The 56925-nt window shown below is 71.4% G+C and carries 53 protein-coding genes and 1 riboswitch (2 of these 54 running past the window's edge); of the genes, 17 read left to right on the forward strand and 36 right to left on the reverse strand.

Going from position 1 to position 56925, the window contains the following annotated elements:
* Positions 1-716, forward strand: the 3' portion of a protein-coding gene (locus ACTYVM_RS01610; RefSeq protein ID WP_445524154.1) for a deoxyribonuclease IV. Its footprint begins 175 nt before the window's first position; the window shows 716 of its 891 coding nt (coding positions 176-891); the start codon falls outside the window, past its left edge; it ends in the stop codon at positions 714-716.
* 42 nt (positions 717-758) lie between these two features.
* Here ACTYVM_RS01610 and ACTYVM_RS01615 read toward each other — a convergent pair whose 3' ends face one another.
* Positions 759-1415, reverse strand: coding sequence for a sulfite oxidase-like oxidoreductase (locus ACTYVM_RS01615; protein WP_400025843.1), 657 nt, complete (start codon positions 1413-1415; stop codon positions 759-761).
* A 154-nt stretch (positions 1416-1569) separates the two neighbouring features.
* On the opposite strand from ACTYVM_RS01615, the gene bfr reads away from it, so the two are divergent.
* The gene (gene bfr / locus ACTYVM_RS01620; protein WP_445524155.1) at positions 1570-2088 is read left to right on the forward strand and encodes a bacterioferritin; all 519 of its coding nucleotides are present in this window, start codon (positions 1570-1572) and stop codon (positions 2086-2088) included.
* Positions 2089-2120: 32 nt separating this feature from the next.
* On the opposite strand, the gene ACTYVM_RS01625 is transcribed toward bfr, so the two are convergent.
* The 3 genes from ACTYVM_RS01625 to ACTYVM_RS01635 all read right to left on the reverse strand — a co-directional run bounded on the left by ACTYVM_RS01625 (position 2121) and on the right by ACTYVM_RS01635 (position 5304).
* Positions 2121-2390, reverse strand: coding sequence for a (2Fe-2S)-binding protein (locus ACTYVM_RS01625; RefSeq protein ID WP_445524253.1), 270 nt, complete (start codon positions 2388-2390; stop codon positions 2121-2123).
* Positions 2391-2552: 162 nt separating this feature from the next.
* Positions 2553-3905, reverse strand: a complete 1353-nt coding sequence (locus ACTYVM_RS01630; RefSeq protein WP_445524156.1) for a class II 3-deoxy-7-phosphoheptulonate synthase — start codon at positions 3903-3905, stop codon at positions 2553-2555.
* Between the two features lie 97 nt (positions 3906-4002).
* Complete coding sequence (locus tag ACTYVM_RS01635; RefSeq protein ID WP_445524157.1) at positions 4003-5304, reverse strand: glycoside hydrolase domain-containing protein; 1302 nt, start codon at positions 5302-5304, stop codon at positions 4003-4005.
* A 127-nt stretch (positions 5305-5431) separates the two neighbouring features.
* Here ACTYVM_RS01635 and ACTYVM_RS01640 point away from each other — a divergent pair, with 127 nt between their 5' ends.
* Together ACTYVM_RS01640 and ACTYVM_RS01645 are read left to right on the forward strand one after the other, a co-directional pair.
* Positions 5432-5494 carry a trp operon leader peptide gene (locus ACTYVM_RS01640; protein ID WP_358864531.1) on the forward strand — a complete coding sequence of 21 codons (63 nt, stop codon included), beginning with the start codon at positions 5432-5434 and terminating at the stop codon, positions 5492-5494.
* A 120-nt stretch (positions 5495-5614) separates the two neighbouring features.
* On the forward strand, positions 5615-7591 hold the full coding sequence (locus tag ACTYVM_RS01645; RefSeq protein ID WP_445524158.1) for an anthranilate synthase family protein: 1977 nt from the start codon (positions 5615-5617) through the stop codon (positions 7589-7591).
* 84 nt (positions 7592-7675) lie between these two features.
* On the opposite strand, the gene ACTYVM_RS01650 is transcribed toward ACTYVM_RS01645, so the two are convergent.
* The 4 genes from ACTYVM_RS01650 to ACTYVM_RS01665 form a co-directional block, all read right to left on the reverse strand.
* A complete protein-coding gene (locus tag ACTYVM_RS01650) occupies positions 7676-8704 on the reverse strand; it encodes a 6-phosphofructokinase (RefSeq protein ID WP_445524159.1) in 1029 nt (342 codons plus the stop codon).
* A gap of 164 nt (positions 8705-8868) precedes the next feature.
* Complete coding sequence (locus tag ACTYVM_RS01655; protein WP_445524160.1) at positions 8869-9546, reverse strand: response regulator; 678 nt, start codon at positions 9544-9546, stop codon at positions 8869-8871.
* Positions 9543-10844 (reverse strand): MacS family sensor histidine kinase, encoded by a 1302-nt coding sequence (gene macS / locus ACTYVM_RS01660; RefSeq protein ID WP_445524161.1) that lies wholly within the window; start codon positions 10842-10844, stop codon positions 9543-9545. The genes ACTYVM_RS01655 and macS overlap by 4 nt, the downstream gene beginning before the upstream one ends.
* 33 nt (positions 10845-10877) lie before the next feature.
* Positions 10878-11717 carry a lysophospholipid acyltransferase family protein gene (locus ACTYVM_RS01665; RefSeq protein WP_445524254.1) on the reverse strand — a complete coding sequence of 280 codons (840 nt, stop codon included), beginning with the start codon at positions 11715-11717 and terminating at the stop codon, positions 10878-10880.
* Positions 11718-11863: 146 nt separating this feature from the next.
* Between ACTYVM_RS01665 and ACTYVM_RS01670 the strand changes: the two genes are divergently transcribed.
* A complete protein-coding gene (locus ACTYVM_RS01670; protein WP_445524162.1) occupies positions 11864-12643 on the forward strand; it encodes an alpha/beta hydrolase in 780 nt (259 codons plus the stop codon).
* A gap of 145 nt (positions 12644-12788) precedes the next feature.
* The gene (locus ACTYVM_RS01675) at positions 12789-13442 is read left to right on the forward strand and encodes a hypothetical protein (protein ID WP_445524255.1); all 654 of its coding nucleotides are present in this window, start codon (positions 12789-12791) and stop codon (positions 13440-13442) included.
* 86 nt (positions 13443-13528) lie between these two features.
* Here ACTYVM_RS01675 and ACTYVM_RS01680 read toward each other — a convergent pair whose 3' ends face one another.
* The 6 genes from ACTYVM_RS01680 to ACTYVM_RS01705 all read right to left on the reverse strand — a co-directional run bounded on the left by ACTYVM_RS01680 (position 13529) and on the right by ACTYVM_RS01705 (position 18723).
* Positions 13529-14287: an endonuclease/exonuclease/phosphatase family protein gene (locus ACTYVM_RS01680; protein WP_445524163.1), complete on the reverse strand. Its 759-nt coding sequence runs from the start codon at positions 14285-14287 to the stop codon at positions 13529-13531.
* 88 nt (positions 14288-14375) lie between these two features.
* Positions 14376-15329, reverse strand: coding sequence for an ROK family glucokinase (locus ACTYVM_RS01685; RefSeq protein ID WP_400025822.1), 954 nt, complete (start codon positions 15327-15329; stop codon positions 14376-14378).
* Positions 15330-15431: 102 nt separating this feature from the next.
* Complete coding sequence (locus tag ACTYVM_RS01690) at positions 15432-15983, reverse strand: DUF5304 domain-containing protein (protein WP_445524164.1); 552 nt, start codon at positions 15981-15983, stop codon at positions 15432-15434.
* Between the two features lie 57 nt (positions 15984-16040).
* Positions 16041-17210 (reverse strand): ArsA family ATPase, encoded by a 1170-nt coding sequence (locus ACTYVM_RS01695; RefSeq protein ID WP_445524165.1) that lies wholly within the window; start codon positions 17208-17210, stop codon positions 16041-16043.
* 126 nt (positions 17211-17336) lie between these two features.
* Complete coding sequence (locus tag ACTYVM_RS01700; RefSeq protein ID WP_400025818.1) at positions 17337-17780, reverse strand: SRPBCC family protein; 444 nt, start codon at positions 17778-17780, stop codon at positions 17337-17339.
* A gap of 145 nt (positions 17781-17925) precedes the next feature.
* Positions 17926-18723: a metallophosphoesterase family protein gene (locus ACTYVM_RS01705; protein WP_445524166.1), complete on the reverse strand. Its 798-nt coding sequence runs from the start codon at positions 18721-18723 to the stop codon at positions 17926-17928.
* Between the two features lie 241 nt (positions 18724-18964).
* Here ACTYVM_RS01705 and ACTYVM_RS01710 point away from each other — a divergent pair, with 241 nt between their 5' ends.
* Entirely contained in the window at positions 18965-20761 is a 1797-nt protein-coding gene (locus ACTYVM_RS01710; protein WP_445524167.1) for an AMP-dependent synthetase/ligase, read from the forward strand.
* 12 nt (positions 20762-20773) lie between these two features.
* Here the strand turns inward: ACTYVM_RS01710 and ACTYVM_RS01715 are convergent, their stop codons facing one another.
* Positions 20774-21916, reverse strand: coding sequence for a glycosyltransferase family 4 protein (locus tag ACTYVM_RS01715; RefSeq protein WP_445524168.1), 1143 nt, complete (start codon positions 21914-21916; stop codon positions 20774-20776).
* A gap of 80 nt (positions 21917-21996) precedes the next feature.
* Here ACTYVM_RS01715 and ACTYVM_RS01720 point away from each other — a divergent pair, with 80 nt between their 5' ends.
* On the forward strand, positions 21997-23280 hold the full coding sequence (locus ACTYVM_RS01720) for a glycosyltransferase 87 family protein (RefSeq protein WP_445524169.1): 1284 nt from the start codon (positions 21997-21999) through the stop codon (positions 23278-23280).
* Here the strand turns inward: ACTYVM_RS01720 and ACTYVM_RS01725 are convergent.
* From ACTYVM_RS01725 to ACTYVM_RS01745, 5 genes are all read right to left on the reverse strand, one after another.
* Positions 23268-24458: a hypothetical protein gene (locus ACTYVM_RS01725; RefSeq protein ID WP_445524170.1), complete on the reverse strand. Its 1191-nt coding sequence runs from the start codon at positions 24456-24458 to the stop codon at positions 23268-23270. The two genes, ACTYVM_RS01720 and ACTYVM_RS01725, sit on opposite strands and share 13 nt — an antisense overlap.
* 32 nt (positions 24459-24490) lie before the next feature.
* Complete coding sequence (locus tag ACTYVM_RS01730; RefSeq protein ID WP_445524171.1) at positions 24491-25513, reverse strand: C40 family peptidase; 1023 nt, start codon at positions 25511-25513, stop codon at positions 24491-24493.
* Positions 25514-25757: 244 nt separating this feature from the next.
* Positions 25758-26792 carry a C40 family peptidase gene (locus tag ACTYVM_RS01735; RefSeq protein WP_445524172.1) on the reverse strand — a complete coding sequence of 345 codons (1035 nt, stop codon included), beginning with the start codon at positions 26790-26792 and terminating at the stop codon, positions 25758-25760.
* A gap of 238 nt (positions 26793-27030) precedes the next feature.
* Complete coding sequence (locus ACTYVM_RS01740; RefSeq protein ID WP_445524173.1) at positions 27031-28380, reverse strand: NYN domain-containing protein; 1350 nt, start codon at positions 28378-28380, stop codon at positions 27031-27033.
* A gap of 65 nt (positions 28381-28445) precedes the next feature.
* Positions 28446-28685 carry a hypothetical protein gene (locus ACTYVM_RS01745; protein WP_358731098.1) on the reverse strand — a complete coding sequence of 80 codons (240 nt, stop codon included), beginning with the start codon at positions 28683-28685 and terminating at the stop codon, positions 28446-28448.
* A 178-nt stretch (positions 28686-28863) separates the two neighbouring features.
* Between ACTYVM_RS01745 and ACTYVM_RS01750 the strand changes: the two genes are divergently transcribed.
* Positions 28864-29616 carry a rhomboid family intramembrane serine protease gene (locus ACTYVM_RS01750; protein WP_445524174.1) on the forward strand — a complete coding sequence of 251 codons (753 nt, stop codon included), beginning with the start codon at positions 28864-28866 and terminating at the stop codon, positions 29614-29616.
* Complete coding sequence (locus ACTYVM_RS01755; protein WP_100572304.1) at positions 29613-29894, forward strand: Lrp/AsnC family transcriptional regulator; 282 nt, start codon at positions 29613-29615, stop codon at positions 29892-29894. The genes ACTYVM_RS01750 and ACTYVM_RS01755 overlap by 4 nt, the downstream gene beginning before the upstream one ends.
* 73 nt (positions 29895-29967) lie before the next feature.
* Here the strand turns inward: ACTYVM_RS01755 and ACTYVM_RS01760 are convergent, their stop codons facing one another.
* The 6 genes from ACTYVM_RS01760 to ctaE form a co-directional block, all read right to left on the reverse strand.
* Positions 29968-31341, reverse strand: coding sequence for an aminotransferase class V-fold PLP-dependent enzyme (locus ACTYVM_RS01760; protein WP_445524175.1), 1374 nt, complete (start codon positions 31339-31341; stop codon positions 29968-29970).
* Positions 31342-31514: 173 nt separating this feature from the next.
* A riboswitch (SAM riboswitch) is annotated at positions 31515-31631 on the reverse strand.
* A gap of 85 nt (positions 31632-31716) precedes the next feature.
* A complete protein-coding gene (gene trpD / locus ACTYVM_RS01765; protein WP_400025797.1) occupies positions 31717-32781 on the reverse strand; it encodes an anthranilate phosphoribosyltransferase in 1065 nt (354 codons plus the stop codon).
* A gap of 179 nt (positions 32782-32960) precedes the next feature.
* Positions 32961-34622 carry a cytochrome bc1 complex cytochrome b subunit gene (qcrB, locus tag ACTYVM_RS01770; protein ID WP_445524176.1) on the reverse strand — a complete coding sequence of 554 codons (1662 nt, stop codon included), beginning with the start codon at positions 34620-34622 and terminating at the stop codon, positions 32961-32963.
* Positions 34619-35686 (reverse strand): cytochrome bc1 complex Rieske iron-sulfur subunit, encoded by a 1068-nt coding sequence (qcrA, locus tag ACTYVM_RS01775; RefSeq protein ID WP_445524177.1) that lies wholly within the window; start codon positions 35684-35686, stop codon positions 34619-34621. The genes qcrB and qcrA overlap by 4 nt, the downstream gene beginning before the upstream one ends.
* Entirely contained in the window at positions 35683-36492 is an 810-nt protein-coding gene (gene qcrC, locus ACTYVM_RS01780) for a cytochrome bc1 complex diheme cytochrome c subunit (protein WP_400025791.1), read from the reverse strand. Before qcrC ends, qcrA begins: the two co-directional genes overlap by 4 nt.
* 62 nt (positions 36493-36554) lie before the next feature.
* Positions 36555-37166 (reverse strand): aa3-type cytochrome oxidase subunit III, encoded by a 612-nt coding sequence (gene ctaE / locus ACTYVM_RS01785; RefSeq protein ID WP_400025789.1) that lies wholly within the window; start codon positions 37164-37166, stop codon positions 36555-36557.
* 212 nt (positions 37167-37378) lie between these two features.
* Between ctaE and ACTYVM_RS01790 the strand changes: the two genes are divergently transcribed.
* Positions 37379-37780, forward strand: coding sequence for a response regulator (locus tag ACTYVM_RS01790; protein ID WP_445524178.1), 402 nt, complete (start codon positions 37379-37381; stop codon positions 37778-37780).
* A 55-nt stretch (positions 37781-37835) separates the two neighbouring features.
* Here ACTYVM_RS01790 and ACTYVM_RS01795 read toward each other — a convergent pair whose 3' ends face one another.
* The 4 genes from ACTYVM_RS01795 to ctaC form a co-directional block, all read right to left on the reverse strand.
* Positions 37836-39092 (reverse strand): L,D-transpeptidase, encoded by a 1257-nt coding sequence (locus ACTYVM_RS01795; protein WP_445524179.1) that lies wholly within the window; start codon positions 39090-39092, stop codon positions 37836-37838.
* A gap of 150 nt (positions 39093-39242) precedes the next feature.
* Positions 39243-39641, reverse strand: coding sequence for a cytochrome c oxidase subunit 4 (locus ACTYVM_RS01800; protein ID WP_445524180.1), 399 nt, complete (start codon positions 39639-39641; stop codon positions 39243-39245).
* Positions 39638-41374, reverse strand: coding sequence for an aa3-type cytochrome oxidase subunit I (ctaD, locus tag ACTYVM_RS01805; RefSeq protein WP_445524181.1), 1737 nt, complete (start codon positions 41372-41374; stop codon positions 39638-39640). Before ctaD ends, ACTYVM_RS01800 begins: the two co-directional genes overlap by 4 nt.
* Positions 41371-42333 carry an aa3-type cytochrome oxidase subunit II gene (gene ctaC / locus ACTYVM_RS01810; RefSeq protein WP_445524182.1) on the reverse strand — a complete coding sequence of 321 codons (963 nt, stop codon included), beginning with the start codon at positions 42331-42333 and terminating at the stop codon, positions 41371-41373. Before ctaC ends, ctaD begins: the two co-directional genes overlap by 4 nt.
* A gap of 317 nt (positions 42334-42650) precedes the next feature.
* On the opposite strand from ctaC, the gene ACTYVM_RS01815 reads away from it, so the two are divergent.
* The gene (locus ACTYVM_RS01815) at positions 42651-44033 is read left to right on the forward strand and encodes a cysteine desulfurase/sulfurtransferase TusA family protein (protein ID WP_445524183.1); all 1383 of its coding nucleotides are present in this window, start codon (positions 42651-42653) and stop codon (positions 44031-44033) included.
* Positions 44034-44314: 281 nt separating this feature from the next.
* On the opposite strand, the gene ACTYVM_RS01820 is transcribed toward ACTYVM_RS01815, so the two are convergent.
* On the reverse strand, positions 44315-45289 hold the full coding sequence (locus ACTYVM_RS01820; RefSeq protein ID WP_445524184.1) for a carbohydrate kinase family protein: 975 nt from the start codon (positions 45287-45289) through the stop codon (positions 44315-44317).
* A gap of 390 nt (positions 45290-45679) precedes the next feature.
* On the opposite strand from ACTYVM_RS01820, the gene ACTYVM_RS01825 reads away from it, so the two are divergent.
* Positions 45680-47311: a hypothetical protein gene (locus ACTYVM_RS01825; RefSeq protein WP_445524185.1), complete on the forward strand. Its 1632-nt coding sequence runs from the start codon at positions 45680-45682 to the stop codon at positions 47309-47311.
* Between the two features lie 86 nt (positions 47312-47397).
* On the opposite strand, the gene ACTYVM_RS01830 is transcribed toward ACTYVM_RS01825, so the two are convergent.
* Positions 47398-47754: a HesB/IscA family protein gene (locus tag ACTYVM_RS01830; RefSeq protein ID WP_006135694.1), complete on the reverse strand. Its 357-nt coding sequence runs from the start codon at positions 47752-47754 to the stop codon at positions 47398-47400.
* Between the two features lie 314 nt (positions 47755-48068).
* Here ACTYVM_RS01830 and nadA point away from each other — a divergent pair, with 314 nt between their 5' ends.
* Both nadA and ACTYVM_RS01840 read left to right on the forward strand, forming a co-directional pair.
* Positions 48069-49262: a quinolinate synthase NadA gene (nadA, locus tag ACTYVM_RS01835; protein ID WP_445524186.1), complete on the forward strand. Its 1194-nt coding sequence runs from the start codon at positions 48069-48071 to the stop codon at positions 49260-49262.
* A gap of 170 nt (positions 49263-49432) precedes the next feature.
* Positions 49433-50923, forward strand: coding sequence for an AAA family ATPase (locus ACTYVM_RS01840; protein WP_445524187.1), 1491 nt, complete (start codon positions 49433-49435; stop codon positions 50921-50923).
* Here ACTYVM_RS01840 and ACTYVM_RS01845 read toward each other — a convergent pair.
* The gene (locus ACTYVM_RS01845) at positions 50908-51231 is read right to left on the reverse strand and encodes a hypothetical protein (protein WP_445524188.1); all 324 of its coding nucleotides are present in this window, start codon (positions 51229-51231) and stop codon (positions 50908-50910) included. The two genes, ACTYVM_RS01840 and ACTYVM_RS01845, sit on opposite strands and share 16 nt — an antisense overlap.
* Positions 51232-51391: 160 nt before the next feature.
* Between ACTYVM_RS01845 and ACTYVM_RS01850 the strand changes: the two genes are divergently transcribed.
* The gene (locus ACTYVM_RS01850) at positions 51392-52237 is read left to right on the forward strand and encodes a DUF5753 domain-containing protein (RefSeq protein WP_445524189.1); all 846 of its coding nucleotides are present in this window, start codon (positions 51392-51394) and stop codon (positions 52235-52237) included.
* Entirely contained in the window at positions 52216-52413 is a 198-nt protein-coding gene (locus ACTYVM_RS01855; RefSeq protein ID WP_445524190.1) for a DUF397 domain-containing protein, read from the forward strand. The genes ACTYVM_RS01850 and ACTYVM_RS01855 overlap by 22 nt, the downstream gene beginning before the upstream one ends.
* Before the next feature lie 52 nt (positions 52414-52465).
* On the opposite strand, the gene ACTYVM_RS01860 is transcribed toward ACTYVM_RS01855, so the two are convergent.
* The 3 genes from ACTYVM_RS01860 to ACTYVM_RS01870 form a co-directional block, all read right to left on the reverse strand.
* Complete coding sequence (locus ACTYVM_RS01860; RefSeq protein ID WP_445524191.1) at positions 52466-55606, reverse strand: efflux RND transporter permease subunit; 3141 nt, start codon at positions 55604-55606, stop codon at positions 52466-52468.
* Between the two features lie 203 nt (positions 55607-55809).
* A complete protein-coding gene (locus ACTYVM_RS01865) occupies positions 55810-56493 on the reverse strand; it encodes a response regulator (protein ID WP_445524192.1) in 684 nt (227 codons plus the stop codon).
* On the reverse strand, positions 56490-56925 hold the final stretch of the coding sequence (locus ACTYVM_RS01870) for a sensor histidine kinase (protein WP_445524193.1). Its footprint extends 785 nt past the window's final position; 436 of the gene's 1221 nt are visible here — the last part of the coding sequence; its start codon lies beyond the right edge, outside the window — the gene reads right to left on this strand; it ends in the stop codon at positions 56490-56492. Before ACTYVM_RS01870 ends, ACTYVM_RS01865 begins: the two co-directional genes overlap by 4 nt.

The raw sequence follows: 56925 nt of genomic DNA on the forward strand, positions 1-56925 counted from the left end.
ACCCGCGGCAGGACGAGCAGTTCCGCGCTGCCTGCGCCGAGCAGTCGGTCCCGGCGTACGTCCACGCCCCGTATCTGATCAACTTCGGCTCCCACACCGAGGCGACCGTTCAGCGGTCGGTGGAGTCGCTGCGGCACTCGCTGCGGCGCGGCCGGGAGATCGGCGCGCTGGGCGTCGTCGTGCACACCGGGAGCGCCACCGGCGGCCGGGACCGGTCCGTCGCGCTGAAGCAGGTGCGGGAGCACATGCTGCCGCTGCTCGACGAGCTCACCCACGACGACGACCCGTACCTGCTCCTGGAGTCCACCGCGGGCCAGGGTGCCTCGCTGTGCTCGCGCACCTGGGACTTCGGGCCGTACTTCGACGCGCTGGACGCCCATCCGAGGCTGGGCGTGTGCCTGGACACCTGCCACATCTTCGCCGCGGGGCACGACCTGACCGGCCCGGACGGCATGCGCCAGACGCTGGACCTGCTGGTGCAGACGGTCGGCGAGGGCCGGCTGCGGCTGATCCACGCCAACGACTCCAAGGACGTGGCCGGCGCGCACAAGGACCGGCACGAGAACATCGGCGCCGGCCACATCGGCGAGGACCCCTTCCGCGCCCTGATGACCCACCCCGCCACCGAGGGCGTCCCGCTGGTCATCGAGACCCCGGGCGGCAAGGCGGGCCACACGGCGGACGTGGAGCGCCTGAAGCGGCTCAGGGACGCGTGAGAAGGCGGTGAAAAGGCGCCGGGACGGCCCCCGGTGGGGGCGTCAGAGTTCCGGTCCGTCCCCCGGTTCCTCCTGGTAGGAGTAGCGCTGTTCCTTCCAGGGGTCGCCGAGGTTGTGGTAGCCGCGCTCCTCCCAGAAGCCGCGGCGGTCGGCGGTCATGTACTCCACGCCGCGGACCCACTTGGGGCCCTTCCAGGCGTACAGGTGGGGGACGATCAGGCGGAGCGGGAAGCCGTGCTCGGCGGTAAGCAGTTCGCCGTCCTTGTGGGTGGCGAAGAGGGTGCGCTCCGAGGTGAAGTCGGACAGGCGCAGGTTGGAGCTGAACCCGTACTCCGCCCACACCATCACATGGGTGACGTTCGCCGCGGGCGGAGCGATGTCCAGGACGGTGCGCGCGGGGATGCCGCCCCACTCGGCGCCGACCATGCTGTACTTCGTGACGCAGTGCAGGTCGGCCACCACGGTGGTGTACGGCAGGGCCGTGAACTCCTCGTGGGTCCAGCAGTGCTTCTCGCCGTCGGCGGTGGCGCCGAAGACCCGGAAGTCCCAGCGCTCGGGCCGGAACTTGGGCACCGGCCCGTAGTGCGTGACCGGCCAGCCGCGCTGGAGCCGCTGCCCCGGCGGAAGTTCCGGCTGCGCCGCTCCCCTCGGCACTGCTCCAGACGCGTTCCCTGACGCGCGTTCCACCGGCTGACCCATGCCTCCATCCTGACAGACCGGAGGGGGTGCACATGACCAACCCGGGGGCGATTCGGACAACTCGCACTAAGTATGCACTTACTGGACGGCTGTGTGTGCCGGTGCAATCATGCGCGAGATCCGCCCAGAGACGTCCGGAAGGAGCACCGCCGCCATGCAAGGCGACCCCGAGGTGATCGAACTGCTCAACGAGCAGCTGACCGCCGAGCTCACCGCGATCAACCAGTACTTCCTGCACTCCAAGATCCAGGACCACAAGGGCTGGACGAAGCTCGCCAAGTACACCCGCGACGAGTCGTTCGACGAGATGCGGCACGCGGAACTCCTGACCGACCGGATCCTGCTCCTTGACGGCCTGCCGAACTACCAGCGCCTCTTCCACGTCCAGGTCGGGCAGACGGTGACGGAGATGTTCCGGGCCGACCGGCAGATCGAGGTCGAGGCCATCGACCGGCTGCGCCGGGGCGTGGATCTGATGCGCGACAAGGACGACATCACGTCGGCGAACATCTTCGAGGCGATCCTCGCCGACGAGGAGCATCACATCGACTACCTGGACACCCAGCTGGAACTGGTCGACAAGCTGGGTGAGGCGCTCTACATCTCGACCATCGTCGAACAGAGCCAGCCGGACCCGTCGGGCCCCGGAACGCACGGCTTCTCCAGCCCCTGAGGCGGACCGCCGGCGGTCGCGCCCAGGTGACCCTAGGCGGCGTCGCCCAGCTCCGTCAGCTCCTTCGGAGGCGCTCCCGACGCCCCGCCGGTGAGCGGCGCGAGCGCCGGGCCACCCTGGTCGACCAGCTCCCGGCGCGGGCAGGCGCCCCGGCCGAGCAGCGCCTGGATACGGCGTACGCAGCCGCCGCAGTCGGTGCCCGCCTTGCAGGCGGAGGCGATCCTGCGGGGCGTGCAGGCGCCGTTGTCCGCATGCTGCTTGACCTGCTGCTCGGTGATGCCGAAGCAACTGCACACGTACACGCGGTTCACCTCCCGCCGGGATCGGTTCAGTGGCGCCACCCCGACTCCTTATCGGTGAGGCAAACCTAACCTAACTCACGACGGGAACTCCGGGAAAGGGAGAGGGGCGCGGATCCCGTGTGATCCGCGCCCCACTTCACGCTCCCGCGAGGGGCGGGCGCCTCACTGGTCCCGGTACATCTCCGCGACCAGGAACGCCAGGTCCAGGGACTGGCTGCGGTTCAGCCGCGGATCGCAGGCCGTCTCGTAGCGCTGGTGCAGGTCGTCGACGAAGATCTCGTCGCCGCCGCCGACGCACTCGGTGACGTCGTCACCGGTCAGCTCCACATGGATGCCGCCGGGGTGCGTGCCGAGCCCCTTGTGCACCTCGAAGAAGCCCTTGACCTCGTCGAGCACGTCGTCGAAGCGCCGGGTCTTGTGGCCGGAGGCCGCCTCGAAGGTGTTGCCGTGCATCGGGTCGGTCACCCAGGCCACCACCGCGCCCGAGGCCGTGACCTTCTCCACCAGCTCCGGGAGCCGGTCGCGGATCTTGTCGGCGCCCATGCGGACGATGAACGTCAGCCGGCCCGGCTCCCGCTCGGGGTCGAGGCGGTCGATGTACCGCAGCGCCTCCTCGGGCGTGGTCGTCGGGCCCAGCTTGATGCCGATCGGGTTGCGGATCCTCGACGCGAACTCGATGTGCGCGTGGTCCAGCTGCCGGGTGCGCTCGCCGATCCACACCATGTGCCCGGAGACGTCGTACAGCCGCCCGGTGCGCGAGTCGACGCGGGTCAGCGCCGACTCGTAGTCGAGCAGCAGCGCCTCGTGCGAGGAGAAGAACTCGACGGTCTTGAACTCCTCCGGGTCCGTGCCGCAGGCCCGCATGAAGTTCAGCGCGTTGTCGATCTCGCGCGCGAGCTGCTCGTAGCGCTGGCCGGACGGGGAGGACCGCACGAAGTCCTGGTTCCAGGCGTGCACCTGGCGCAGGTCGGCGTAGCCGCCGGTGGTGAAGGCGCGCACCAGGTTCAGCGTGGAGGCGGACGTGTGGTACATCCGCTTCAGGCGCTCGGGGTCCGGGACGCGGGCGGCCTCGGTGAACTCGAAGCCGTTGACGGAGTCGCCGCGGTAGGTCGGCAGGGTCACGCCGTCGCGGGTCTCGGTCGGCTTGGAGCGCGGCTTGGAGTACTGGCCGGCGATCCGGCCGACCTTGACCACCGGCACCGAGGCGGCGTACGTCAGCACGGCGCCCATCTGGAGCAGGGTCTTGAGCTTGTTGCGGATCTGGTCGGCGGACACCGCGTCGAACGCCTCGGCGCAGTCGCCGCCCTGGAGGAGGAACGCCTCTCCCCTGGCGACTGCCGCCATCCGGGCGCGCAGCTGGTCGCACTCGCCCGCGAAGACGAGCGGCGGATACGACTCGAGGTCCGCGATCACTGCGCGCAGAGCCTCGGGGTCGGGGTACTCGGGCTGCTGCGCCGCGGGCAGGTCTCGCCAGGTGTTGCCAGCGCTCGCGCTGGTCTTAGCGTTCACGGTCACCCCACCAAGATTACGGGGTCGCCCGGCGGACCCCCTTCTCCGTTCAGCCAATGAGACGGACGGCGCCCGGTCGCGGTACCCCCTTTGCCCTGGTTGCTCAAGCTCCGGTGCCCACGTCCAGCTGGTCGCGGTCGATGTTGATGGTCACCGACCCGTAGGTCTCGGTCTTGTTCCCCGCGTACTGGTGGATGCGCTGGTGGCCGGCCCACAGATGGGCCGGGACGGCGGTGTGGGCGGTGGTGTTCTCGTCGTTCCAGTGCGCGAAGTGGATCACGTCGGGCAGGGTGACCTTCCCGGCGTGGGCGACCAGGTCGGCGACCAGGGACGAGACGCTGCCGTACGCGCCGGACCGGTAGCCCAGTTCGTGCAGCCGCTCGGTCCAGGCCTCCAGGTAGCCGAGAACGCGCGTGGTGAGGGTGCCGCCCGGCGTGTACTGCTCCACGTCGTTGTAGAGCACCGACCCCTTGGCGAAGCCGAGCGCCGCCGCCTGGGCGACGGCGTCCTCCGCGGCCCCCTTGCCCTGCGATGCCGGATCGTTGATCGACGCGCAGGAGTTCTGGCAGCTGCCGGCGCCGGAGGCGGGCTGCGGGCCGACGTAGAGCGGGAAGAAGCGCCACCCGTTCGCGTACTGCGTCTGCACCCACTCGGCGGTCAGCTTCGCCTGGGCGCAGGCGCGGTTGACGCCGCCGATGTAGACGCCGACGGCCCGGTAGGGCGAGCCGGCCCTCCAGGCGTTCATGGCCGTCTGGCTCGGGGCGGTGCAGGCGTCGAAGCCCCTGCCCTGGTACGCGGTCGCGTCGGCGGGCACGGCGCGCGTGGTCGGTTCCCGGGCGGGTTCACGGGCGCGGGCGGCGGCGACGGGCAGTCCGGCGCTGCGCAGCACCCGCTGGATCTCCGCACGGTCCTCGCCGTACGGGGCCGTCACGGAGATTCCCTCGTTGGTGGCGGTCGCCCGGTAGACGCGGGCCGTGGGCTCCTCGGTCACCGAGGCCTTCGTCGCCACCGCGGGCTGCACCCACAGGGCCTCGGTGCGTCCGACGGCGCGGGCCGGGCAGTCCTGCAGCTCGCCGGGGGTGCCCAGGTAGACGGCGTGCCGGTCGAAGCGGACGCAGGCGGTCGGCTCCTGGTCGAGGTCGACGACGGGCCAGCCGGCCGGGACGGTGAAGGTGTGACCGCGGTAGGTGACGGTCTTGGTGGCATCGTCGGCCGACGGCCGGGCGGCGCCCGTGACACCGGCGGCGAGCACCGCGCAGGCGCTCAGGGCGGTCAGCGCCCGCCTCAGGCGGCGGTGCCCTGCCGGGTGGGGTGGTCGTGGCGTGGAAATGGCGTACTCCTCGGTCGGGCTCGGGCGTGCGGCGAACGCCGGGGCGGGGGCGGCAGCTGGTCGACGCGGACCCACTTTCCACTCCGCGAGGCCGCCGGAAACCGGCCTGTGCTGCGTACGGACGCACGCGCGGCAGCGCGGCCGGGGCCCGTCACGGGCCGGTCGGGGACGCCCGGTGGACCGATGCGGTAGGGTGCCGGGCATGTTCGCGCACTCGACCCAGAACCAGAACTGGTGGTGGACCGCTTCTCCGGCGGCCCGCTGACTGCGCGTATCCCACACTTCGCGAAGGCCGCCCGAGGGGCGGCCTTCGGCGTTTCCGGCGCCTTGGCCGTTCCTCACCCACATCGACCGGCATCGACCGGCATCGACGGAAGAGGAACCCATGGATCTGGCACGGCTGCTGCACGACCCCCGCCCCTTCGCCCTGCTGCGCCGCCGTACGCCGGGGCACGACCACGACCTGGTCGAGGTGCTGCTCGGCCCGGTGACCCGTCACGACCGGCTGGCCGACCTGCCCGACGAGGGCCTGGCCCTCGTACCGTTCCGGCAGATCCGCGAACGCGGCTTCGACGTCCGCGACGACGGCACCCCACTGCTGGTGCTCACGCCCGAGGAGACGGGCACGGTCCCGCTCGCCGAGGCCCTGGCGCAGCTCCCCGCGCACCAGGTGCGCGTCGAGGGCGGCGGCTTCGACGTGGGCGACGAGGAGTACGCGGAGACCGTCGGGCGGGTGCTGCGCGAGGAGATCGGCACGGGCGAGGGCGCGAACTTCGTGATCCGACGGACGTACGAGGGGGAGGTCCCGGGCTTCGGGCGGGCCGACGCGCTGGCGCTGTTCCGGCGGCTGCTCGAGGGCGAGCGGGGGGCGTACTGGACGTTCGTCGTGCACACCGGAGATCAGAAGGGGCCCGAAGGGCCTTCCTTGGAAGGGCGGGGGTGGGAGACGGGTGGGCGGACGCTGGTCGGCGCCAGCCCCGAGGTGCACGTGCGCATGTCCGGCGGGACGGTCGTGATGAACCCGATCAGCGGGACGTACCGCTACCCCGCCGAGGGGCCGACGCCCGAGCACCTGCTCGGCTTCCTCGCCGACGGCAAGGAGATCGAGGAGCTGTCGATGGTCGTCGACGAGGAGCTCAAGATGATGTGCACCGTCGGCGACATGGGCGGGGTGGTCGTCGGCCCGCGGCTGAAGGAGATGGCGCACCTGGCGCACACCGAGTACGAGCTGCGCGGCCGGTCCTCCCTGGACGTGCGCGAGGTGCTCAAGGAGACCATGTTCGCCGCGACCGTCACCGGGTCGCCGGTGCAGAACGCCTGCCGGGTCATCGAGCGGCACGAGGCCGGGGGCCGCGGCTACTACGCGGGCGCGCTGGCCCTGCTCGGCCGCGACGTGGGCGGCGCCCAGACCCTGGACTCCCCCATCCTCATCCGCACCGCCGACATCGACGCCCGCGGCCGGCTGCGCGTACCGGTCGGCGCCACCCTCGTCCGCGGCTCGGACCCGGCGGGCGAGGTCGCCGAGACCCATGCGAAGGCGGCGGGCGTACTGGCGGCGCTCGGCGTACGGCCCGCCCGGCCGCGCGCGGAGCGCTCACGGCCCCGGCTCGCCGACGACCCGCGGGTGCGCGCGGCCCTGGACGGGCGGCGCGCCCTTCTCGCGCCGTTCTGGCTGCGGATGCAGGGCGCGGTCCCGACCGGCCGGGCGCAGTCGCAGGCCGCGGCGGACCCGGCGGGACTCACCGGACACACCCTGGTCGTGGACGGCGAGGACACCTTCACCGCGATGCTCTCCCACATGCTGCGGTCGTCGGGGCTGACCGTCACCGTGCGCCGCTACGACGAGCCCGGGCTGCGCGCGGCCGTCCTCGCGCACGAGGGGCCGGTCGTCCTGGGCCCCGGCCCCGGCGACCCGTGCGACGCGGACGACCCGAAGATGCGGCTGCTGCGCGCGCTGACGGCCGACGTGCTCGCCGCGCACCGGCACGGCGTGCTCGGGGTCTGCCTCGGACACGAGCTGATCGCGGCCGAACTCGGCCTGGACATCGTCCGCAAGGAGGTACCCCACCAGGGCGCCCAGACCGGGATCGACCTGTTCGGGCAGGCCGAGACCGTGGGCTTCTACAACAGCTACGTGGCGCACTGCGACGACGAGGCGCACGCCGAGCTGTCCGCGCACGGGATCGAGGTCAGCCGGAGCGCGTCCGGTGAGGTGCACGCGCTGCGCTCCGACCGGTTCGCTTCGGTGCAGTTCCACCCCGAGTCCGTGCTGACGCTGAACGGCCGGGCGATCGTCTGCGCGCTGCTGGCCGGTCAGCTGCGCGGCGCCGGCACGCACGGTGAGCCGCGGCGCGTCCCGTAGCCGGCGACGCGCGCACCGAGGGCGCCGCCGGTCAGGTCGGCGGCACCCTCGGTGCGGTCTGTGGGCGCAGAGGCCGGTGGCGGGTCAGCCGAAGAAGACCCCGACCTCCTCGTACAGCTGCGGGTCGACCGTCTTCAGCTTCGCGGTGGCCTCCGCGATCGGGACGCGGACGATGTCGGTGCCGCGCAGCGCGACCATCTTGCCGAAGTCGCCGTCCCGGACGCACTCGATGGCGTGCAGCCCGAACCGGGTGGCCAGCCAGCGGTCGAAGGCGCTGGGCGTGCCGCCGCGCTGGATGTGCCCGAGGACGGTGGTCCGCGCCTCCTTCCCGGTGCGTGCCTCGATCTCCTTGGCCAGCCACTCGCCGACCCCGGACAGCCGCACGTGCCCGAAGGAGTCGAGCGAGGAGTCCTTCAGGACCACGTCGCCGTCCTTGGGCATGGCACCCTCGGCGACGACGACGATCGGGGCGTACGACGCCTTGAAACGGGAGGTGATCCAGGCGCACACCTGGTCGACGTCGAAGCGCTGCTCGGGGATGAGGATGACGTTCGCGCCGCCGGCGAGGCCGGAGTGCAGGGCGATCCAGCCCGCGTGACGGCCCATCACCTCGCAGACCAGCACCCGCATATGGGACTCGGCGGTGGTGTGCAGCCGGTCGATCGCATCGGTGGCGATGCCGACCGCGGTGTCGAAGCCGAAGGTGTAGTCGGTGGCCGACAGGTCGTTGTCGATGGTCTTGGGCACGCCCACGCAGGGCACGCCGTACTCGTCGCTCATCCGCGCGGCCACGCCGAGGGTGTCCTCGCCGCCGATCGCGACGAGCGCCTCGACCTCCTGCTTGGCGAGATTGTCCTTGATCCGCCGGATGCCGTCCTCCTGTTTGAGGGGGTTGGTCCGCGAGGAGCCGAGGATGGTGCCGCCGCGGGGCAGGATGCCGCGCACCGCGGGGATGTCGAGACGGACGGCGTCGTTCTCGAGGGGGCCCCGCCAGCCGTCCCGGAAGCCGACGAAGTCATAGCCGTACTCCTGCACGCCCTTGCGGACGATGCCCCGGATGACGGCGTTGAGCCCGGGGCAGTCGCCGCCTCCGGTCAGTACTCCGACCCGCATGGAAAAGTCCCTTCGCCGCGGTTGCCTGGTGAAGGTCACGCTAATGGTGACCCACGTCACTTCGGCATGGGGCGGCGAGCCAATTCCACTGAATTGTCGGGTAGTTGATCACGGCGAATCCACTCGAAAGGGTGGTGTCCGCGCGGATGCGGGTTTACCCGCCCCTACTCGCCGTCGAGCCCGCGTTCGATGGCGTACCGCACCAGCTCCACCCGGTTGTGCAACTGGAGCTTGCCCAGGGTGTTCTGGACGTGGTTCTGGACCGTGCGGTGGGAGATCACCAGGCGCTCGGCGATCTGCTTGTAACTCAGGCCCTTGGCGACCAGGCGCAGCACCTCGGTCTCGCGGTCGGTGAGCCGGGGCGCCCTCGGCTCACCGGCGTCCGCGACGGGCGTGGGCTCGGCGGCCAGCCGCCGGTACTCGCCAAGCACCAGGCCGGCCAGGCCCGGTGTGAACACCGGGTCGCCCACGGCCGTGCGGCGCACCGCGTCCAGCAGCTCCTGGGTCGAGGCGGACTTCAGCAGGTAGCCCGTGGCACCCGACTTCACGGCCTCCAGCACATCGGCGTGCTCACCGCTCGCGGACAGCACCAGCACGCGCAACGCCGGGTCGGCGCCGACGAGTTCCTTGCAGACCTGGACCCCCGGCTTCGCGGGCAGGTTCAGGTCGAGCACGAGCACGTCGGGCGCGGCGGCCCGGGCGCGGCGCACCGCCTGCGCGCCGTCGCCCGCGGTGGCGACCACCTCGAAGCCGGACTCGGTCAGGTCGCGGGCCACGGCGTCGCGCCACATCGGATGGTCGTCGACCACCATCACTCTGATCGGGTCCTGTTCCGCGCTCATCGGCTCTCCGCCTTCCCCCGCGTCCACGGCGCGCCCTTCGCGCTTCCCGTGTGCCCGCTGCCGTTCGTGGTCTGCGTGTTCCTGGGTACGTGCAGTTCGACCTCCGTGCCCTGGCCGGGCACCGAGACCAGTTCGGCGCTGCCGCCGATGTCGCGCAGCCGGCCCCGGATCGACAGGGCCACACCGAGCCGGCCCTCGTCCTCGGCCTGGGCGAGCCGCCCCTGCGGGATGCCGGGACCGTCGTCCCGCACGGTCACGATCACCGACTCCGGCTCGTCCTCGACCAGGATCCACGCCCGCGCGCCCTCGCCCGCGTGCCGGCGGACGTTGTCCAGCGCGGCTCCGACGGCGGCGGCCACCTCGCGGGCGGCGGCGGCCGGCAGCGGCACCGGGGCGCCCGGTTCGGCGAGGCTGACCCGGGCACCGGCGTACGGGGTGAGCAGCGCGCGCAGGTCGACGGGCGCGTCGGCGTCGTCGTCCGTGCCCTCGTCGAGGGTCCCGACGGCCGCGCCCCGCGCGGTGTCCCCGGCCGGATCCGCAAGGGCGTCCCTCGGCGCCCGGGGGACCGAGGCCGGCCCGCCGGAGACCAGGGTGCGCAGCGCCACCTCCTGCTCGCCCGCCAGCCGGCCCAGTTCGGCGGCCTCGCCCCCGATGACCGCGCCGCGCCGCTGCACCATGGCCAGCACCTGGAGCACGCCGTCGTGGATGTCCCGGGCCAGGCGCTCCCGTTCCCGGGTGGCCGCCTCGATCTCCAGCGCGCGGGCGAGGGTGCGCTCGGAGGCGCGGGCGACCTCGACGACGTAGCCGATGGCGATGGAGGCGACCCAGACCAGGATCACGTTGTGGACGGTGTCGCGGGTCGCGGCGCCGCGCTCGACCAGGTTGGCGGCGGCGACGGCGGTGGAGGCGAAGGCGGCCCAGCGCCAGCCGCCCTTGACGGCGAAGGCGAGGACGGAGCCGGCGGTCCAGATCGACGGCAGGGTCGGGCCGCCGTCCGCGATCCGCGCCGGCGCGTCGGCGACGGGGGTGAGGAGGATGCCGGCCAGCGCCAGGGTGAGGTCGGCGGCCAGGAAGCGCCTGGTGCAGCTCACGGCGTTCGCGACCCTGGGCAGGGTGGCCAGGGTCCACCCGGACAGCACGCAGTAGTAGGCGATGGCGACGCCGGGGCGCGGGAACCGGTCGTAGCCGGTGGCGAACAGGCCGACCGCGTAGAGCATGGTCAGCACCCGGTATCCGGCGAGCGCGCGCCACAGCGGCTGCTCGACCGACATCCTCATCACGCGTTGCCGCTTCGGCATGTCCCCCCGCATGTCCCCCCTCGGCGGTTCGCCCTACTCCGCCTGACTCTCCCTCTGGGCCTGTTGCGTCTCGGCCGCTTCCGTCCCGTCCTGTCGCGTCGGGACCTGTTCCCTCTCGCCCCGCCCGAGCGCGGCCCGTACGGCCTTCTGGGCCTTGTCGGCCGCCCGCCCCGCCGTCTTCTCCGCTTCCCTGCCGGCCTTGGCCGCCTCCGCGATCTGCCGTTTGGCCGCGGTCGCGTAGATGTCGACGTACTCCTGGCCGGAGAGCTTCATGATCTCGTACATGACCTCGTCCGTCACCGCCCGCAGCACGAAACGGTCGTGCGCGAGGCCCTGGTAGCGGCTGAAGTCCAGCGGCTTGCCGATGCGTATGCCCGGGCGCATCAGCTTGGGGACGACCTTCCCGGGAGGCTGGATCTTCTCGGTGTCGATCATGGCGACCGGGATGACGGGCGCCCCGGTGGCCAGCGCCACGCGGGCCAGGCCGCCCGGCTTGCCGCGGTAGAGCCGCCCGTCGGGCGAGCGGGTGCCCTCCGGGTAGATGCCGAACAGCTCGCCGCGCTCCAGCACCTCTATGCCGCTCTTCACCGCGGCCTCGCCCGCGCCGCGCGTCCCGGAGCGGTCCACCGGGAGCTGGCCCACGCCCTTGAAGAACGCGGCGGTCATCCGGCCCTTCACCCCGGGCGTGGTGAAGTACTCGGCCTTCGCGATGAAGGTGACCTTGCGGTGGAGCATCACCGGCAGGAAGAAGGAGTCCGAGAAGGACAGGTGATTGCTCGCCAGTATGGCGGGGCCCTCGGCCGGGATGTTCTCCAGTCCCTCCACCCAGGGCCGGAAGGCGAGCTTGAGCGGCCCCCCGATGGCGACCTTCATCGTGCCGTAGAACAACCGAGTGCCTTCCTGTGTGTGTCGGTCAGACGATACCGCCGGGTACCGCCTGGGGGGCCGATGGCCCTGGTCGGTGTCAGTACGGTCGCGTACGGTGAAGTACCTGCAATCGACGACCACAGGAGAGCAACGTGCCGGTGCTCCCCGGAGCCGAGCCGTACCGCCACGAGGGCGGCGAGGTCGGCGTCCTCCTCTGCCACGGCTTCACCGGTTCCCCCCAGTCGCTGCGCCCCTGGGGGCGGTACCTCGCCGAGCGCGGCCTGACCGTCTCGCTCCCCCTGCTGCCCGGGCACGGCACACGCTGGGAGGACATGCAGCTCACCGGCTGGCCCGACTGGTACGCGGAGGTGGACCGCGAGCTGCGGGTCCTGCGCGATTCCTGCGCGCGGGTGTTCGTGGCCGGACTGTCCATGGGCGGCGCGCTGGCGCTGCGGCTGGCCGCCCGGCACGGGGACGCGGTCACGGGCGTCGTGGTCGTCAACCCGGCCAACAAGGTGCACGGTCTGTCGGCGTACGCCCTGCCGGTGGCCCGCCATGTCGTACGGACCACGAAGGGCATCGCGAGCGACATCGCGCTGGAGGGCGCCGCCGAGCTGGGGTACGACCGGGTGCCGCTGCACGCCGCGCACTCGCTCAGGACCTTCTTCCGGATGCTCGACGGCGAGCTGCCGCAGGTCACCCAGCCGCTGCTGCTCCTGCGCAGCCCGCAGGACCATGTGGTGCCGCCGGTCGACTCGGCCCGGATCCTCGGCCGGGTCTCCTCCACGGACGTCACGGAGGTCCTGCTGGAACACAGCTACCACGTCGCGACGTTGGACCACGACGCGGACCGGATCTTCGAGGAGAGCTACGCCTTCGTCGGCCGGCTCGCACCCAGTGTCGGCAAGGAAGGGACGACAGCAGGTGGCTGAGCACGACTCCGACCGCGAGAACCGCGACGGCGGTGAGCCGGTGGAGCCGGCCGAACCGGTCACGCCCGCCGGGCCCGCAGGGCCCGTCGAGCCGGCCGAACCCGCCGAACCCGCCGGACCGGCCGAGCAGCGCGCCGAGCCCGGCGTGCCCGCCGGGAAGGAAGGCGTCGCCTTCGACGAGGAGGCCGCCTGGGCGGCGATCGTCGCCGGGTACGGGCAGGAGCCGCCGGACCCGCCGGGTTCGAGGCCGTTCCGGCCGATCGAGGACCTGGCGCTGCCGCCGGACCCCGGGGCGCCCGACGAGAAGCCGTGGAAGGAGAGGACGGACGGGAAGGACAGGAAGGACAGGAAGGCCGAGGACGCCAAGGGCGACAGGGGCGACAAGGGCGACAAGGACAGCCGGGACGGCGAGGCAGGCGAGAGCGAGAAGGGCCCGGCCGGGCGGCTCGGCGGCTCGGTCTCCTTCGCACCCGGTGTCGGCCGTCCCGGTGCGGGGCCGCGCGACTACTCGCTCGCCGAACCCTCCGAGGACGACTTCGACGAGGGCGACGAGGGCCACTTCGTCCCGCCGGAGCCGCCCCCGTTGCCCTCCGCCGACCCGACCTCGAAGTTCGCCTGGCTCGCGGTGATAGGCGGGCCCGTCCTGCTCCTGCTGGCCGTCCTGTTCGGCTGGGACATGACGTGGTGGCTCGCCACGCTCGGCATCGGCGGCTTCCTGGGTGGCTTCGCAACGCTGGTGATGCGGATGAAGCCGGACGACGATGACGACGACAACCCGGGCCGCGGGGCGGTGGTCTGACCCGCGGGACCGACCGCACCACCGGCCCCCGGGTCCCGCGACCGACCCCGCGACCGACCGCGCGCGACCGGCCCCGACCCCCGGTCCTAGGGAAGCGCCGGCACTCTGAGGGCGGCCAGCACCGGCAGGTGGTCCGTGGCCGCCCTCAGGTCCGTCTCCGTCACCCCGTACCGGCCGGGGGGCACCCCGCAGCCGAGGACCTCGACACCGCGGGTGGCGAAGACCGCGTCGATGCGCCGGTGCGGATCGCCGGACGTCCAGGTGTCCTCCGCTCCCCAGGGGGCGGTGGCCCAGCCGTCCTGGAGCAGGTCGGCCAGCCGCCGGAACGCCGGCCCCTCCGGCCCCTCGTTGAGGTCGCCGCCCGCCACCGCGTGCGCCACGCCCATCCCGGCCAGCCGGTCCAGGAGCGCGCCGGCCTGCTCGTACCGTTCGGCCGCGTCGAGCGAGAGGTGGCAGCTGACGACGCCCAGCCGGGCGCCCCCGAACCGGACGACCGCCGTGGCGAGGCCCCGCCGGTGCAGCCCGGGGGTGAGCGGCAGCAGGACGTCCTCGGTGCGCTCCACGGTGGCCCTGAGCGAGCAGAGCACCGCCGGGCCCGCGGCCGTCGCACCCCCGGTGAGGACCACCAGGTCCGAGGCCGCGGCGAGCCGGGCCAGCTTCTTGCGCCAGCGGAAGAAGCGCGGCGCCTCCTGGAGGAGCACGAGATCGGGCGCGCAGGCCCGGATCACCCGGGCCAGCGCCTCGGTGTCGTCCCGCATCGAACGGATGTTGTGGCTCAGGACGCGGATGACGGCGGAACCGTCGGGTTCCGTGCGGGAGTTGGGCAGCAGCATGGCGATCAACATACGCCGCGGCCCACTCGATGCCGGTACGGCGGCGCCCACCGGTCCCGGACGGACGGGGACGGTGGGCGCGCTCACGGTACGACCGGCGCTACATGATCGGGTCGGGCTCCCGGGCGAGGTCAGCCGCGCCCACCAGACCGGCCTTGTTGCCGAGCTGGGCGGCGAGGACGTCGGCGACCGGGCGCCAGTTGCCGCCGACCAGCCAGCGCTTGTAGGACTTGCGGATCGGGTCCAGGACCAGCTCGCCCTCGTCGGAGAGGCCGCCGCCGACGATGAACGCGGACGGGTCGAAGAGCGAGGCCAGGTCGGCCAGGCCGGCGCCCACCCAGCGAGCCAGCTCGCGGTAGGAGTCGACGGCCACCGGGCAGCCCTGGCGGGCGGCCACGGAGATGTGCTTGCCCTCGATGCCCTCGGGGGTGCCGTCGCCGAGGGCGAGCAGCACCTCCGCGCTCTCGGGGGCGGCGTTGGCGCGCTGCTTGGCGTACCTCACCAGGGCGCGCCCGGAGGCGTACTGCTCCCAGCAGCCCTGCGAGCCGCAGCCGCACAGTAGGCCGTCCGGGACCATCCGGATGTGGCCGAACTCGGCGGCCACGCCGAAGTGGCCGCGGCGCAGCTTGTTGCCGATGACGATGCCGCCGCCGAGGCCGGTGCCGAGCGTGATGCAGATGACGTTGCGGTGGCCCTTGCCGGCGCCGAACTTGTACTCGCCCCAGGCCGCGGCGTTGGCGTCGTTCTCCACGACGACCGGCAGCGCGACGCGCGCCTCGACCTCCTCCTTCAGCGGCTCGTTGCGCCAGTCGATGTTGGGCGCGAAGTAGACCGTGGAGCGCTGCCGGTTGACGTATCCGGCGGCGCCGATGCCCACGCCGACGATCTCGTGCCCCGCGCGTGCGCCCTCCACCGCCGAGGCGATGGCGTCCACGATGGCCGCGGGCGTGGCGGGGGTCGGCACCTTGAAGGTCGAGAGGATGTTGCCTTCCTCGTCGACCACGCCGGCCGCGATCTTCGTGCCGCCGATGTCGACGCCGATGGTGAGTCCCATGAATCCCTCAGTTCCGGTCGAGCCCCGCTACGGCCAACCGTACCCGAGGCCCTGCCGTCGGATTCGCGTCGCAGGGACGGTCGGTGCAAGTCGTCCGGACCGTCAGTCCAGGTCGATGCGCTCGCCGCCGCTGCCCTCGCCGGGGTCGCGGCGGTCGTCGGGGTGGGCGTCCGGGTCGTCCAGTCCGTCCCACGCGGACTCGCCCGTGCGGGACGACGTCCAGCGGCGCTCCTGGGCCTCGACGGCCGAGCGGTACGCGGCGAGGAGTTCACCGCCGGCCGCCGCCAGGTGCTCGAAGACCTCGGGGTTGCGCTCCACGACCGGTTCGACGGCCGCCTTGGCCTGCTGGACCATCTGCCGCACCACCTGTTCGGCCGCGGGTCCGGCGAGCGCGCCGAGCAGCGGCGCCTGGATCGACGACAGCTTGTCGGCGACGGTGTCGACGAACCTGCGCAGTTCCTCGGCGGCCGAGCCGGGCGGCGGGCCGTACTGCTCGCGGCGACGGGCCTGCTCCGCCGCGAGGTCCTCGGCGCAGGCCGTGGACCAGGCGTCGGCGTCCGTGGCGTCCGGACGGGGGGTGTCCCCACGGCCGCCGGGCTCCTCCTGAGCGGCGTCGTCGCGATGGGCGTCGGACGGTGTGCGCTCTTCGCTCATGGCGGACTCCTGACTACGGTTCGTCCCTCCGACGTTACCCGAACGGGGGTAGGCGCTTCATCTCTCGCGCGGCCACAGCGCAGGGTCCGGCGCGAACCGGATCCGCAGCGCGCCGTCGCGCAGGGCGGCCCCGTCGACGGTGCACCGGCGCAGCGCCGAGGGCAGCGGTACGACGCGGCGGAACGGCCCGGCGGTCACCGCGAGTTCGTCGCCGAGCCGGATGAGGTCCAGCTCCTCCCGTATGGCGCCGGGCAGGGGGATGTTCCACACGAGGACCCCGTCCTCGGCGAGCCGGTCGGTCACGGGCCACTCGACCGGGGCGGTCGCCGGTTTCACGCCGGGCACGGCGAGGGCGGCGAGGTCGTCCAGGCCGCGCGGGTCCCGGCCCAGGTGGGCGGCCGGGTGGACGGCGTACGTCTCGCGCCACTCGTCGAGGGTCTTGCGCTGCTGCGCGACCGGGCCGGCCAGCCAGGAGTCCGCCGCGGTCTCCGGCAGGACCCGGCCGGCGACCAGGCACTCCACGGCCAGCCCGCGCACGGCCAGGCCCAGGGCGGCGCCGCGGACGGCGTCGGCGCCGGCCGGGCCGGGCTCGGCGACCAGGCGTACCCGGGTGCCGCGGTCGGCGACCACCGCGGCCACGGCGGCCAGCTCGACGTCCCAGCGTGCCGCCGTCTCGTACAGCCACTCGGCCGGCATGGGGAGGCCGGCGAGCCGGCCGAGCACCGGCCGCAGGGCGCGGGCCGCCTGCCGCTCGGGCGGGAGCAGCCGGCGCAGATAGCGGCGCAGCTCCTCGGGCAGCGCGAGCAGGGCGAGCGCCTGCGGCGCCGGGGGCAGGTCGACGACCAGCAGCTCGAACCGCTCCGACAGGGCCGCGTCGCGCAGCGCGCGCAGCAGGGCGAGTTCCTCGGCGCCCGGCAGCGGGGTGACCTCCTCGGGGTCCAGACGCGTGGCCCCGAGCAGGTCGAGCACCTGGCCCGCGCGGTCCTGGAAGGCGGCGAGGTCGGTCCGGAAGCCGGTCGCCGCGTCGGGGCGCCAGGCGGTCAGCCCCGGTACGACGGGCACCGGCTCGGCACCCGTCGGCACCCCGAGCGCCGCGCCGAGGGAGTCCGTGCGGTCGGCGCTGAGCACGAGGGTCTGGACGCCGTCACGGGCGGCGGTCAGTGCGGTGGCGGCGGCGACGGTCGTACGGCCGCTGCCGCCCGGGCCCGTGATCAGGAGGGTGCGCATGACGTTGAACGGTAGCTGGCTTCGACGGCTCGGTCGCCCACGGGCGCGCCCTTCGGCCTCGCACCCGGCGCCCGGGCAGGCGGGCCCCGGGTGGGCCCCTGCTGTTCCGCCGTGGGCCGCGCGGGCCTACTTCTCGCCCGACTCCACGCGCTTCTTCAGGCCCGCGAGGGCCCGGTCGATGATGACCTTCTCGGCCTTGCGCTTGATCATGCCGAGCATGGGGATCTTGACGTCGACGGTGAGGAGGTAGGTCACCTCGGTGGCGTGCACGCCCGCGGGCTTGAGGACGTAGGAGCCGTCCAGGGAGCGCAGCATCTGGGACTTCACCAGGGTCCAGGAGACCTCGTGGTCGCCGGTCCAGGTGTAGGCGAGGGTCTGGTCGTCCTTGATGGCGCCCGCGTCCATGACGAGGCGGACCTGGTGGGCACGGCCCTGCTCGTCCGTCTTGAGGACCTCGGCCTCCTTCACCTCGCCGGTCCAGTCGGGGTAGCGGGCGAAGTCGGCGATCACGGCCATGACGTCGGCCGGTGGCGCCTCGATCGTGATGCTCGAGCTGGTGTGTTCCGCCATCGCCGTGGCTCCTCCAGATGCGGGCCGGTAGTGCGGCCGGGTGAGGCCGGTGGTGCGCTCCTCGTGCGCACGTGTGTGCAGCGTGAAGGCTACCGCGCGCCCGGCCGCCGGACTCCACCCCCGCCTGGGCGATCGGCCGGAATGGTCACCATTCGAGCACCCAGGGCCGGCCGCTCCCGGCGAAGTGCCCCACGTTCACGCATTCGGTCGCGCCGATCCTCATCCGCCGCACCAGCGGCTGGTGGACATGGCCGAAGAGGGCGTACCGGGGCCGGGTGCGCCGGATGGCCTCCAGCAGGGCGCGGCTGCCCCGCTCGAAGCGGCGCGCGACGGTGTCGTAGACGAGTTCCGGCACCTCGGGCGGGATGTGCGTGCACAGCACGTCGACCTCGCCGACCGCCTCGATCTTCGCCGCGTACTCCTCGTCGCCGATCTCGAACGGGGTGCCCATCGCGGTGCGCAGGCCGCCGCCGACGAAGCCGAAGACACGGCCACCGATCTCCACCCGCTCACCGTCGAGCACGGTGGTGCCCTCGCGGGCGTACTCCTTCCACAGCGTCGGCATGTCGACGTTCCCGTAGGTGGCGTACGTCGGAGTGGGGAAGGCGGCGAAGAGTTCCGCGTACTGCTTGCGCACCGCCCGCTCCATCACCGTGGCCCGGTCGCCGTCGACACCCGCCCACAGCCGGGCGCCGAACTCGCGTGCCTCGGCGAAGCGGCGGGCGGTGCGCAGCTCGACGATGCGGTCGGCGTTCGCCACGCCGAACAGGTCGGGGAAGATCCCGCGCGAGTGGTCGGCGTAGTCGACGAAGAGGATCAGGTCGCCGAGACACACCAGGGCGTCGGCGCCCTCTCCGGCCCGGGCCAGATCGCGCACGTTGCCGTGCACGTCGCTGACCACATGGATGCGCGTTCTGCCGTGACGGGCCGATGTGGGTGCCATGGCGATCAAGCGTAGGCGGGCGTGGCATACGTGAACAGTGGCGGCCGGAAACGCCGTTACTGGCCGGTGGTTCAGCGGGTCGACTACTGTGCGCAGGGGAACGTCGATCCGTGTGACGCAGCGAACATCTCGCCGGGTCCCCCTGTCGAAGAACCATACCGGCGGGTAACGTCCGGCCCGTCCCATCGTTTCTGGATTTCAACTACGTCGTGGCGCCGGCGCCCTATGAGGAGCAGCAGACTTGCGCGAGTTCAGCCTTCCGGCTCTGTACGAGGTCCCTGCGGACGGGAATCTGACCGACATCGTCCGCAGAAACGCCGCGCAGCATCCCGACGTCGCCGTCATCGCCCGCAAGGTGGACGGTGTCTGGCGGGACGTCACGGCACGGGCCTTCCTCGCCGAGGTGCACGCCGCCGCCAAGGGTCTGATCGCCTCCGGCATCCAGCCCGGCGACCGGGTCGGACTGATGTCCCGTACGCGCTACGAGTGGACACTCCTTGACTTCGCGATCTGGAGCGCGGGCGCGATCACCGTGCCGGTGTACGAGACCAGTTCGCCGGAGCAGGTGCGGTGGATCCTCGGCGACTCCGGCGCGACCGCCTGCGTCGTGGAGCTGGACCAGCACGCAGCCGCGGTCGAGGCGGTGCGCGACACGCTGCCCGCGCTGAAGAACCTCTGGCAGATCGAGGCCGGCGGGGTCGAGGAGCTCGTCCGGGCCGGCCGGGACATCAGCGACGCCGCGGTGGAGGAGCGCGGCTCGCTGGCGAAGGCCGACGACCCGGCGACCATCGTGTACACCAGTGGCACCACCGGCCGCCCCAAGGGCTGCGTGCTCACCCACCGCGCCTTCTTCGCCGAGTGCGGCAACGTCGTGGAGCGGCTGCGCCCCCTGTTCCGCACCGGCGAGTGCTCGGTGCTGCTCTTCCTGCCGCTGGCGCACGTCTTCGGCCGGCTGGTCCAGGTCGCCCCGATGATGGCGCCGATCAGGCTGGGCTGCGTCCCGGACATCAAGAACCTCACCGACGAGCTGGCCGCGTTCCGCCCCACGCTGATCCTCGGTGTCCCGCGGGTCTTCGAGAAGGTCTACAACGGGGCGCGCGCCAAGGCGCAGGCGGACGGCAAGGGCCGGATCTTCGACAGGGCGGCCGACACGGCGATCGCCTACAGCAAGGCGCTGGACAGCTCCTCGGGTCCCTCGCTCGGGCTGCGGATCAAGCACAAGGTGTTCGACAAGCTGGTCTACGGCAAGCTGCGCGCGGTGCTCGGCGGGCGCGGCGAGTACGCCATCTCCGGCGGCGCCCCGCTCGGCGAGCGCCTCGGCCACTTCTACCGCGGTATCGGCTTCACGGTCCTGGAGGGCTACGGCCTGACCGAGTCCTGCGCGGCGACCGCCTTCAACCCCTGGGACCGGCAGAAGATCGGCACGGTCGGCCAGCCGCTGCCCGGCTCGGTGATCCGCATCGCGGACGACGGGGAGGTGCTGTTGCACGGTGAGCACCTGTTCAAGGAGTACTGGAACAACCCCGGTGCGACCCGTCAGGCGCTGGCCGACGGCTGGTTCCACACCGGTGACATCGGCACGCTCGACGAGGACGGCTACCTCAGCATCACCGGCCGCAAGAAGGAGATCATCGTCACCGCGGGCGGCAAGAACGTCGCCCCGGCCGTGATCGAGGACCGCATCCGGGCGCACGCGCTGGTCGCGGAGTGCATGGTGGTGGGCGACGGGCGGCCGTTCGTGGGCGCGCTGATCACCCTCGACGAGGACTTCCTGCACCGCTGGTGCGCCGAGCACGGCAAGCCGGCGGACTCCACCGCACAGTCGCTGCGCGAGGACCCGGACCTGAACGCGGCGATCCAGACGGCGGTCGACGACGGCAACGCCGCGGTGTCGAAGGCGGAGTCGGTGCGGAAGTTCCGCATCCTGTCCTCCCAGTTCACGGAGGAGTCGGGGCACCTCACCCCGTCGCTGAAGCTCAAGCGGAACGTGGTGGCGGAGCACTACGCGGACGAGATCGAGGCGCTCTACGCCACGTAGCGCGCCGCCGCGCTACAGCAGTTCCTCCAGCCGCTGGGCCAGCAGGTCCCACCGCCACTTCTCCTCGACCCAGGTGCGTCCCCGCTCCCCCATGCGGCGGCGCAGCTCCGCGTCCCCCAGGAGCGTGACGACGCGGTCGGCGGCCTCCTCGGGGGAGCCGCCGCGCACGACCCAGCCGGTCTCGCCGTCGAGCACCGCGTCGGGCGCGCCGCCGGAGTCGCCGGCGACGACGGGCAGTCCGGTCGCGGACGCCTCCAGGTAGACGATCCCGAGCCCCTCGACGTCGAGTCCGCCGCGCCGGGTGCGGCAGGGCATGGCGAAGACGTCGCCGGCGCCGTAGTGCGCGGGCAGTTCGGCCCAGGGCACCGCGCCGGTGAAGCGCACGGAGCCGGCCACCCCGGTCCGCTCCGCCAGGGCGCGCAGATCCCTCTCGTACGGTCCACCGCCGACGATCAACAGCACGGTGTCCGGCTCGGCGGCCAGGATCCGGGGCATGGCCTGGATCAGCGTGTCCTGCCCCTTGCGCCTCACCAGCCGCGAGACGCACACGACCACCGGCCGGTCGGTGAGCCCGAGTCGGGCCCGCACCGCGTCGCCGCCCGAGCCGGGGTGGAACGTCTTCTCGTCGACGCCCGGGGGCAGTCGCACCATCCGCCCGGCCGCCTCGGGAGTCAGCGCGGTGGCGATCCGGGAGCAGGTGTACTCGCCGAGGTAGGTGATCGTGTCCGTCGACTCCCCGACGCGGCGCAGGAGCCCACGCGCGGCGGGCAGTTGCGCCCAGCCCGCCTCGTGCCCGTGGGTGGTGGCCACCAGCCGCTCGGCGCCCGCCCTCCTCAGGGCCGGCGCCATCAGACCGAGCGGCGCCGCCGCGCCGAACCACACCGCCGTACACCCGTGTTCCCGCAGCAGCCCGACCGCGCGCCTCCTCGCGCCCGGCGTCGGCAGCAGCATCGTCGTGCGGTCGCGTACGACGGTGAAGGGCTGCTCCGCGTCGAAGGCCGCCGTCGCCTCGGCGCCCTCCCGGCCCCGCTTCCAGGTGGAGGCGTAGACGACCAGCCGCTCCGGGTCCAGGCGCAGCGCCATGTTGTGCAAAAACGCCTGGATCCCGCCCGGCCGCGGCGGAAAGTCGTTGGTCACGATGAGGGTCTTGCGCACAACCGCCGACCCTACCGAACCCGGCCGAGCCCACCGGACACGGCCGTGCCGCACGCCCCGCGACGGCCGGCCGCGAGATCATGTGCCCCTCGGGTGGACGCGCGGAGAGGGGTCGGGTGGGCGGAACAGGAGACCGGCGAGGGCTCGCCGGGGTGCTGGTGGTCTGGGGCGTCAGCCGGGTCGCGCTGCTTCTCCTCACGTTCGGGGTTTTCCGCTTCCCGGGGCCCGACGACGTCACGACGGACCTCTCGGTGATCTACCAGGGCTGGTACGAGGTGCTGCGGCAGGGCGCCTTCCCGGCCGGCGACGTGACCTGGCAGTACCCACCCGCCGCCGCGCTCGCGATCCTCTCCCCCGCCGTCCTGCCCTTCCTCGACTACGCCACGGCCTTCCAGGTCCTGGCCCTGCTGGCCGACCTGGCGGTGCTGTGCCTGCTGCTGTGCGCCGGGCGGCGGCCCGGCCGGCCGCTGCGCGGCGCCTGGGTGTGGACGGCGGGCGCGCCCCTGCTCGGCCCGGTCCTGTACGCCCGCTACGACGTGATGGTGACGGCGGTGGCCGTGGCCGCGCTGCTCGCGGGCGTCCGGCATCCGCGCGCGATGGGCGCGCTGGCCGGTTTCGGGGCGCTGCTGAAGGTGTGGCCTCTCCTGCTGCTGCCGGGCCTGCGGGGCGCGGCCGGGCGCCGTGCGTGGACGGCGGCGGCGGTGACCGTGGCGGCGCTCGCCTCGCTGTGCGCGCTCACCGTGCCCGGTGCCCTGTCCTTCGTGACCGCGCAGCGCGACCGGGGCCTGGAGGTGGAGGCGCCGGCCGCGCTCGTCCTCCACGTGGCGCGGCACTTCGGCTGGAACGGACAGGTGCTGCTCAGCTACGGCTCGCTGGAGTTCGCCGGCCCGTACACCGACGTGGTCGGCGCCGCCTCCCTGGCCCTGACCGCGGCGGCCTTCGGCTGGCTGCTGCTGTGGCGGCTGCGGGCCCGCCGCTTCCGTCCGCACACGGCCGCCCGGGCCGCGCTCACGGCCGTGCTGCTGTTCACGGTGACCAGCCGGGTCCTCAGCCCCCAGTACCTGGTGTGGCTGATCGGGCTGGCCGCCGTCTGCCGGTGCTTCCGGGACGACGGCATGCGGCTGCCGGCCGGCCTCGTCCTGGCGGCGGCCCCGGTGACGGCCCTGGAGTTCCCGGTGTACTTCGCGCACGTCGTCGCGAGCGACCGCCTCGGCGTCGGCCTCCTGCTGCTGCGCAACGGCCTGCTGGTGGCCGCGTGCGTGACCGCCTGCCGAATCCTGTGGCGCTCGACGGTCCCCGCGGCACCCAGGAGGCGGCGACCGGACCGGACCGGCCGGGCCAGCGCCGTCGATCAGCCCAGCTGACGTCCGAGGTATGCGCGCCACTGCTCGGTGAACCGCTCCAGAGTGGTGTCGAGGACCTTCCGCAGGGCGTCCTCGACCGCGCCCTCGCGGGCGCCGTGGGCGCCGACGGAGCGGTAGAAGTCGTCGAGGCGCCGCTCGCCCCACCGGTCGGCGATCATGCGGCAGGCCATCCAGCCGCTCTCGTAGGCCCGGGCGAGCCGGGCCGGGTCGCCGGCGAAGCCGAAGTCCGAGTCGGCCGGCAGGGCGGCGGGGACGTTCCCGTCGGCCACGGCGCCGCGCAGTTCGGGCGCGGTCTCGTCCGCGGTGCGGCCGGTGCCGCGGTAGCCGACCCAGTCCGCGTAACCCTCGGAGAGCCACAGCGGGGTGGCGGCGTTCGTGTGGGCGCGGGTGGCGACGTGGGTCGTCTCGTGCGTGAGGACGACCTGCTTGCCGAGCGACCCCAGCATGCCGTAGGCGGCGGGGTTGACGATGATCCGGTCCGCGGGCGCCGAGCCCGCGCGCCCGGTCTCGCCCGTGGTGACGGCGGCGATCCCGCGGTACTCGGAGACGGGCGAGCCGAGCAGTTCCGCCATGCCCTCCAGGGACTTGGGGACCAGCAGGACGACGTGCCGGCTCCAGTCCGTGCCCCACGCGTCCGACACTGCGGGTATCGCACGATCGGCCAGGTCGGCGTAGCCGCGCAGGACCGCGTCGGTGTGTCCGACGCCGAGCACGAGGCTGCTCCGCCCGTGGACCACCGAGACCGTGCCCTGGTCCCACAGTTGCTCGGCGGACTTCTTCTCCGGACGGTCGGAGTCGACGTACCACTTCCCGTCGGCGCCGGTGGACAGGGTCAGCGTGCGGCCGGCGGTGACGGGTGCCCGGTCGTAACCGGTGACCCGGTAGCTCAGTTCGGCCCGCGCGACCGCGGTGTCGCCGCTGCGGCGCAGGCTCTTCAGCCGGTAGGACCAGGCCGTCAGCGGGACGGCCCCCAGCCGCGCGTACGGGGCCCGGGTCCCGGTGGCGGCGTACGCCGCCGGATCGTGGTGCAGGACCGCCGCCGCGCGCCGGTCGAGCACCCGCTGCACCTCGGACTTCGCGGTGTCGGCCGCGGACGGCCCGCCGCATGCCGTCAGGGACGCCAGCAGCAGGCACACCGCCAGAACCGAGGAGTTCGACGCCCGCCCACGACCAGCCATTGCCCGATCGTACGGCGGCACCGGGACGGCCGTCAGACCCTGGTGACCGACGAGATCGGCATCATGTCCACCCGGTCGTAGCGCACCGGCGCGCCCGGATGGGGCGCGTGGATCACCCAGCCGTTGCCCGCGTACATCGCGACATGGCCGGCGTCGGAGCGGTAGACGACCAGGTCGCCGGGCCGGGCCTCCGACAACGGGATCCGCCGGCCCGCGTTGCGCTGCTCCTGCGAGGTGCGCGGCAGATGCACTCCGGCCTGCGCGTACGACCACTGCATCAGGCCCGAACAGTCGAACCGCGTGGGCCCGTTGGCACCCCAGACGTAGGGGCGGCCGAGGGCGGACCGGGCGGCGGCGAGGGCGGCGGCCGCGCGGGCGGAGGCGGCCGGTCCGGCGTCGAGGCCGGGCAGCAGGTCCTCGCGGCCGAAGCGGGAGGCCCGGTCGTAGGCCGCGCGCTCCGACGGGGACAGGGAGCCGAAGACCTGCCGGGCCCTGGCGAGTTTCTGCTCGACGGTCCGCTTGTGGGCCGCGACCTCCTTGCGGCTCCGGTCCAGTTCGGCGAGGGATCGGGTGGCCTCGGCGCGGTCCTGGGAGAGTTCGCGCAGCACCCGCCGCAGGTTCTTCAGCTCGCCGGCCTGGTGGTCGGTGATCCGGTCGAGCGTGGCGGCCTTGTCGAGGTAGTCGGCCGGGTCGCGGGAGAACAGCAGGGCGATCGACGGGTCGAATCCGGAGCGGTACTGCGCTCCGGCCAGCGAACCCAGCGTCTCCCTGAGGTCGTTGACGCGCTGCTGCCGTCGGGCGATGCGGTCCTGGACGTCGTGCACCCGGGTGCGCAGGAGGTCGGCGCGCTCGCCTGCCTTGTCGAAGGCCTCGGTCGCCTTCTCGGCCTCCTGGTAGAGGCGGTCGACCTCGGACCGGGCGTCGCCGTGCGGCGCGGCGACGGCCGAGGTGGCCGGTACGGCGCCGAGGGCGGCGGCCGCGACGGACAGAACGCAGAACGCGGCGCCCGCGCCCCGGTCGGACCCGGACGGTGCCGGGCGGCGATGAGACCCCACGGGAAGCCGTACTCCCTCCACTGGCGGACACTGACCGCCTCCCGGGTCCGGAGCGCCGGGCGCCCGGTCCGCGGGAAACGCGTCGAGACAGTAGCCGCGCGGACACACGGCGGCCAAAGCCGCCGAGGGGGCACGGAACGCGGCCGCCCCGCCTCTGACGCAGGTCATCGGCGGGGCGCGGGGTCACCGTGGGATGGTGGGATTCGCCCGTTCGGGCGAGTACGAGGGGGCTCCCGGGGAGGCGTCAGATGCGGACGCCGAACTGGAAGGGCATGTTGCTGATCGCCTCGTAGCGCACGACGGTGCCGGTGCGCGGGGCGTGCAGCACCTGGCCGTTGCCCGCGTAGAGGCCGACGTGGTGCAGGTCGCCGTAGAAGATGACCAGGTCGCCGACCTGGAGCTGGCTCTGCGAGTAGATCCGGGTGCCCGCGTTGGCCTGCGCCTCGGAGGTGCGCGGAATGCTGACACCGGCCTGGGCGTACGCCCAGGAGGTCAGACCCGAGCAGTCGTAGGAGGACGGGCCGGTGGCGCCGTAGACGTAGGGCGAGCCGATCTTGCTCTGGGCGGCGGTGAACGCGGCACCGGCCCGGCCGGAGGCGGGGGCGGAGTTGCTCATCTGCACGCGCTCGGAGGAGGCGCGGCTGGCCCTCGCCTGCTCCTCGGCGAGCGCGGCCTTCTCCGCGGCGGTGAGGCTGTTCAGGAGCCGCTGCGCCTCGGCGAGCTTGCCCTGGACTTCCTTCTTCTTCTTGCCCAGCTCGGTGCGGGTGGCGGCGAGGTCCTTGAGCTTCGCGGAGGCCTCGGACCGATCCTGGGTGAGCTCGCGCTGCTTGTCCTGGATCTTCTTCAGCGCCTCGACCTGCTGGCCGCTCAACTGGTCGAGCGTGGAGGCCTTGTCGAGGTAGTCGTCCGGGTCGGAGGACAGGAAGAGCTGGAGCGAGGGGTCTATCCCGCCGGTGCGGTACTGGCCGGCGGCCATCGAACCGAGGCCGTCGCGGAGCTTGTTCAGCTCCTGCTGGCCGCGGGCGACGTTGTCCTGGATGGTGGAGATCTCCTTCTGGAGCTTCTCCTGCTTCTCCTTGGCCCCGTTGTACTTCTCGGTGGCCTGCTCCGCCTGCCCGTAGAGCTCGTCGACCTTGGACTTGACTTCGTCCTTGCTCGGCTTCGCGCTCGGGGCGGCATTCGCGGCCTGGGCACTGATGGCTACAGCCGCTGCCGCCGCGGTGGTGAGCACGGTCACACGCGCACGGCTGGGTTGCTTGGGTCGACGGTGGGACGCCACGGAAGCGAGCTCCTTCTTCTGAGTGATCACCCGCTCGGAGGTTCGAGGCCCGACCCTAGTGACCTCATCGTGATGAATTCAAATCCTGGAGCGGAAAATCCCGTCACTCGCAGCATTCTTTGCCCATAACTCACCAGCAGTGAGGACCACTTGACCGTGCGTCGCGTGACGCTTCCACTCAATTCGGGAATGCTGCCCGTATATTGCCCTTGAGGCTTACGTCGCCCTACGTCCGGTTTCAGCCGCGTGTGAGCCGCTTCAGCAGCACCGCCGAGGCCACCGGCCGCGCCCCCGCCCTCGCGACCCCGTCGGCGACCTCGCGGTCGGTCGAGGCGACGATCACCGGCCGGCCGGGCGGCTCGGCCCGCACCAGCTGGCGGATCAGCTCGTCCGCCGTGACCCCCGGCTTGGAGAACAGCACCCGCACACCGCGCGGCGGCGCGAGAAGCACCGGCGCGACCAGCTCGGCCCCGTCGAAGACACAGGTGACCTCGGCGCCGGTCTGCGCGGCCAGCTGCGAGAGCTGCCCCAGCAGCCTGAGCCGCTGCTTCTCCAGCGGCATCTGGGGATAGCCGGTCTTGGTGACGTTGTAACCGTCGACGACCAGGTGCGCCTGCGGCAGCGCGAGCAGCTGGTCGAGGATCGCCGGATCGTGCTCGGACAGCGCGCGGGCGGCGATGTCCTTGGGGGTCATCCGGCCCGGCTCGACCGCGTCCACGGTCTGGGCCGGCCACACCGACACCGGCGGCAGCGCCAGCTCCCGGCGCAGCCCCTGGGCCGCGTCGAGAACGGTGTCCAGCAGCAGCCGCACCCGCATGTCCTCCACACTGCGTCCCTCACGGGCCGCCCTGCGGGCGGCCTCCAGCGCGGCCTCCGCCTCCCCCAGGCGCGCCTTGAGCCGCCGGGTCTCGCTCTCGGCGGCCGACACGTGGGCCTGCCCCTCGGCCCGCACGGCCTCGAGCTCGCCCCGCGCCTTGCGCAGCGCGGCCTCACCGCGCCTGACGTCGCTGTGCGCGGCCCGCAGCTTGCGGTGCAGCGACTCGGTCTCCTTCCGGGCGGCGTCCAGCTCGGCCCGCAGCCGCTCGGTGTCGGCCCGGGTCTGCTCGCGGGCCGCCGCCAGCTCGGCGCGCAGCCGTTCCAGTTCGGCCCGGCTCTCCTCGTCGACGCGTTCGGCGTCGGCCCGCTGCGCCTCCTCGCCCGCGGCGGCGACCAGCTTCACCCAGCCCGGCGGGCGCAGCACATAGGCGGCGGCCGCCACGTCGAGCGGATCCGCGGCCGCGGGTGGTGAGCCGGAGTCGAGGGCGTGCGACAGCTCCGGGTGGGCCTCCTTGAACTTCTCGCCGACGCGGTGGCGGAAGAGCGGATCGGTCTCCAGCGCGGCCGCCATCGCATTGCCCGCGAACTTCGCCCGGCGGCTGGGCGTGAACCGGGCGTACTGCCGCAGCTGCGCGGGCAGCTCGACGAACGTCAGTGCCCCGAAGGCGTCGGAGACGATCTGGACGACCCGGCGGCGCACCCCGTCGGGCAGCGGACGATCGAGCACCTCGGCGGCGCCGTCGCCCGGCTCCCCGCCTTGTGTCTCCACCATCCGTCACCCCAATGCATCAAAGCCGTGCGGCCCCCGCAGGGGTCACCTGTGCGGGCCCGCTCCGCTCAGGAGCCGGTGCCCGGCCTGTCCACGAGTTCCACCTGGTCCACCGCGTTGCACCAGCGGCAACGCACCGACTCGATCGTCTCACTGACCACCTCGCGCTCCTCGACCTGCGGCTCTCCGGCCAGATCGAGGTGGACGTACTCGACGACCTTCGACGAGCGGGTCACGTCGAAACGGGTGAGGTTGCCGCACAGGGTGCAGCGCCACCGCGTCGTGGCGGTCGGCAGGGGAACCGTCATCGTGACTGTTCGCTTCCTTCTGAGTCCGTGTCTCTGTCTGCATCGGTGTCCGTGAAGCGCCAGCTTCCCTGGGCGTGTGGCACGTAACCCTACGGCCTGGCGGTGACTCGGCGCCGGTCCGTCCACGGCGGCGAGGCGGTCTGTGCGGTTGCGTCCCGGTACGCCATGCTCTGTGCACATGATCGGCAACAGGTACGCGGTAGCTGCCCGGGCGATCAGGGCGGCCCGGGCGGTACGGGGCATGCAGGCGCCGGTGACGTGCGCCCTGATCGTCCTGTGCTGCCTCGTCTTCGTGGCCGGCCCCGCGTCGGGCCTCAATCCCTCCTACGGCACCGGGGACTCGCTGGTGCTCGCCCAGCGGGCCTACTTCCAGCGGTGGGGCGTGATCCCCGCCGATCTGTTCACCGGCTCACCGCGGGCCGCCCTCACCCCCGCGACGGCCCTGTTCGTGCACGGCAGCTGGGTGCACCTGCTCGGCAACATGCTCTTCCTCCACGTCTTCGGGGCGATGACCGAGGAGCGCATGGGCCGCGTCCGGTTCGCGCTGTTCTACGTCGGCTGCGGCTACCTGGCCCTGGCGGGCTACGCGGTCGCCAACGCGGATTCCGGGCAGAGCCTGGTCGGGGCCTCGGGCGCGATCTCGGCGGTCCTCGGCGCGTTTCTCCACCTGTTCCCCAGCGCGCGGGTGACCAGTCTCTTCCCGTTCCTGTTCTTCCTGCCCCTGCGTTTTCCCGCGTGGGTCGTGCTGCCCTTCTGGGCGGCCCTGCAGTGGCTGTCCGCCGACCACGCGGCCGACGGACCGCAGGTCGCCTACCTGGCCCACGTGGTGGGCTTCACCCTGGGCTTCGCCTGCGCGTGGGTCTGGTTCGGCCGGAAGACTAGAGTGAGGGCCGCCCCTGCTCCGGCCCCCGAGGGAGAGAACCAGCCGTGATCACCGCGATCGTCCTCATCAAGACCAGCGTGGACCGGATCCCCGAGATCGCCGAGCAGATCGCCTCACTGGACTCGGTCAGCGAGGTCTTCTCCGTCACCGGCACGTACGACCTGATCGCCATGGTCCGGGTGCGGCAGCACGAGGACCTGGCGGAGGTCATCCCGGGGCGGATCAGCAAGATCCCGGGCGTCGAGGGGACGGACACGCACGTGGCCTTCCGCACCTACTCGCAGCACGACCTGGAGGCGGCGTTCGCCATCGGCCTGGACTCCTGACCGGCCCCGGGCTCCGTGGATCCTGGTGGGTCCTGTCGTCACGTTCCCCTGACGACAGGACCCGGCGGGCGGATCACACCGCGGGGACGCAGCGGCCGTCCTCCGTGCGGTACGTCCACTTCGCGCCGTCCCTGACCAGTTCCCGCACCGCCGCGACGAAGCGGTCCACGTGCTCGTCGGGCGTGCCCGCGCCGAAGCTCACGCGGATGGCGTTGAGGGACTTCTCGCCCGGGGCCGCCTCGGGCGCTCCGCACTCGCCCTGACTCTGCGGATCGCCGCCCAGAAGGGTGCGGACCAGGGGGTGGGCGCAGAAGAGGCCGTCGCGGACGCCGATGCCGTACTCGGCGGAGAGGGCGGCGGCGAAGTGGGAGCTGTTCCAGCCCGCCACGACGAAGGAGAGCACGCCGACCCGCGGGGCGTCGTCGCCGAACAGGGAGAGCACCCTGACCTCGGGCACCTCGGCGAGCCCCGCCCGCACCCTGCGGATCAGGTACCGCTCGCGCGCGACGAGGTCGTCGAAGCCGGCCTCGGTCAGCGCCGTGCAGGCCGAGGCGAGGGCGTAGGCGCCGATGACGTTCGGGGAGCCGGCCTCGTGGCGGGCGGCCGACTCGTGCCAGCGCACGTCCACGGACCCGTCCGCGCGCCGCGCCACCGTGCGGCTCGCGCCGCCGCCCGCGAGGTACGGCTCGGCCTCGCGCAGCCAGTCGGCGCGGCCGGCCAGGACGCCGGAGCCGAAGGGGGCGTACAGCTTGTGCCCGGAGAAGGCGACCCAGTCGACGTCGAGGTCGCGGACGGACACCGGGTGGTGCGGGGCGAGCTGGGCGGCGTCCAGGACGATCCGGGCGCCGTGCGCGTGGGCGGCGGCGGCCAGCTCGCGTACGGGCCACAGCTCGCCGGTGACGTTCGAGGCGCCGGTGACGCACACCAGGGCCGGACCGTGGGGGTCGCGGTCGGCCAGGGCCCGCTCCAGGATCGCCACGGCCCGCTCCGGGGTGCGCGGGGCGTCGAGGTAGGTCACCCGCGCGTCCCGCCACGGAAGCAGCGAGGCGTGGTGCTCGGTCTCGAAGACGAAGACCTGGCAGTGGGCGGGCAGCGCGCGGGCGAGCAGGTTGAGGGAGTCGGTGGTGGACCGGGTGAAGACGACCTGGTCCTCCGCACGGCAGTCGAGGAACTCCGCGACGGTCCACCGGGCGTTCTCGAACAGGTCGGTGGAGAGCTGGGAGAGGTAGCCGGCGCCGCGGTGGACGCTGCCGTAGTACGGCGCGTACGCCGCCACGTCGTCCCAGACCCGCTGGAGGGCCGGCGCGCTGGCCGCGTAGTCGAGTGCCGCGTAGGTGACCTCCCCACCGGTGACGAGCGGCACGGTGACGTCCCGGCCCAGCACGGGCAGCGGCTCCGGGATGTCACGGCGAACGGACTGGTCGGCGGCAACGGTGGACACGGACATGGGTGAACTCCCGTGGAAGCAGGCGGCATCGCCACGCGAGCGGGTACGGCTCGAGCGTGGAGAACCGTGAAGAAGGGTGAAAGGGGGATGCGGAGGCGGGGCTCTACGCCCTAACGCATTCGCTTGCTCACGGGAGGCTCCCTCGTACGACCAGGACCCCTGGTGACGCGAGGGGTCCGCGCTTGCCGTAGGCCTCGCTGCCTACGGCCTGGTCTTCACCCGGGGCACCCCGCCACGGACGGAGGGTTGCCGGACAGCCGGCCGGGGCCACATGGCTGTCACTCATGACCTGGTTCAGCATCCTGCCACACGGTCTTCCACGCGCAAGGCGCGGTCCGGATCGTGGACCGCGCCCTGCGGCGGGAGGTTCGGGGCTCAGGCGTTGCTGGCGGCCACCCAGCGCTCCAGCGTGCGCTTGGCGGACCCGGAGTCGATCGACTCCGCCGCGCGGTCCATACCGGCCCGGATCTGCTCGGCGAGGGAGCCAGGGCCCGGCCGCAGGGCCACCAGCGCCGCCGCGGAGTTCAGCAGGACGGCGTCCCGTACGGGCCCCTGCTCGCCGTCCAGCAGGCGCCGGGCCACCTCGGCGTTGTACGAGGCGTCCCCGCCGCGCAGCGCCTCCACGGGCACCAGCGCGATGCCGACGTCCCGCGGGTCGAAGCGCTCCTGGGTCACCTTGCCGTCCCGGACGATCCAGACCTGGGAGGTGGCGGTCGTGGTGAGCTCGTCGAGGCCGTCGTCGCCCCGGAAGACCAGGGAGGAGTGGCCGCGCTCGGCGAAGACACCGGCGACGACCGGTGCCATGCGCGGGTCCGCGACCCCCACGGCCTGGGCCCGCACCCTGGCCGGGTTGGTCAGCGGGCCGAGCACGTTGAAGACCGTACGGATGGCGAGCTGGCCGCGGGCGGCGCCCGCGTGGCGCAGCGCCGGGTGGAACTTGATCGCGAAGCAGAAGGTGATTCCGGCTTCCTGCGCGACCTCGGCCACCCGCCGCGGCGTCAGCTCCAGATTGACGCCGAGCTTCTCCAGCACGTCGGAGGCCCCGGAGGCGGAGGACGCGGCCCGGTTGCCGTGCTTGACGACACTGGCGCCCGTACCGGCCACGACGATCGAGGACATGGTGGAGATGTTCACGGTCTTGGCGCCGTCTCCGCCGGTACCGACGATGTCGACGGTCGCGCCGGGCACCTCGATCACGTTGGCGTGCTCGTACATGGTGCGGACCAGGCCGGTGATCTCCTCGACCGTCTCGCCCTTGGCCCGCAGGGCCACCACGAACCCGGCGATCTGCGCGTCGGTCGCCTCACCGCGCATGATCAGGTCCATCGCCCACGCGGTCTCGTCGGCGGTGAGGTTCCGGCCGTCCAGCAGGCCGTTCAGCAGGGCGGGCCAGGAACGGCCCGCCGCGGTGTTGCCTCCTGCGGGGGTCACAGCGTTCATCTGCCGCTCCTGGGTCGGTGTCCCGTACTGCGGGGACGCACGTCTCGAACAGGTCCACCCTATCCAGCCCCCGGCAGCGCGAAGGGCCCCGTCCGGATGGGGGTACCCCCTGCTCCTTAAGAGCTTGGGGGAGGACGGGGCCCTTCGACCGTGGCGTGGCGACGCTCAGCGGTCAGTGATCAGTGGTGGCCGTGGCCGCTCGTGATCTCCTTGTACTCCTCGACGGTCGGCTTCTGGATCTGGTTGTCCTCGCCGTAGTACGCGTTGCTGAGCTTGGCGCGCAGCTTCTGCGTGCCCTTGATCTTGCGCTCGACGCCGTTCTTGTCGACCGTCGGGCCGACCTGGGCCGGCTCGTACTGGTCGTGCGCCGTGAGCGTGTAGAGCTGCTCCTGGCTGAGCGGCTCGTGGACCTCGATGAACTCACCGTGCGGCAGGCGCTTGATGATGCCGGTCTCGCGACCGTGCAGCACCTTCTCCTTGTCGCGGCGCTGGAGGCCGAGGCAGATCCGCTTGGTGACGACGAACGCGATGACCGGTCCGACGAAGAAGCCGATCCGGACGAACCAGGTGACCGCGTTGATCGACAGGTGGAAGTGCGTGGCCCACAGGTCGTTGCCGCCGCCGACCAGCGTGATCATGTACATCGTGATCCAGGCGACACCGAACGCCGTACGCGTCGGGGCGTTGCGCGGGCGGTCCAGGATGTGGTGCTCGCGCTTGTCGCCGGTGATCCAGGACTCGATGAACGGGTAGACCGCCAGCGCCGCCAGGACCAGGCCGAAGAGGACCAGCGGGATGAACACGCCCAGGACCAGCGTGTGGCCCCAGAAGTCGACCTCCCAGCCCGGCATGAAGCGGACCAGACCCTCGGCGAAGCCCATGTACCAGTCGGGCTGGGCGCCGGTGGACACCTGGTCCGGACGGTACGGGCCGATCACCCAGATCGCGTTGATCTCCACGACCGCCGCGATGATCGCGAGGACACCGAAGACCAGGAAGAAGAAGCCGCCGGCCTTGGCCATGTACACCGGCAGCAGCGGCATGCCGACGACGTTCTTGTTGCTCTTGCCGGGGCCCGCGAACTGCGTGTGCTTGTGGTAGAAGACCAGGATCAGGTGGGCGACCACCAGACCCAGCATGATGCCCGGCAGCAGCAGGATGTGGATCGAGTAGAACCGCGCCACGAAGTCGTGGCCGGGGAACTCGCCGCCGAAGAGGAAGTACGAGATGTACGTGCCGACGATCGGCATGGACAGGATCGCACCCTCGGTGAAGCGGACACCGGTGCCGGAGAGCAGGTCGTCCGGGAGCGAGTAACCGGTGAAGCCGGTGAACATGCCCAGGGCGAACAGCAGGAAGCCGAACAGCCAGTTGATCTCACGCGGCTTGCGGAACGCGCCGGTGAAGAACACGCGCATCATGTGCACGAACATGCCGGCCAGGAAGATCAACGCGGCCCAGTGGTGGATCTGCCGGATGAGCAGACCACCGCGCACCTCGAAGGAGATGTGCATGGTCGAGTTGAACGCCTCGGACACCAGCTGACCCTGCAGCGGGACGTACGAGCCGTTGTACACCACCTCGCTCATCGAGGGGTGGAAGAACAGCGTCAGGTACACACCCGTGAGGATGATGATGATGAAGCTGTACAGGCAGACTTCACCCAACATGAACGACCAGTGGTCGGGGAAGATCTTGCGCATGTTGGCCTTGGCCAGGGAGTAGATCCCGAGCCGGCCGTCGGCCCAGTCGGCGATCCGCTCGCCGGCCGGTGCCTGCCCGCGGGAGCGGCCCGCCCCGTCGGCGGCAGACGGATTCGTGTTGGCTGCTGAAGTACTCATCCGCGCTCCCAGAATGCAGGACCGACGGGCTCCTCGAAGTCGCCGAGCGCCTGGAGGTAACCCTCGCTGTCCACGCCGATGCGCAGCTGCGGCAGAGCGTGGCCGGCGGGGCCGAAGATCACTCGGGCGCCGTCGGAGAGGTCGAAGGTGGACTGGTGGCACGGGCACAGGGCGTGGTGCGTCTGCTGCTCGTACAGGGAGATCGGGCAACCCACGTGGGTGCAGATCTTCGAGAAGGCGACGATGCCCTCGTGTCCCCAGTCGAGTTCGCGCTTGTCCTTGATGTCGGCCGGCTCGAGCCGGATGATCATCAGGGCCGCCTTCGCGATCTCGTTGGAGAAGTCCTCGTCCGTCTCCTTCAGACCGTCCGGCATCGCGAAGGTGAGCGAGCCGACCGAGACGTCCTCGGGGCGCAGCGGCAGGTTGGTGTTCATGTTGACGAGGCGCTTGCCCTTGGCCCACAGCGTGTGGCGCAGGCTGGTCCCGGGCAGCGGGCCCAGGTCGCGCAGCAGCATGACGCCGGACAGCGGCACCAGCGTGAGCGCGCCGAGCATCGTGTTGCGGATCAGCTTGCGACGGCCGATCGCCGACTCCTTGGCGCCCTGCTTGAAGTCCGCGTGGACCTTCGCACGGACCTCGGGGGACGCCGCGATCGGGTGACGCTCGTCGGCGACCTCGACGTCGGACATCAGGGTGCGGGCCCAGTGGACCGCGCCCGCGCCGATCGCGAACAGCGCCACGCCCAGCGTCAGGCCGAGCGCGAAGTTCAGCGCGTTGATGTGCCCGATCGGGAAGACGAAGATCGACTTGTCGTGCGGGATCGTCACGTAGGAGGCGATGAAGCCGATGGTGGCCAGCATCGACACCGTGAACATCAGGGCGACGGTGCGCTCGGACCGCTTGGCCGCCCGCTCGTCGATGTCCTGGATCCGGTGCTCGTGGGGCGGCAGTCCGGGGTCGGCGAACGGGGCCCGCTCGTCCGCCACGGAGACCGCTCCGTGCCCGTGCTCGCGGGCTGCCTGCTCTGCGGGCAGGTTCTCTTCAGGAATCTCTTGGCTACTCATGACTTCTTGGCCTTTGCGGTCCGAGCGGCGACCCAGACGGCGACCGCGACAAGGGCACCCAGCCCGAAGATCCAGGCGAACAGACCCTCGGTGACCGGTCCGAGGCCACCCAGGTCCATACCGCCCGGGGTCGTGGTCTCGTCACCGTTGACCGCGTCGAGGTACGCGATGATGTCCTTCTTGTTCTTCTCCGTCAGCAGCGTGTCGGGGAAGGAAGGCATGTTCTGCGGGCCGGTCTGCATGGCCTCGTAGATGTGCTTGTTGCTCACACCCGTGAGGTTCGGGGCGAACTTGCCGTGCGTCAGCGCACCGCCCTTGCCGGTGAAGTTGTGGCACTGGGCGCAGTTGGTGCGGAACAGCTCACCGCCCTTGGCGGCGTCCGCGCCCTCGGGGCTGTACTGGTTCTTCGTCGGCACGGTGGGGCCGGCGCCCAGGGACGCGATGTACGCGGCGAGCTGGTCGATCTCGGCCTGGTTGTAGATGACCTTCTTGCGCGGAATCTGCGCGCCCGGCTGCTGGGCCGGCATCCGGCCGGTGCCCACCTGGAAGTCGACCGCCGCGGCGCCCACGCCCACCAGGCTGGGACCGTCAGTGGTGCCCTGCCCACCGGTGCCGTGGCAGCTGGCGCAGCCGACCAGGTAGAGCTTCCTGCCCTCCTCGATGGTGAGGGACTGGGCGGTGTCCTCGGCCTTCGCCTTGCTCGCGGGCGCGAACGCGGTGTACAGCCCCCCAGTGGCCGCCAGCGCGAAAAGTAGGACGACGACCGCCGCCAGCGGATGGCGTCGTCGTGCGGAGAGCTTTTTCACGGATTACCCCGGTGTCAGGATCTTCTGCGTCGATGCTTTGCGGACTTGAATCGGTTCGTCGGCTACTTGATCAGGTAGATCGTGGCGAAGAGTCCGATCCAGACGACATCGACGAAGTGCCAGTAGTAGGACACAACGATGGCCGCGGTCGCCTGCTCGTGGGTGAACCTCTTGGCCGCGTAGGTACGGCCGAGGACCAGCAGGAAGGCGATGAGACCGCCCGTCACATGCAGCCCGTGGAAGCCGGTGGTCAGGTAGAACACCGAGCCGTACGGGTCGGAGGACAGGGAGATGCCCTCGTGCTTCACCAGCTCGGTGTACTCGAAGATCTGACCGCCGATGAAGATCGCACCCATGATGAAGGTGACGATGAACCAGCCCCGGAGCTTCTTCACGTCACCGCGCTCGGCGGCGAAAACGCCGAGCTGGCAGGTGAGTGAGGAGAGCACCAGGATCGTGGTGTTCACCGACGAGAAGGGGACGTTGAGAGCGCCCGCCATCTCCTTCCAGTGCGCCGGACCCGTCACCGAGCGCAGGGTGAAGTACATCGCGAAGAGGGCCGCGAAGAACATCAGCTCGGAACTCAGCCAAATGATGGTTCCGACGCTGGTGAGGTTCGGTCGGTTGACCGACGGGTGCGCGTGCCCGGTTTCTACTGTCGTTGCTGTCGCCACGCCGACATTATGTCGGTCGCTTATCCCGCCCTCACCCCGGGGGGTGCCGTTCGGAGTGTCCGAGGGGTGTGCCCTGCCCGAACGGCCCCTCGAAGGGCCGTTCCAAACCGGTGTCTACCACGAGTTGAAGGGGGTAGCATCCGCGCCATCGGTACCCGGAAGTTCCCGACAGTTCCCGACGGGGTTTCCCCGACCAACGACGCGGAGGAACAATGCAGGCGACCGCCACGGTGCTGGTCTACAGCGACGACGCCAACACCCGCGAGCAGGTGCGGCTGGCCTGCGGCCGGCGGCCGGCTCCGGACGCCCCCGTGGTGGAGTTCCTGGAGTGCGCCACGCCCGCCGCGGTCCTCAAGGAGCTGGACCGGGGCGGCATCGACGTCTGTGTGCTGGACGGCGAGGCCGTGCCCATGGGCGGCATGGGGATGTGCCGCCAGATCAAGGACGAGGTCTTCGACTGCCCGCCGGTGCTGCTGCTCATCGGGCGTCCGCAGGACGCGTGGCTGGCCACGTGGAGCCGGGCGGACGCGGCGGTCACGCATCCGGTGGAGCCGGTGGAGTTCGCCTCCGCTCTGGCGTCCCTGCTGCGCAGGAAGGCGCTGAGCGGCGTCTGAGGCCCTCGGACGGGGGCCGGCGGACCCGGCTCCCGTCCTTCGCCCCGCCCCCGTCTCACGTGCTCTGCGGGGTCAGCCGCGCCTTGTTCTGCGCCCTGACGCCGTCGGCGCCAGAGCTGATGGCGCTGCCCTGGACCCACTTCTGCCAGGGCATGTTCCAGTCGCCGAAGCCGTTGTCGAAGAGTTCCATCTCGTGGCCGGCGGAGTTGACGACCTGGACCAGGTCGCCCTCGTGGATCGTGTTGAAGAACCAGGAGGCGTTGGGGGTGCTCATGCCGGTGCAGCCGTGGCTGACGTTGGCCGATCCCTGGGAGCCGACGGACCACGGGGCGGCGTGGACGTACTCACCGCTCCAGGTGACCCGGGTGGCGTAGTACACGGGCAGGTCGTACGAGTCCGAGGAGCCCGCGGCGATGCCGACGGTGGAGCTCTTCATCTGTACGTAGTACTGCTTGGCCAGGACCACCTTGATCCCGTTGCGGGTCTCGAAACCGGGCTTGCCGGTGGTGATGGGGATCTCCTTGATCTTCTCGTCGTTCTTGTAGACCGTCATCAGGTGCTTGGCGGCGTCCGTGAGCGCCACGACGCGGTCACCCGTGGTGATCTTCAGCGGTTTGGCCTTGCCGCCCCGCAGCCGGTCGCTGATCTTGATGTTCTCCAGGTTGCTGTGTACCTCGACGGTGGCGTGGGCGGGCCAGTAGTCCTGCGGGCGGTAGTGGAGTTCCTTGTCGCTCACCCAGTACCAGGAGCCCTGCACGGCGGGTTGGGAGTCGACCCTGAGGGCGCGCTCGACGACGGCCCGCTGGGCCTTGTCCTTGATGGGCTGGTCGAGTTCGGCCGTGATGGGCTGGCCGACGCCGTAGGTGCCCGCCTCCGGCCCGAACTTGACGTTCACGAGCTGTTGGCCCTTGGGCTTGTCCGTGTCCATCGTGAGGACCTTGCGGCCCGGTCTTCCGGCCTCGTCCTCGGTGCTCACCCGGATCGTGTAGTGGGCGCCCGCGGCCAGCGGTGAGGTGCTGTGCCAACGGCTGCCGTCGGCGTCCAGTTCGCCGGAGACGTAGCGCCCCGTGGCGTCCATGGCCGTGACGTCGGTGATCCGTCCGTCGCCGCCCTGAGTCGTGACTTCCAGGGGCTTGTCCGGGTCGGCCTTCTTCCCGGCTTCCTGGGGGCCGCTGAAGGAGATCTGGTCCGCCGCGTCGTACGGGTTGGCGGCCAGCGGGTTGCCGTCCGCGCCGCAGGCGGTGGCACTCGTCCCGATGGCGGCGACCAGCAGGGCGGCTCCCGCTCCGCGGGAAATCACTGTGGTGCTCATGCCCTCACGCTAAGGACCTTCGTCACCTCCGGCGCGGTGGATCACCCGTTCGAGGGAATTTCGGCGAGGCTTGCTGAGCCAAAAGAAGGAGTCCGGACTCTCCAGGTGGAGAGTCCGGACTCCCTGGTGTTCAGCGATGCCCGACGCGGGTCACTGGGTGCGGTTCTCACCGCGGTAGTACTCGAAGACCCAGCCCCAGACGGAGATCATGATGATGGGCGCCGCGAAGTACACGAGCCACCAGCCGACCGCGATGCCGAGGAAGGCCAGCGCGCCACCGATACCCAGGCCGAGCGGCTGCCAGCTGTGCGGGCTGAAGAAGCCCAACTCGCCGGCGTCGTCCGCGACATCGGCCTCCTTGTCGTCCTGAGCGCCCACGTCGACCCGCCGGGCCGTGAAGCCCAGGTAGAAGCCGATCATGATGCTCAGGCCGAAGGCCATGAAGAGAGCCGTCGCGCCGACCGCTTCCTTCGACCACACGCCGTAGACGATGGCGGTGATGAGCAGGAAGGCGCTCAGCCACATGAACAACTTGCCCTGGATCTTCACTTGCCGGCCTCCTTGCCGCCAGCGAGGGCCTTCTCAGCGTGACCGGCGTTCTGGAGCTGGTCCAGCGCGGCGATCTCGGGGTGGTGCAGGTCGAATGCCGGGGATTCGCTGCGAATCCGGGGCAGGGTGAGGAAGTTGTGCCGCGGCGGCGGGCAGGAGGTCGCCCACTCCAGGGAGCGGCCGTAGCCCCACGGGTCGTCGACGCCGACCGGCTTGCCGTACTTGGCCGTCTTCCAGATGTTGTAGAAGAACGGCAGGATCGACAGGCCGAGCACGAACGAGAAGATCGTCGACACCGTGTTCAGCGCGGTGAAGCCGTCGGCCGCCAGGTAGTCGGCGTACCGGCGCGGCATGCCCTCCACACCCAGCCAGTGCTGGACCAGGAAGGTGCCGTGGAAGCCGATGAACAGCAGCCAGAAGGTGATCTTGCCGAGCCGCTCGTCGAGCATCTTGCCGGTGAACTTCGGCCACCAGAAGTGGAAGCCGGCGAACATCGCGAACACCACGGTGCCGAAGACGACGTAGTGGAAGTGCGCCACCACGAAGTACGAGTCCGAGATGTGGAAGTCCAGCGGCGGCGCCGCCAGGATCACACCGGTCAGACCACCGAAGACGAAGGTGATCAGGAAGCCGGTCGCCCACAGCATCGGCGTCTCGAAGGAGAGGCTGCCCTTCCACATGGTGCCGACCCAGTTGAAGAACTTCACACCGGTCGGGACCGCGATCAGGAAGGTCATGAAGGAGAAGAACGGCAGGAGCACGCCGCCGGTCACGTACATGTGGTGCGCCCACACCGTCACCGACAGGCCGGCGATGGCGATCGTCGCGCCGATCAGGCCCATGTAGCCGAACATCGGCTTCCGGGAGAAGACCGGGATGATCTCACTGACGATGCCGAAGAACGGCAGCGCGATGATGTACACCTCGGGGTGCCCGAAGAACCAGAACAGGTGCTGCCACAGCAGCGCACCGCCGTTGGCCGCGTCGAAGACGTGGGCGCCGAACTTGCGGTCCGCCTCCAGCGCGAGCAGCGCGGCGGCCAGCACCGGGAAGGCCAGCAGGACCAGCACCGCGGTCAGCAGCACGTTCCACACGAAGATCGGCATGCGGAACATGGTCATGCCCGGCGCGCGCATGCAGATGATCGTGGTGATGAAGTTGACCGAGCCGAGGATCGTACCGAAACCGGACAGGGCCAGACCCATGATCCACAGGTCGCCACCGAGGCCCGGCGAGTGCACCGCGTCGGACAGCGGGGCGTAGGCGAACCAGCCGAAGTCGGCCGCGCCCTGCGGGGTGAGGAAGCCGCCCACCGCGATCAGCGAGCCGAGCAGGTACAGCCAGTAGGCGAACATGTTCAGCCGCGGGAAGGCGACGTCCGGGGCGCCGATCTGCAGCGGCATGATCCAGTTCGCGAAGCCCGCGAACAGCGGCGTCGCGAACATCAGCAGCATGATCGTGCCGTGCATCGTGAACGCCTGGTTGAACTGCTCGTTCGACATGAGCTGCATGCCGGGACGGGCCAGTTCGGCGCGCATGAGGAGCGCCATCACGCCGCCGATGCAGAAGAACGCGAAGGCGGTGACGAGGTACAGCGTTCCGATGGTCTTGTGGTCGGTGGTCGTCAGCCACTTCACCACGAGATTGCCCGGTTGCTTGCGCCGGACCGGCAGCTCGCTCTCGTAAGAGTCCTCAGCTGCCGCGGCACCCTGAGGTTCGTTGAGGATGCTCACAGGTTGTTCGTCTCCCGGTTCTTCTCGTGGCTCGTCTGCGCGATGCCTGCGGGAACGTAACCGGTCTGCCCCTTCTTGGCGAGGTCCTTGAGGTGCTGCTCGTAGCGCTCGGGCGAGACGACCTTCACGTTGAACAGCATCCGGGAGTGGTCCTGGCCGCACAGCTCGGCGCACTTGCCCCGGAAGGTGCCCTCCATGGTGGGGGTCACCTGGAAGGAGTTGGTGTGGCCGGGGATGACGTCCTGCTTCATCAGGAACGGCAGCACCCAGAAGGAGTGGATGACGTCCCGCGAGGTGAGGATGAAGCGGACCGTCTTGCCCTTGGGCAGCCACATGGTGGGACCGGGGTTGCCGTTCTGCGGGTTCCGCGTCCCCGGGATGCCGTAGTCGTAGACACCGCCGGCGCTCGCCGGGAAGTCCGTCTTGAACCGGTCCGGAATCGCGGCCAGGTTCTTGTCGGTCTTCGCGTCGCCCGACGAACCGGCGACGGGCTCGATGTAGTTGAAGGCCCAGCTCCACTGGTAGCCGACGACGTTCACCGTGACGTCCGGCTTCTTGGAGGTGATGTCCATGAGCTTGGACTCGTCACGGGCCGTGAAGTAGAAGAGCACCGAGACGATGACGAGGGGGACCACCGTGTACAGCGCCTCGATGGGCATGTTGTACCGGGTCTGCGGGGGAACCTCTACCTTGGTGCGGCTGCGCCGGTGGAAGAAAGCACTCCACAGGATCAGACCCCACACCAGGCAGCCGACGGCGAGCGCGGCCGCCCAGGACCCCTGCCACAGCGAGAGGATCCTGGGAGCCTCTTCCGTGGTCGGGGTGGGCATACCCAGCCGGGGAAAGTCCTTGTATGTGCAACCGGTTGCGGTCGCCAGGACCAGGCCCGCAGTCAGTGCCTGCAGCAGCTTCCGCCGCATCGGGCGCCGCGGCGAGCGGTCGGAGCCGTTGGGACTCACGTAGCGCCTTCCCGAGAGTCTCGCCCGCGCTGTTCGGCTGCGGCCTTCTCGCTGGTCGGTCGCGGCCCCGCGTCGGGCAGGGGTTTGGATGTTTATGCGGACCAAACCCTACTGGACGCCATCCGGCGGGTCGCGGGGAGGGTGCCATACGCGCCGCGGGTCGGCCCGAAGGGGTGGGACACGGTTGCGGCACCCCACGAATTGACGGTGTTTGGGCGCCTCCGAGGCCGGGAGTGCGGCATTTGTGACGACTGCGGGATCATGGGCGGCTTGTCGTGCAGTTCCCCGCACGCCTTCGGGGCGCTTAGCGTTGGCGTGTGGCCTACTTCGACGCTGCTTCCAGTGCTCCCCTTCATCCCGTCGCCCGGCAGGCTCTGCTGGCCGCCCTCGACGAGGGGTGGGCCGATCCCGCCCGTCTGTACCGGGAGGGGCGGCGGGCCCGGCTGCTGCTGGACGCGGCCCGGGAGGCGGCCGCGGAGGCGGTGGGGTGCCGGGCCGACGAGCTGGCGTTCACCTCCTCGGGGACGCGGGCGGTGCACAGCGGGATCGCGGGAGCGCTGGCGGGTCGTCGGCGCGTCGGACGCCATCTGATCGTGTCAGCGGTCGAACACTCTTCGGTGCTCCACTCCGCCGAGGCGCACGAGGCGGACGGCGGGCCGGTCACGCGGGTGCCGGTCGACCGCCAAGGCCGGGTGGCCGTGGGCGCGTACGAGGCGGCGCTGCGGGAGGACACCGCGCTGGCCTGCCTTCAGTCGGCCAACCACGAGGTGGGCACCGAGCAGCCGGTCGCCGAGGTGGCCGCGGCGTGCCGGGCGGCGGGCGTGCCGCTGCTGGTGGACGCGGCGCAGTCGCTGGCCTGGGGCCCGGTCGGCGGCGACTGGTCGCTGCTGACGGCGAGCGCCCACAAGTGGGGCGGGCCGTCCGGGACCGGGCTGCTCGTCGTGCGCAAGGGGGTGCGGTTCGCGCCGCGCGGGCCGGTGGACGAGCGGGAGTCGGGCCGGGCGGCGGGCTTCGAGAACATCCCGGCGATCGTGGCGGCGGCGGCCGCGCTGCGGGCGGTGCGGGCGGAGGCGGCCGAGGAGGCGGTACGGCTGCGGGAGTTGACGGAGCGGATCCGGGCGCGGGTGCCGCGTCTGGTGCCGGACGTGGAGGTCGTGGGCGACCCGGCCCGCCGGCTGCCGGGGCTCGTCACCTTCTCCTGTCTCTATGTCGACGGGGAGACATTGCTGCACGAGCTGGACCGCGAGGGCTTCTCCGTGTCCTCCGGTTCGTCCTGCACGAGCAGCACGCTGACGCCGAGCCATGTCCTCAGGGCGATGGGTGTGCTGAGCGAGGGCAATGTGCGGGTCTCGCTGCCGCCCGGGACGCCGGAGGAGGAGGTCGAGCGGTTCCTCGCCGTCCTGCCGGGCGCGGTGGCGGCGGTGCGGGAGAAGCTCGGGGCTCCGGCCGGCGCGGCACCGGCCGCCGGGCGGGAGGACGCGCTGGTCGTGGACGCCCTCGGCAGGCGCTGCCCGATCCCGGTGATCGAGCTGGCCAAGGTCTTCGGGGACGTACCGGTCGGCGGCACGGTCCGCGTCCTGTCCGACGACGAGGCGGCACGGCTGGACGTTCCGGCGTGGTGCGAGATGCGCGGGCAGGAGTACGTGGGCGAGGAGCCGGCGGACGTGGGGTCGGCCTACGTCGTCCGCCGGGTCTCCTAGTGCCGCGACAGGCAACGTTTGCCCCGTCGCGACGCCCGGCACGCACTCTCGCCGCACCGGCCGAAAGCCCGAGTACATCCAGTACGAGGACTTCCGGCCGGCACTCCCCCAAGCTCTTCGAGCAGGGGGGACCCCCAGAGCACGCACCGGACGCCGCTCCTTGACGGGCAAACGTTGCCCGCCGCGGCACTAGGTTTCTCCGGGTTCCACCCGGTGCCACCCGGTTCCTTCTGTTTCCGTCTGCCTCCGTCTGCCTCCGTCCGCCCTCGCCCGACGTCCCGTCAGGAAAGGTGGGCGCGGACCTCGCGGGCCGCGTCGTCGCCGTAGGCCTTGGTGAAGCGCTCCATGAAGTGGCCGCGGCGCAGCTGGTACTCCTGGGTGCCCACGGTCTCGATCACCAGCGTGGCCAGCATGCAGCCGACCTGGGCGGCGCGCTCCTGGGAGACGCCCCAGGCGAGGCCGGAGAGGAACCCGGCACGGAAGGCGTCGCCGACGCCCGTCGGGTCGGCCTTGCGCTCCTCGTCCGGGCAGCCGACCTCGACCGGGTCCTCGCCGGCGCGCTCGATGCGCACGCCGCGCGAGCCGAGGGTGGTGACCCGGTGGCCGACGCGGGAGAGGATCTCGGCGTCGCTCCAGCCGGTCTTGGACTCGATGAGGCCCTTCTCGTACTCGTTGGAGAACAGGTACGTCGCCCCGTCCAGCAGTATCCGGATCTCGTCGCCGTTCATCCGCGCGATCTGCTGGGAGAAGTCGGCCGCGAAGGGGATGGCGCGCGAGCGGCACTCCTCGGTGTGCCGGAGCATCGCCTCCGGGTCGTCCGCACCGATCAGGACCAGGTCGAGCCCGCCGACACGGTCGGCGACGGTCTTGAGCTCGATGAGGCGGGCCTCGCTCATCGCGCCCGTGTAGAAGGAGCCGATCTGGTTGTGGTCGGCGTCGGTGGTGCACACGAACCGGGCGGTGTGCAGGGTCTCGGAGATACGGACCGAGGAGGTGTCGACGCCGTGCCGGTCCAGCCAGGCCCGGTACTCGCCGAAGTCGGGTCCGGCGGCGCCCACCAGGACCGGCCCGGTACCGAGCTGGCCCATGCCGAAGGCGATGTTGGCGCCGACCCCGCCGCGCCGGACGTCCAGCTGGTCGACCAGGAAGGAGAGCGAGACCGTGTGCAGCTGATCCGCGACGAGCTGGTCCGCGAAGCGTCCGGGGAAGGTCATGAGGTGGTCGGTGGCGATGGAGCCGGTGACTGCGATGCGCACGGCGTGGATGCTCCTGGAGTCAGGGGGGATTGACAGTTCACGCTACCCGGTCCTGGGGCCGGTGCCCACGTCGCCGCTCGCCGGGCCCCGACCGGGTCCGGACATCCCCCGCCGGGCGGCACCCGACCGGGTCTCCGTTCCGCCGTCCGTGTCCCGGCCGACGGACGGACCGGTCCCGGCCGACGTACGGGCCGGAGTCGGCCGGCTTACAGGCCGGGACCCGATCGGCTTACGGAAGGGAACCGCGCGCTCCCCCTCCACGTCCCATCGCTGTCCCCCCACCCGGGGATGCGGGATACGACCCACCGAGCATCGACCCACCACGTTGTCAGGGGCCGGTCGGATCGGGTCGGCAGCGAACAGCACCTGTGCAGGCGAAGGAGCGATGCGGTGAACACCGAGCGGCCCGACCACGACGACGAGTCCACGGACACCGCCGAGGAGACCCCGCAGGCCCCTGCGGTTCCGGATGTCACGGGAGCCCCGGATGACGACGGCCGCCCCGGTGGGAGGCACGCTTGGGGGCGGTCGCCCGTGGTGGTCGCCTCGGTTGCCGCCGCGGTGCTGCTGGTGGGCGGCGGCGGGGTGGTGCTCGCCTCGGATCCCGATGGGCGTGATCAGGGGGCGGGAGTGCCCGGCGGGCACGGCACCCCAGGGCCGCTGGTCCTCGACGGGTACTCCGCCCCGGCCGCCGGGACCGGCACAGGTGACGGCACCCCGGGCACCGGTGCCGGCACGGGTGACGGCGCGCCGAACGGCATCGCGCCGGGTGAGCCCAACCCCTACGGCACGACCTACCGGGCCACCGGCCCGCTGCCCCAGGGACCCGGCTCGGCACCGGTCTACCGGGCGCGGGGCGAGGTCACCCGGGACGAGGTGGCCGGGCTCGCCGAGGCGCTCGGCGTGAAAGGTACACCGGTGGCCGATGCCCAGGCGTGGCGGGTGGGGTCCGGGAAGGACGGTTCCGGGCCGTTCCTGCGCGTCGAGCGGACGGCGCCGGGGGCCTGGACGTTCAGCCGGTACGCGCCGGGCACCGACGACTGCAAGGGCGCGCTGTGCGGGCACGACCCGGCGGCCCCGCCCGCCCGTCCGTTGGGCGCGGCGGCGGCACTGAAGGCGGCGGCCCCGGTGCTCAAGGCCCTGGGACAGGACGACGCCAAGGTGGACGCGGATCAGGTCATGGGCGACCAGCGGGTCGTCAACGCCGATCCGCTGGTCGGCGGGCTGCCCACGTACGGCTGGACAACCGGCCTGAGCGTCGGCCGACAGGGCGAGGTGGTCGGCGGCAGCGGCCAGTTGAAGGCACCGGTGAAGGGCGACACCTACCCCGTGCTGAGCGCGCGCAGGACGCTGGACCTGATGAACGGGGCCCCGCGGACCGAGCACCGCATGGGCATCGGCGGCTGCGCCAGCCCCGTACCGCTCAAGGACCGCCTGGAGGCGCCGTGCGGGACCTCGGGCTCCGCCTCCCCCGCGCGCACCCCCGCCCCGCAGGACGCCGTCACGATCGGCAAGGCGGTCTTCGGGCTGGCCGCGCACTCCTCCGGGGGGCAGCGGATGCTCGTCCCGTCCTGGCTGTTCGAGGTGCGGGCGCCGACCGGGCAGGGCGCCGGCACCACGGTGACGTATCCGGCCGTCGCCCCGGAGTACCTGACCTCGTCGGCTCCGCCGTCCGGGCAGTCGACCCCGGCGCCGAGGAGCTCGGACGGCGCTCCGGTCACGCGTGACGTGAAGGTGACCGGATACGCCACCGAGGGCGAGGAGCTGACCGTCCGCTTCGAGGGCGGGGTGTGCGCCGACTACCGGGCCTCGGCCCGGGAGAGCTCCGGACGGGTGACGGTCACGGTGACCGAGACCACGCGGCCGGACACGGTCTGCATCCTGATCGCCAAGGTGTACCACCGCACCCTGCACCTGGACCGGCCCCTCGGCGACCGGAAGGTGGTCGGCGCGGACGGGCAGGAGATCCCCCTGGAGCAGCCGGGGGCACGGCTGCCGGAGTCGCCCTCGCTCGCCCGCTGAGGCCCGCGGGCGCGGGAACACAACAGCAGGCGGCGGCCCCATGAGAGGGCCGCCGCCTGCTGTGTCCTACCGTGCCCGTGCCCGGATCAGCTGAAGGAGTCGCCGCAGGCGCAGGAGCCGGTCGCGTTCGGGTTGTCGATCGTGAAGCCCTGCTTCTCGATGGTGTCCACGAAGTCGATGGTGGCACCGCCCAGGTAGGGGGCGCTCATGCGGTCGGTGACGACCTTGACCCCGCCGAAGTCCTTCTCCACGTCGCCGTCGAGGGAACGCTCGTCGAAGAAGAGCTGGTAGCGCAGGCCGGAGCAGCCACCGGGCTGGACGGCGACGCGCAGGGCGAGATCGTCACGGCCTTCCTGGTCGAGCAGGGCCTTGACCTTGGACGCGGCGGCGTCGGTCAGGATGATGCCGTCGGTGACGGTGGTGGTCTCGTCCGATACGGACATCTACATCTCTCCCGGGTTGTACGGAGACTGCTTGCCGACGAGTGCAACCGGCAAGGCCGCGGAATCATTCCGGGCCGGGCGTGTGCCTTTTCTCTGCTCCAGGCTCGTCCACTTCATGCTCGCACACGGGTGGGAAACCGGACAGCGGCCTGTGGACGGGGCTGGGCCGGACCGGGGCTCGTGTACCGACCGGGGTCGGGCCGGTGCGGACGGGCCGGATGCCGGGATTCACGTCACATGGACACTATGACCATCGTCAAAGTGACGTGAACCAGCTATCATAGATAGTGTCAGTTCGACGAAAAGTAGAAAGGGTGCGTGTCGTGACCACCGCCCAACCCCAGGACCTCGACGTCCAGCCGACGCCGCTCGCCCTCCTGCTGCTCGGCCGCGAGGCCGACCCGAAGAGCGAGCGCGGCGTCGAGTGCCCCGGCGACCTGCCCGCCGCGTCCGACCCGGACCTGGTGGAGCGCGCCCGGGTGGCCAAGGAGAAGCTCGGAGACAAGGTCTTCGTGCTCGGCCACCACTACCAGCGCGACGAGGTCATCCAGTTCGCCGACGTCACGGGCGACTCCTTCAAGCTGGCCCGGGACGCGGCCGCTCGCCCGGAAGCCGAGTACATCGTGTTCTGCGGTGTGCACTTCATGGCGGAGTCCGCGGACATCCTCACGTCCGACGAGCAGAAGGTGGTCCTGCCGGACCTGGCGGCCGGCTGCTCCATGGCCGACATGGCCACGGCCGAGCAGGTCGCCGAGTGCTGGGACGTGCTCACCGAGGCCGGCATCGCCGACCAGGTCGTCCCGGTGTCGTACATGAACTCCTCCGCCGACATCAAGGCCTTCACGGGCAAGCACGGCGGCACCATCTGCACGTCGTCGAACGCCGAGCGGGCGCTGGAGTGGGCCTTCGAGAAGGGCGAGAAGGTCCTGTTCCTGCCCGACCAGCACCTGGGCCGGAACACGGCGGTGCGGGACATGGGCATGTCGCTCGACGACTGCGTCGTCTACAACCCGCACAAGCCGAACGGCGGCCTGACCGCCGACGAGCTGCGGGCGGCGAAGATGATCCTGTGGCGCGGCCACTGCTCGGTGCACGGCCGCTTCAGCCTGGACTCGGTGAACGACGTCCGCGAGCGCATCCCGGGGGTGAACGTCCTGGTCCACCCGGAGTGCAAGCACGAGGTGGTCGCCGCGGCGGACCACGTCGGCTCGACGGAGCACATCATCAAGACCCTGGAGGCCGCCCCGGCCGGCTCCAAGTGGGCCATCGGCACGGAGCTGAACCTGGTGCGCCGGCTGGCGAACCGTTACGCCTCCGAGGACAAGGAGATCGTCTTCCTCGACAAGACGGTCTGCTTCTGCTCCACGATGAACCGCATCGACCTGCCCCACCTGGTCTGGGCCCTGGAGTCCCTGGCCGAGGGCAACCTGGTCAACCGCATCCAGGTGGACAAGGAGACGGAAGGCTACGCCAAGCTCGCCCTGGAGCGGATGCTGGCGCTGCCGTAGCCCCGACATCGCAGTCAGTCAGGGTGCCCCGGCCGTCTCACGGACGACCGGGGCACCCCCCTGCCCGCCTGCACGAGGACGAAACCGTCCCACCCGTGTCTTCGAGGATGCGGCGACGTTCTTAGAGATGTACTTCTTAGATACACATCCCTAAAAACCGCGAGGCATGCATGGCCCGCCCCAAGCACCGCAGCATCCCCAAGCCGTCCACCATGTTCGACCGCGACTGGGAGTGGAGCGAGCTGACGGCCTTCGCCACGGGTGAGGGCACAGGCCCCCGCCTCGGGGTCGTCTCGGGGCGTCGCCGCCAGGGCAAGAGTTTCCTGCTCCACGCCCTGGCCGAGGCAACCGGAGGCTTCTATTACGCCGCCCTGGAAGCATCGGCCGCCGAGTCGCTGCGCCTGCTGGGCGAGGCCGTCGCCCGCTACACCGACGCTCCCGTCCCACCCCGCCCCCAGGACTGGGGCGAGGCACTGGAACTCCTGTTCAACCTGGCGGCCGACCGTCCGGTGACCGTCGTCATCGACGAGTTCCCCCATCTCGTCCGCAACGACCCGTCACTCCCCTCCCGGCTCCAGGCCACCCTCGGCGTACGCGCGGGCCGCTACCTCGAACGCCACCCACGTCTGATCCTGTGCGGCAGCGCCATGTCGTTCATGGGCGGGTTACTGTCCGGCACCTCGCCGCTGTACGGCCGAGCCGGCCTGGACCTCGTGGTGCATGGGCTCGGCTACCGTGCGGCGGCGGAGTTCTGGAACATCGGGGACCCGCGACTCGCCGTTCTCACTCACTCCGTGGTCGGCGGAACTCCCGCCTACCGCCGCGAGTTCGTCGACGACGACGCTCCGGACGCACTCGGCGACTTCGACGGCTGGGTGTGCCGTACTGTCCTCAACCCCGCCCGGCCTCTGTACGGCGAAGCCGAGTTCCTGCTCGCCGCCGAGCCCGACGTGCGCGACCGCTCCCTCTACCACTCGGTCCTCGCCGCGGTCGCCACCGGCAACCACACGAGTGGCGGCATCGCGAGCACGGTCGGCCGCAAGGCCACGGACATCTCGCAGCCACTGACGGTGCTCAAACGCTGCGGCCTGCTCACCGCCGAACCGGACGCCTTCCGCGGCAACCGCAGCGCCTACCGCATCGCCGAACCCCTGATCGCCTTCCACCACGCAGTCGTACGCCCCAGCCAGACGCTGCTCGCCCACCGGCGTGGAGCCGCCGCGGTCTGGGAGCGAGCCCAGAGCACCTTCCTCAGCCAAGTCGTCGGCCCCCACTTCGAACGACTGTGCAGGGAGTGGGTCTCCTGGCACGCGGACCCGGAGACCTTCGGCGGACTGCCGATCGACGTCTCCTCGGGAAGCGTCCCCGACCCGGCCGCCCGTACCTCGCACGAGGTCGACGTCGTCGTGCACGGGGCGGTCGGCCAGGACCAGGGGATCCTGTTGTCGATCGGTGAGGCGAAGTGGAACAAGGTCATGGACGTACGCCACCTCGACCGGCTCCGTCACATCCTGGACCTGCTCTCCGCCCGCGGCCTCGACACCACCCACGCCCGCCCCGCCTGCTACAGCGGCCTCGGCTTCACCCCGGCCCTCCAGGCCGCGGCAGCCCGGGACGAAGTGATCCTCGTCGACCTGCACCGGCTCTACAGCGGCGCCTGACCCTCCCGGCGCGAGGCCGGTAGCCGGGCGCCCCGGCTCGTCGCGATTCTCAGTGTGTCCGCCAGGGCCGCGGCGAGTTGTACGCCCGTGAAGCGCAACTCCCCTGCCCCCGTCGCCTCGTCGGTGAGCAGCGGCCCGGCCTCGGTCAGGACGAACTCGGCCGAGTCGAGCAGATCCGCCTCCAGTTCGTCCGCCAGGCGGGACAAGCGGCTGCGCGGGTCGTCCGTGCTCAGGTAGCACGGGGCGCCCTCCGGTGTCGTCCACGGCAGCAACCGCAGCGGCGTACCGTCCCGTCCGTCGCGGATCATCCCGTCGCTCCTCTCGGTCGGATCCGGCCATTCCGCTGCGGCACCGGATCTCCTGCCATTACCTTCTGTGCCGCCATCGTCGCGCTGGGGCACCGGGCTGTAACAGGAGCGCCGCGTCCCAGCGTGGGGAACGGGACGATCAGACGAAGAGGCGAGACCGATGACGTTCAAGCCGCAGACGCTCACCCCCTACCTCTCCGCCCGCCACTACTTCGGCGCCGAGCAGCGCCGCCACCGCGAGGCCGCCGCGTTGTCGTTGCTCCAGCTCGCGGAGATCCTCAACTCCAGCAAGAGCACGCTGGCCCGCATCGAGACGGCGGAGTTGATGCCACCACCGGACCTGCCGGACCGGCTCGACGCCGCGTTCGGCGCGGACAAGCACTTCCACGGGCTGTACGAGTTGGCCAAGCGCGAGGCGCATCCGGACCAGTACCGCCGGTTCATGGACTTCGAGGCGCAGGCGGAAGTTGTCGAGAACTACGGGGCGCAGACCCTTCCGGGGCTGTTGCAGGTCCGGGAGTACGCCGACGCCCAGCTCAGCCTTCGGGAGGAGCTGCTGCCGGAGCAGGTGGAGGAGCGTGTCAACGCACGGATGTCCCGCCAGGAGAGGATCCGCTCGGCCCAGCCCCCGTTGCGGTGGGCGATCATCGACGAGTCCGTGCTCCGGCGTCCTTTCGGCGGCCCGGAGAGCATGTACAAACAACTGGCCTGGCTGCTCGAACAGATGGATACTCCGGACAGCAAGGTCCAGGTGATGCCCTTCAGTGCTGGTGGGCACTATCTGATGGGCGGCGCCCTGACCCTGCTGACCCTTCCCAACGGCTCAACCGTGGCCTACGAAGAGTGCATCGAGGTCGGTCACCTCTACGAGGACCGGGACTCGGTGAAGAAGTGGCGACGGCACTACGAAGTGCTCCGCGCCAACGCCCTCTCGCCGGCCGCCTCGGCGGAGCTGATCCGACAGGCCATGGAGGACTACAAGCCATGCGACACAGCCCTGAGCTGATCTCTGCCCGCTGGCGCCGGAGCAGCTACAGCAATGCGAACGGGGGCGAATGCGTCGAGATCGCCGAGGGCTTCCCCGGCACCGTCCCCGTCCGCGACAGCAAGACCCCCCACGGCCCCGTGCTCGTCGTCCCGGCCGCCGCCTGGGACGCTTTCGTCAGCTCGCTGAAGGCATGAGAAAACGGCCGGGTCTCCTTCGAGACCCGGCCGTTCGCTGTGTCATGTGCCGTTACACGCCCGCGGGTTCCAGCACCTTGTCCTCGCGGACCTCACGCTTCGCCGCCCGCTTCTTCGCGCGGCGCTCCTTGCGGAGTTCCAGCATCGCGTAGAGCGTCGGGACCAGCAGCAGGGTCAGCAGGGTGGAGGTGATCAGGCCGCCGATCACGACCACGGCCAGCGGCTGGGCGATGAAACCGCCCTCGCCGGTGACACCCAGGGCCATCGGGAGCAGGGCGAAGATCGTGGCCAGCGCCGTCATGAGGATGGGGCGCAGACGGTGGCGGCCGCCTTCCACGACCGCCTCGACGATCCCGTACCCCTGGCTGCGGTACTGGTTGATCAGGTCGATCAGCACGATCGCGTTCGTCACCACGATGCCGATCAGCATCAGCATGCCGATCATCGCGGGGACGCCCATCGGCGTACCGGTGACGATCAGCAGGCCGAGCGCGCCGGTGGCGGCGAACGGAATGGACACCAGCAGGATCAGCGGCTGCGCCAGCGACCGGAAGGTGCCCACCAGCAGCATGAAGACGATCGCGATCGCCGCCAGCATGGCCAGGCCGAGGTTCTTGAAGGCGTCGTCCTGGTCGGAGGTGACGCCCCCGATCTCGGCTGTCGCGCCCGCGGGCAGCTTGAGGTCCTTGATCTTCGACTGGAGGTCCATGCTGACCGCACCGGTGTTGTCACCGGTCGGCTTGGCCGTGATCGTGGCGGCGCGCTGACCGTCGATGCGGGTCATCGACACCGGGCCGTCGACCAGCTTGACGGTCGCGATGTCGCCCAGCTTCACCGGGCCGAGCCGCAGGTTCTTCAGCTCGTCCAGGGTGGTCGCCGGCTTCGCCGACTGGATGACGACGTTGCGCTCGGTGTCGTCCAGGGTCGCCTTGGCGACCATGCTGCCCTTGACCGCCTGGGTGACGGCCATGCCGAGGCTCTGGTCGGTGAAGCCGGCCGCCGCCGCCTTGGAGTTGGCCCGCACCGAGATGCGCGGCACGCTCTGCGATAGGTCGCTGGTGACGTCGGTGACGTGGTCCAGGCCGGCGACCGTCTTGCGGACCTGCTCCGAGGCCTTGCGCAGCGCGTCGGCGTCGCCCGCCTTGACGACCACCTTCAGGTCCTGGCTGCCGAAGCCGCCGCCGCCGTCGGCGACCGTGACGGTACCGACGCCGGACAGCTTCTGCAGACGGTCCTCGATCCCGGCGCGGACGTCGTCGGACGACGCCGAGTCCTGAAGCATCACCTGGTACGAGGCCTGGTTGGTGTCCGTGCCGCCGCCGAAGGCCGCCATGAAGCCGGAGGAGCCGATCGTCACCTGGTAGTCCTTGACGCCGTCCACCTGCGCGAGCTCATGTTCGACCTTGCGGGCCGCGGTGTCCGTCGCCGCCAGGCTGGTGCCGGGCTTCAGCTGCTGCTTGATGCTGAGGACCTTCTCCTCGCCGGCGCTGAAGAAGTTCGTCTTGAGCAGCGGGGTCATGCCGAAGGTGGCGATCAGGACGACGACCGCGATCAGCACGCTGGTCAGGCGCCGCCGGGTGGCGAAGCGCAGGACGGGGACGTAGAGGCGCTGGAGGCGGCTGGCGGCCTCCTTCTCCTCGGCCTGGCGGCGTGCCTCCTCGGCCTGGGCGGGCGTGCCCTTCGGCGCGCGCAGGAACCAGTACGACAGCACCGGCACGACCGTCAGCGACACCAGCAGCGAGGCCAGCAGGGCCGCGGTGACGGTGAGGCTGAACGGGCCGAACAGCTCGCCCACCATGCCGCCGACCAGCCCGATCGGCAGGAACACGGCGACCGTGGTGAGCGTGGAGGAGGTCACCGCGCCGGCCACCTCGCGCACGGCGGTCATGATGGCCGTGTGGCGCTCCTCGCCGTAGCCGAGGTGGCGCTTGATGTTCTCCAGGACCACGATCGAGTCGTCGACGACCCGGCCGATGGCGATGGTCAGCGCGCCCAGCGTCAGCATGTTCAGCGACAGGTCGCGGGTCCACAGCACGATCAGCGCGAGGACGATGGAGAGCGGGATCGACACCACCGTCACCAGGGTGGAGCGGACCGAGGCCAGGAAGGCCAGGATGACCAGGACCGCGAAGAGCAGGCCGAGCGCGCCCTCGGTGGTCAGGCCGTCGATGGCCTTGGCCACGGCCGGGCCCTGGTCGCTGACGACGGTGATCTTCGCCCCGGAGCCGAGGGCGTCGCGCAGGGCGGGCAGCTTGTCCTCGACGGCGTTCGAGATGGAGACCGCGCTGCCGTCGTGGTCCATGGTGACGACGACGGAGAGGCTGGGCTTTCCGTCGGTGCGGGTGATGGAGTCGGCCTTGGCCGGCTCCTGCTTGACGGTGGCGACGTCGCCGAGCCGGACCGGCTTCTTCGGGCCCGCGGCCGCGCCGGAGCCCGCGCCGGCACCCGAGCCCTCGCCGGCGACCATCAGGTCCTGGATCTGCTTCAGCGAGGTGAACCCGCCGCCGACCTGGACGGTGCGGTTGGCGCCGTTCTCGTCGAAGGAACCGGCCGGGAGGGTGGCGCCGCCCGCCTGAAGGGCCTGGCTCAGGGCGGCGGGGCTGAGGCCGGCCGCGGCGAGCTTCTTGTCGTCCGGGGTGACGGTGACCTGGAGGTCCCGTACGCCGTTGACGGTGACCTGGCCGACGCCGGAGATGTTCTTCAGCTCCGGCACGACCGTCTTGTCGAGCTGGTCGGCCAGGGCCTGCTGGTCCTTGTCGGAGGTGACGGCGAGGACCACGGTGGGCATGTCGTCCGTGGAACCGGCGATGACCTGCGGTTCGACGTCGCCCGGGAGCTGGGCGCGGGCCCGGTTGACGGCCTGCTGGACGTCGGCGACGAGCTGCTTGGTGTTGTTGCCGTACGTGAAGGACGCCATGATCATGGCGTTGCCCTCACTGGCCGTGGAGGTGACGCCGGTGATGCCGTCGACGGCCTTGAGGCTGTTCTCGAGCGGCTCGACGACCTGCTTCTCCACCACGTCCGGGGACGCACCCTGGTAGGGCGCCAGCACGGACACCATGGGGAGGTCGATGCTGGGCAGCAGCTGCTGCTTGAGCTGGGGTATGGCGATCGCCCCGAAGACGAGCGCGACGATCGACATCAGCCCGATCAGGGCCCGTTGCGCGAGGCTGAATCTGGACAGCCAGGACATGGGTGAGGGTCTCGATTCTGTGAACGGCGAAGCGGCACGGGCGCACAGCAGGCGCCACCCCTACACCTTCGGGCACGGGCGGACGGCGATCCGTAGCCCCCTGGTCCATTTCCGCGCGCGGCGTCTACTCCGGGCGCAGTACGCCCGTACCGAGGGCGCTACGCCCCGCGACGTACCGGGGCATGCGACCGCGCGGGCCGCGCTCACTCCGCCCGGGGACGCACGAGTCCGGACTCGTAGGCGATGACGACGAGCTGAGCCCGGTCGCGGGCGCCCAGCTTGGCCATGGCCCGGTTGACGTGGGTCTTCACGGTCAGCGGGCTGACCTCCAGGCGTTCGGCGATCTCGTCGTTGGAGTGTCCGCCGGCGACCTGGACGAGCACCTCGCGCTCCCGCACGGTCAGCGCGTCCAGCCGGGTGGGGCGGGCCGGGTCGCGGCCGTCGTCCGCCGCGTCGCCCTGCGCGAGGAAGCGGGCGATCAGGCCCTTGGTGGCCACCGGGGACAGCAGCGCCTCTCCCTGCGCCGCGACCCGGATGGCGCTCAGCAGTTCCTCGGGTTCGCTGCCCTTGCCGAGGAAGCCGCAGGCGCCCGCGCGCAGCGACCGCACCACGTAGTCGTCCACCTCGAAGGTGGTCAGGATGACCACGTGCACCTGGGCGAGGGAGGGGTCGGCGCTGATCATGCGGGTGGCCGCGAGGCCGTCGGTGCCGGGCATGCGGATGTCCATCAGCACCACGTCGGCCCGCCGCTCCTTGGCGAGCCGTACCGCCTCCGCGCCGTCGGACGCCTCCCCCACCACCTCCATGTCCGGCTCGGAGTCGACGAGCACCCGGAAGGCGCTGCGCAGGAGTGCCTGGTCGTCGGCGAGCAGGACACGGATCGTCATACGGGGTCCCCCGGGGCACGCGTGCGGGTCTCGACCGGCAGGATCGCATGGACGCGGAAGCCGCCGCCGTAGCGGGGGCCGGTGGTGAGGGTGCCGGCCAGGGCGGTGACCCGCTCGCGCATGCCCAGCAGTCCGTGTCCGCCGCCCGTCTGCGGTCCCGCGGTCTCGCCGGCCCCGTCGTCCAGGACCGTGATCTCGATGTGCGGTCCGACGCGTACGACGCTGACCTCGGCCTTCGCCCGGGTGCCTGCGTGTTTCTGCACATTGGTGAGGGCTTCCTGGACGACCCGGAACGCGGCCAGGCCGACGGCGGCCTGGAGGATGGTGCCGTGGTCGGCGCGGGCGACCTCGACGTGCAGTCCGGCGCTGCGGAAGGTGCCGACGAGCTCGTCGAGGCGGTCCAGGCCGGGGGCCGGTTCCGTGGGGGCCTCC

Source organism: Streptomyces cyslabdanicus, assembly GCF_052663305.1.

Coding starts and splice junctions, on each gene's coding strand:
- ACTYVM_RS01615 (WP_400025843.1), bottom strand. CDS start 1,415: ATGGGTCAGCCGGTGGAACGCGCGTCAGGGAACGCGTCTGGAGCAGTG.
- bfr (WP_445524155.1), top strand. CDS start 1,570: ATGCAAGGCGACCCCGAGGTGATCGAACTGCTCAACGAGCAGCTGACC.
- ACTYVM_RS01645 (WP_445524158.1), top strand. CDS start 5,615: ATGGATCTGGCACGGCTGCTGCACGACCCCCGCCCCTTCGCCCTGCTG.
- ACTYVM_RS01650 (WP_445524159.1), bottom strand. CDS start 8,704: ATGCGGGTCGGAGTACTGACCGGAGGCGGCGACTGCCCCGGGCTCAAC.
- ACTYVM_RS01655 (WP_445524160.1), bottom strand. CDS start 9,546: ATGAGCGCGGAACAGGACCCGATCAGAGTGATGGTGGTCGACGACCAT.
- macS (WP_445524161.1), bottom strand. CDS start 10,844: ATGCCGAAGCGGCAACGCGTGATGAGGATGTCGGTCGAGCAGCCGCTG.
- ACTYVM_RS01665 (WP_445524254.1), bottom strand. CDS start 11,717: ATGAAGGTCGCCATCGGGGGGCCGCTCAAGCTCGCCTTCCGGCCCTGG.
- ACTYVM_RS01680 (WP_445524163.1), bottom strand. CDS start 14,287: ATGTTGATCGCCATGCTGCTGCCCAACTCCCGCACGGAACCCGACGGT.
- ACTYVM_RS01685 (WP_400025822.1), bottom strand. CDS start 15,329: ATGGGACTCACCATCGGCGTCGACATCGGCGGCACGAAGATCGCGGCC.
- ACTYVM_RS01690 (WP_445524164.1), bottom strand. CDS start 15,983: ATGAGCGAAGAGCGCACACCGTCCGACGCCCATCGCGACGACGCCGCT.
- ACTYVM_RS01695 (WP_445524165.1), bottom strand. CDS start 17,210: ATGCGCACCCTCCTGATCACGGGCCCGGGCGGCAGCGGCCGTACGACC.
- ACTYVM_RS01700 (WP_400025818.1), bottom strand. CDS start 17,780: ATGGCGGAACACACCAGCTCGAGCATCACGATCGAGGCGCCACCGGCC.
- ACTYVM_RS01705 (WP_445524166.1), bottom strand. CDS start 18,723: ATGGCACCCACATCGGCCCGTCACGGCAGAACGCGCATCCATGTGGTC.
- ACTYVM_RS01720 (WP_445524169.1), top strand. CDS start 21,997: ATGTGCCCCTCGGGTGGACGCGCGGAGAGGGGTCGGGTGGGCGGAACA.
- ACTYVM_RS01725 (WP_445524170.1), bottom strand. CDS start 24,458: ATGGCTGGTCGTGGGCGGGCGTCGAACTCCTCGGTTCTGGCGGTGTGC.
- ACTYVM_RS01740 (WP_445524173.1), bottom strand. CDS start 28,380: ATGGTGGAGACACAAGGCGGGGAGCCGGGCGACGGCGCCGCCGAGGTG.
- ACTYVM_RS01745 (WP_358731098.1), bottom strand. CDS start 28,685: ATGACGGTTCCCCTGCCGACCGCCACGACGCGGTGGCGCTGCACCCTG.
- ACTYVM_RS01750 (WP_445524174.1), top strand. CDS start 28,864: ATGATCGGCAACAGGTACGCGGTAGCTGCCCGGGCGATCAGGGCGGCC.
- ACTYVM_RS01760 (WP_445524175.1), bottom strand. CDS start 31,341: ATGTCCGTGTCCACCGTTGCCGCCGACCAGTCCGTTCGCCGTGACATC.
- trpD (WP_400025797.1), bottom strand. CDS start 32,781: ATGAACGCTGTGACCCCCGCAGGAGGCAACACCGCGGCGGGCCGTTCC.
- qcrB (WP_445524176.1), bottom strand. CDS start 34,622: ATGAGTACTTCAGCAGCCAACACGAATCCGTCTGCCGCCGACGGGGCG.
- qcrA (WP_445524177.1), bottom strand. CDS start 35,686: ATGAGTAGCCAAGAGATTCCTGAAGAGAACCTGCCCGCAGAGCAGGCA.
- ACTYVM_RS01790 (WP_445524178.1), top strand. CDS start 37,379: ATGCAGGCGACCGCCACGGTGCTGGTCTACAGCGACGACGCCAACACC.
- ACTYVM_RS01795 (WP_445524179.1), bottom strand. CDS start 39,092: ATGAGCACCACAGTGATTTCCCGCGGAGCGGGAGCCGCCCTGCTGGTC.
- ACTYVM_RS01830 (WP_006135694.1), bottom strand. CDS start 47,754: ATGTCCGTATCGGACGAGACCACCACCGTCACCGACGGCATCATCCTG.
- ACTYVM_RS01840 (WP_445524187.1), top strand. CDS start 49,433: ATGGCCCGCCCCAAGCACCGCAGCATCCCCAAGCCGTCCACCATGTTC.
- ACTYVM_RS01845 (WP_445524188.1), bottom strand. CDS start 51,231: ATGATCCGCGACGGACGGGACGGTACGCCGCTGCGGTTGCTGCCGTGG.
- ACTYVM_RS01850 (WP_445524189.1), top strand. CDS start 51,392: ATGACGTTCAAGCCGCAGACGCTCACCCCCTACCTCTCCGCCCGCCAC.
- ACTYVM_RS01855 (WP_445524190.1), top strand. CDS start 52,216: ATGCGACACAGCCCTGAGCTGATCTCTGCCCGCTGGCGCCGGAGCAGC.
- ACTYVM_RS01860 (WP_445524191.1), bottom strand. CDS start 55,606: ATGTCCTGGCTGTCCAGATTCAGCCTCGCGCAACGGGCCCTGATCGGG.
- ACTYVM_RS01865 (WP_445524192.1), bottom strand. CDS start 56,493: ATGACGATCCGTGTCCTGCTCGCCGACGACCAGGCACTCCTGCGCAGC.